The organism is Acidocella aromatica (assembly GCF_014201825.1).
In the GTDB taxonomy this organism is placed as follows: Bacteria; Pseudomonadota; Alphaproteobacteria; order Acetobacterales; family Acetobacteraceae; genus Acidocella; species Acidocella aromatica.
Map to the genome: position 1 here is coordinate 54,583 of NZ_JACHFJ010000011.1, position 57,671 is coordinate 112,253.

Annotated in this window: 51 protein-coding genes (1 of these 51 running past the window's edge); 44 read left to right on the top strand and 7 right to left on the bottom strand. The window is 59.8% G+C overall.

The features are described from left to right. The first annotated feature begins 86 nt into the window (after positions 1-86). The 26 genes from HNP71_RS11220 (at position 87) to HNP71_RS11340 (ending at position 21,104) form a co-directional block, all read left to right on the top strand. A complete protein-coding gene (locus tag HNP71_RS11220) occupies positions 87-359 on the top strand; it encodes a DNA -binding domain-containing protein (protein WP_183267013.1) in 273 nt (90 codons plus the stop codon). A gap of 114 nt (positions 360-473) precedes the next feature. Then, positions 474-779, top strand: a complete 306-nt coding sequence (locus HNP71_RS14100) for a transcriptional regulator domain-containing protein (protein WP_246344198.1) — start codon at positions 474-476, stop codon at positions 777-779. Continuing rightward, the gene (locus HNP71_RS11225; RefSeq protein WP_183267014.1) at positions 712-1,233 is read left to right on the top strand and encodes a DUF2285 domain-containing protein; all 522 of its coding nucleotides are present in this window, start codon (positions 712-714) and stop codon (positions 1,231-1,233) included. Before HNP71_RS14100 ends, HNP71_RS11225 begins: the two co-directional genes overlap by 68 nt. 141 nt (positions 1,234-1,374) lie before the next feature. Then, entirely contained in the window at positions 1,375-1,656 is a 282-nt protein-coding gene (locus HNP71_RS11230) for a helix-turn-helix transcriptional regulator (RefSeq protein ID WP_183267015.1), read from the top strand. Between the two features lie 18 nt (positions 1,657-1,674). Further along, on the top strand, positions 1,675-2,811 hold the full coding sequence (locus HNP71_RS11235) for a replication initiator protein A (RefSeq protein ID WP_183267016.1): 1,137 nt from the start codon (positions 1,675-1,677) through the stop codon (positions 2,809-2,811). After that, positions 2,808-3,461, top strand: coding sequence for a ParA family partition ATPase (parA, locus tag HNP71_RS11240; protein WP_183267017.1), 654 nt, complete (start codon positions 2,808-2,810; stop codon positions 3,459-3,461). Before HNP71_RS11235 ends, parA begins: the two co-directional genes overlap by 4 nt. Next, positions 3,458-3,709, top strand: coding sequence for a hypothetical protein (locus HNP71_RS11245; protein WP_183267018.1), 252 nt, complete (start codon positions 3,458-3,460; stop codon positions 3,707-3,709). Before parA ends, HNP71_RS11245 begins: the two co-directional genes overlap by 4 nt. Then, positions 3,706-4,227, top strand: a complete 522-nt coding sequence (locus HNP71_RS11250; protein ID WP_183267019.1) for a DUF2840 domain-containing protein — start codon at positions 3,706-3,708, stop codon at positions 4,225-4,227. Before HNP71_RS11245 ends, HNP71_RS11250 begins: the two co-directional genes overlap by 4 nt. Further along, on the top strand, positions 4,224-4,769 hold the full coding sequence (gene traF, locus HNP71_RS11255) for a conjugative transfer signal peptidase TraF (RefSeq protein ID WP_183267020.1): 546 nt from the start codon (positions 4,224-4,226) through the stop codon (positions 4,767-4,769). The genes HNP71_RS11250 and traF overlap by 4 nt, the downstream gene beginning before the upstream one ends. Positions 4,770-4,814: 45 nt before the next feature. Then, the gene (locus HNP71_RS11260) at positions 4,815-5,150 is read left to right on the top strand and encodes a DUF736 domain-containing protein (RefSeq protein ID WP_183267021.1); all 336 of its coding nucleotides are present in this window, start codon (positions 4,815-4,817) and stop codon (positions 5,148-5,150) included. 4 nt (positions 5,151-5,154) lie between these two features. Continuing rightward, on the top strand, positions 5,155-5,871 hold the full coding sequence (locus HNP71_RS11265; protein ID WP_183267022.1) for a lytic transglycosylase domain-containing protein: 717 nt from the start codon (positions 5,155-5,157) through the stop codon (positions 5,869-5,871). Between the two features lie 244 nt (positions 5,872-6,115). Beyond that, positions 6,116-7,855 (top strand): relaxase/mobilization nuclease domain-containing protein, encoded by a 1,740-nt coding sequence (locus HNP71_RS11270; RefSeq protein WP_183267023.1) that lies wholly within the window; start codon positions 6,116-6,118, stop codon positions 7,853-7,855. Positions 7,856-7,894: 39 nt separating this feature from the next. Further along, positions 7,895-9,883 (top strand): conjugal transfer protein TraG, encoded by a 1,989-nt coding sequence (locus HNP71_RS11275; RefSeq protein WP_183267024.1) that lies wholly within the window; start codon positions 7,895-7,897, stop codon positions 9,881-9,883. Positions 9,884-9,890: 7 nt separating this feature from the next. Further along, complete coding sequence (locus HNP71_RS11280; protein WP_183267025.1) at positions 9,891-10,319, top strand: ribbon-helix-helix protein, CopG family; 429 nt, start codon at positions 9,891-9,893, stop codon at positions 10,317-10,319. A 3-nt stretch (positions 10,320-10,322) separates the two neighbouring features. Continuing rightward, on the top strand, positions 10,323-11,111 hold the full coding sequence (locus tag HNP71_RS11285; protein ID WP_183267026.1) for a DUF2971 domain-containing protein: 789 nt from the start codon (positions 10,323-10,325) through the stop codon (positions 11,109-11,111). A gap of 291 nt (positions 11,112-11,402) precedes the next feature. Further along, a complete protein-coding gene (gene trbB, locus HNP71_RS11290; RefSeq protein ID WP_456304188.1) occupies positions 11,403-12,350 on the top strand; it encodes a P-type conjugative transfer ATPase TrbB in 948 nt (315 codons plus the stop codon). Continuing rightward, complete coding sequence (locus HNP71_RS11295) at positions 12,347-12,679, top strand: TrbC/VirB2 family protein (RefSeq protein ID WP_183267028.1); 333 nt, start codon at positions 12,347-12,349, stop codon at positions 12,677-12,679. The genes trbB and HNP71_RS11295 overlap by 4 nt, the downstream gene beginning before the upstream one ends. After that, on the top strand, positions 12,679-12,957 hold the full coding sequence (locus HNP71_RS11300; protein WP_183267029.1) for a VirB3 family type IV secretion system protein: 279 nt from the start codon (positions 12,679-12,681) through the stop codon (positions 12,955-12,957). Before HNP71_RS11295 ends, HNP71_RS11300 begins: the two co-directional genes overlap by 1 nt. A gap of 14 nt (positions 12,958-12,971) precedes the next feature. After that, positions 12,972-15,410, top strand: coding sequence for a conjugal transfer protein TrbE (trbE, locus tag HNP71_RS11305; RefSeq protein ID WP_183267030.1), 2,439 nt, complete (start codon positions 12,972-12,974; stop codon positions 15,408-15,410). Continuing rightward, positions 15,407-16,165 (top strand): P-type conjugative transfer protein TrbJ, encoded by a 759-nt coding sequence (gene trbJ / locus HNP71_RS11310; protein WP_183267031.1) that lies wholly within the window; start codon positions 15,407-15,409, stop codon positions 16,163-16,165. The genes trbE and trbJ overlap by 4 nt, the downstream gene beginning before the upstream one ends. 10 nt (positions 16,166-16,175) lie before the next feature. Further along, on the top strand, positions 16,176-16,505 hold the full coding sequence (gene trbK-alt, locus HNP71_RS11315) for a putative entry exclusion protein TrbK-alt (protein WP_183267032.1): 330 nt from the start codon (positions 16,176-16,178) through the stop codon (positions 16,503-16,505). Positions 16,506-16,507: 2 nt separating this feature from the next. Next, complete coding sequence (trbL, locus tag HNP71_RS11320; protein WP_183267033.1) at positions 16,508-17,878, top strand: P-type conjugative transfer protein TrbL; 1,371 nt, start codon at positions 16,508-16,510, stop codon at positions 17,876-17,878. Positions 17,879-17,880: 2 nt separating this feature from the next. Next, positions 17,881-18,564, top strand: a complete 684-nt coding sequence (gene trbF / locus HNP71_RS11325; protein ID WP_183267034.1) for a conjugal transfer protein TrbF — start codon at positions 17,881-17,883, stop codon at positions 18,562-18,564. Between the two features lie 38 nt (positions 18,565-18,602). Further along, complete coding sequence (gene trbG / locus HNP71_RS11330; RefSeq protein ID WP_246344199.1) at positions 18,603-19,613, top strand: P-type conjugative transfer protein TrbG; 1,011 nt, start codon at positions 18,603-18,605, stop codon at positions 19,611-19,613. Between the two features lie 110 nt (positions 19,614-19,723). Beyond that, positions 19,724-20,863 carry a TrbI/VirB10 family protein gene (locus HNP71_RS11335; RefSeq protein WP_221246835.1) on the top strand — a complete coding sequence of 380 codons (1,140 nt, stop codon included), beginning with the start codon at positions 19,724-19,726 and terminating at the stop codon, positions 20,861-20,863. A gap of 1 nt (position 20,864) precedes the next feature. After that, positions 20,865-21,104 carry a DUF2274 domain-containing protein gene (locus tag HNP71_RS11340; protein ID WP_183267037.1) on the top strand — a complete coding sequence of 80 codons (240 nt, stop codon included), beginning with the start codon at positions 20,865-20,867 and terminating at the stop codon, positions 21,102-21,104. Here HNP71_RS11340 and HNP71_RS11345 read toward each other — a convergent pair. Then, the gene (locus HNP71_RS11345; protein ID WP_221246827.1) at positions 21,088-22,002 is read right to left on the bottom strand and encodes a LysR family transcriptional regulator; all 915 of its coding nucleotides are present in this window, start codon (positions 22,000-22,002) and stop codon (positions 21,088-21,090) included. The two genes, HNP71_RS11340 and HNP71_RS11345, sit on opposite strands and share 17 nt — an antisense overlap. Before the next feature lie 488 nt (positions 22,003-22,490). Here HNP71_RS11345 and HNP71_RS11350 point away from each other — a divergent pair, with 488 nt between their 5' ends. Genes HNP71_RS11350 through HNP71_RS11390 form a run of 9 tightly spaced genes read left to right on the top strand, consistent with a single transcriptional unit; the run spans position 22,491 to position 39,099 of the window. Then, complete coding sequence (locus HNP71_RS11350) at positions 22,491-22,709, top strand: helix-turn-helix domain-containing protein (protein WP_183267038.1); 219 nt, start codon at positions 22,491-22,493, stop codon at positions 22,707-22,709. Then, the gene (brxF, locus tag HNP71_RS11355) at positions 22,706-23,227 is read left to right on the top strand and encodes a BREX-3 system P-loop-containing protein BrxF (RefSeq protein ID WP_183267039.1); all 522 of its coding nucleotides are present in this window, start codon (positions 22,706-22,708) and stop codon (positions 23,225-23,227) included. Before HNP71_RS11350 ends, brxF begins: the two co-directional genes overlap by 4 nt. Beyond that, positions 23,224-26,964 (top strand): DUF6079 family protein, encoded by a 3,741-nt coding sequence (locus HNP71_RS11360; RefSeq protein ID WP_183267040.1) that lies wholly within the window; start codon positions 23,224-23,226, stop codon positions 26,962-26,964. Before brxF ends, HNP71_RS11360 begins: the two co-directional genes overlap by 4 nt. A 5-nt stretch (positions 26,965-26,969) precedes the next feature. Further along, positions 26,970-28,847 carry an RNA-binding domain-containing protein gene (locus HNP71_RS11365; RefSeq protein ID WP_183267041.1) on the top strand — a complete coding sequence of 626 codons (1,878 nt, stop codon included), beginning with the start codon at positions 26,970-26,972 and terminating at the stop codon, positions 28,845-28,847. Continuing rightward, entirely contained in the window at positions 28,837-30,726 is a 1,890-nt protein-coding gene (locus HNP71_RS11370; RefSeq protein ID WP_183267042.1) for an ATP-binding protein, read from the top strand. Before HNP71_RS11365 ends, HNP71_RS11370 begins: the two co-directional genes overlap by 11 nt. A gap of 16 nt (positions 30,727-30,742) precedes the next feature. After that, positions 30,743-33,511: a DNA methyltransferase gene (locus HNP71_RS11375; protein WP_183267043.1), complete on the top strand. Its 2,769-nt coding sequence runs from the start codon at positions 30,743-30,745 to the stop codon at positions 33,509-33,511. 3 nt (positions 33,512-33,514) lie between these two features. After that, positions 33,515-36,340, top strand: a complete 2,826-nt coding sequence (locus tag HNP71_RS11380; RefSeq protein WP_183267044.1) for a helicase-related protein — start codon at positions 33,515-33,517, stop codon at positions 36,338-36,340. After that, positions 36,337-38,370 carry a BREX-3 system phosphatase PglZ gene (pglZ, locus tag HNP71_RS11385; protein WP_183267045.1) on the top strand — a complete coding sequence of 678 codons (2,034 nt, stop codon included), beginning with the start codon at positions 36,337-36,339 and terminating at the stop codon, positions 38,368-38,370. The genes HNP71_RS11380 and pglZ overlap by 4 nt, the downstream gene beginning before the upstream one ends. 6 nt (positions 38,371-38,376) lie before the next feature. Continuing rightward, positions 38,377-39,099: a hypothetical protein gene (locus tag HNP71_RS11390; RefSeq protein ID WP_183267046.1), complete on the top strand. Its 723-nt coding sequence runs from the start codon at positions 38,377-38,379 to the stop codon at positions 39,097-39,099. 78 nt (positions 39,100-39,177) lie between these two features. Here HNP71_RS11390 and HNP71_RS11395 read toward each other — a convergent pair whose 3' ends face one another. Beyond that, positions 39,178-40,524: a tyrosine-type recombinase/integrase gene (locus HNP71_RS11395; RefSeq protein ID WP_183267047.1), complete on the bottom strand. Its 1,347-nt coding sequence runs from the start codon at positions 40,522-40,524 to the stop codon at positions 39,178-39,180. 663 nt (positions 40,525-41,187) lie between these two features. Between HNP71_RS11395 and HNP71_RS11400 the strand changes: the two genes are divergently transcribed. Continuing rightward, the gene (locus tag HNP71_RS11400; protein ID WP_183267048.1) at positions 41,188-41,421 is read left to right on the top strand and encodes a hypothetical protein; all 234 of its coding nucleotides are present in this window, start codon (positions 41,188-41,190) and stop codon (positions 41,419-41,421) included. Here the strand turns inward: HNP71_RS11400 and HNP71_RS11405 are convergent. Then, positions 41,387-42,472 (bottom strand): acyltransferase family protein, encoded by a 1,086-nt coding sequence (locus HNP71_RS11405; RefSeq protein ID WP_183267049.1) that lies wholly within the window; start codon positions 42,470-42,472, stop codon positions 41,387-41,389. The two genes, HNP71_RS11400 and HNP71_RS11405, sit on opposite strands and share 35 nt — an antisense overlap. A 441-nt stretch (positions 42,473-42,913) precedes the next feature. Here HNP71_RS11405 and HNP71_RS11410 point away from each other — a divergent pair, with 441 nt between their 5' ends. Further along, complete coding sequence (locus HNP71_RS11410) at positions 42,914-44,422, top strand: undecaprenyl-phosphate glucose phosphotransferase (protein WP_183267050.1); 1,509 nt, start codon at positions 42,914-42,916, stop codon at positions 44,420-44,422. Further along, complete coding sequence (locus HNP71_RS11415; RefSeq protein WP_221246829.1) at positions 44,394-45,347, top strand: glycosyltransferase family 2 protein; 954 nt, start codon at positions 44,394-44,396, stop codon at positions 45,345-45,347. The genes HNP71_RS11410 and HNP71_RS11415 overlap by 29 nt, the downstream gene beginning before the upstream one ends. A 5-nt stretch (positions 45,348-45,352) precedes the next feature. On the opposite strand, the gene HNP71_RS11420 is transcribed toward HNP71_RS11415, so the two are convergent. Then, positions 45,353-46,399 carry a glycosyltransferase gene (locus HNP71_RS11420; RefSeq protein WP_183267051.1) on the bottom strand — a complete coding sequence of 349 codons (1,047 nt, stop codon included), beginning with the start codon at positions 46,397-46,399 and terminating at the stop codon, positions 45,353-45,355. A gap of 241 nt (positions 46,400-46,640) precedes the next feature. On the opposite strand from HNP71_RS11420, the gene HNP71_RS11425 reads away from it, so the two are divergent. Beyond that, complete coding sequence (locus HNP71_RS11425; RefSeq protein WP_183267052.1) at positions 46,641-47,447, top strand: hypothetical protein; 807 nt, start codon at positions 46,641-46,643, stop codon at positions 47,445-47,447. 388 nt (positions 47,448-47,835) lie between these two features. On the opposite strand, the gene HNP71_RS11430 is transcribed toward HNP71_RS11425, so the two are convergent. The 3 genes from HNP71_RS11430 to HNP71_RS11440 form a co-directional block, all read right to left on the bottom strand. After that, a complete protein-coding gene (locus HNP71_RS11430) occupies positions 47,836-48,993 on the bottom strand; it encodes a glycosyltransferase (protein ID WP_183267053.1) in 1,158 nt (385 codons plus the stop codon). Further along, positions 48,990-49,562: a glycosyltransferase gene (locus HNP71_RS14240; protein WP_246344196.1), complete on the bottom strand. Its 573-nt coding sequence runs from the start codon at positions 49,560-49,562 to the stop codon at positions 48,990-48,992. The genes HNP71_RS11430 and HNP71_RS14240 overlap by 4 nt, the downstream gene beginning before the upstream one ends. A gap of 493 nt (positions 49,563-50,055) precedes the next feature. Beyond that, the gene (locus tag HNP71_RS11440; RefSeq protein ID WP_183267054.1) at positions 50,056-51,612 is read right to left on the bottom strand and encodes a hypothetical protein; all 1,557 of its coding nucleotides are present in this window, start codon (positions 51,610-51,612) and stop codon (positions 50,056-50,058) included. 178 nt (positions 51,613-51,790) lie between these two features. Between HNP71_RS11440 and HNP71_RS11445 the strand changes: the two genes are divergently transcribed. From HNP71_RS11445 to HNP71_RS11465, 5 genes are all read left to right on the top strand, one after another. Then, positions 51,791-52,888: a polysaccharide biosynthesis/export family protein gene (locus HNP71_RS11445; RefSeq protein ID WP_221246831.1), complete on the top strand. Its 1,098-nt coding sequence runs from the start codon at positions 51,791-51,793 to the stop codon at positions 52,886-52,888. 11 nt (positions 52,889-52,899) lie between these two features. Beyond that, a complete protein-coding gene (locus tag HNP71_RS11450) occupies positions 52,900-55,305 on the top strand; it encodes a GumC family protein (protein WP_183267055.1) in 2,406 nt (801 codons plus the stop codon). Further along, entirely contained in the window at positions 55,302-55,883 is a 582-nt protein-coding gene (locus tag HNP71_RS11455; protein ID WP_183267056.1) for an acyltransferase, read from the top strand. The genes HNP71_RS11450 and HNP71_RS11455 overlap by 4 nt, the downstream gene beginning before the upstream one ends. Further along, the gene (locus HNP71_RS11460) at positions 55,877-57,379 is read left to right on the top strand and encodes a lipopolysaccharide biosynthesis protein (protein WP_183267057.1); all 1,503 of its coding nucleotides are present in this window, start codon (positions 55,877-55,879) and stop codon (positions 57,377-57,379) included. Before HNP71_RS11455 ends, HNP71_RS11460 begins: the two co-directional genes overlap by 7 nt. A gap of 116 nt (positions 57,380-57,495) precedes the next feature. Next, positions 57,496-57,671, top strand: partial view of a glycosyltransferase family 8 protein gene (locus HNP71_RS11465; protein WP_183267058.1) — the start only. Its footprint extends 811 nt past the window's final position; the window shows 176 of its 987 coding nt (coding positions 1-176); the start codon lies at positions 57,496-57,498; its stop codon lies beyond the right edge, outside the window.

The following is a 57,671-nucleotide window of genomic DNA, read 5'->3' on the forward strand; positions in this document are numbered from 1 at the left end:
CAAATTTCCGGGCCAGCCTGTCATGGATCAATGACGGTCGAGCATTTGGTTAACAAAATTCCCGAACGGGGATATGGTGATCGGTGATGGGGCATTCTACACCGCAATTCTTGGATGAGCCGCCGCAAGGCCAAAAGCTCACGTCTTATGACCGTGAGCATATGACGCTGTATTTGCGGCTCTTGGATGCGGATCGGGACGGAGCAGATTGGCGCGAAGCCGTGCAGATCTTGTTCGGGCTCAACCCTGATCTTGACCCTGAAAAGTGCCGTCAGATCCATCACACCCACCTGGCACGCGCCAAATGGATGACCGAGCACGGCTACCGAGAATTGCTGCGCAAGGACAAATCCCACTAATTAGCGATGCCAAAACAGCATCACCCATTGCCGACATTTGGTCTTCCAACGATCAACCGATCCGGGAATCCTGGTCCTCCCGCAATTGATTGATATTCGGGAGGATCACAAATGATGCCAGATGCATCTCAGTGGCGCTCCGCAGCTCGCTACGATCATGTCGAGAGGCTGACCGCGTCGGGTCTCGCATGGGAATGGCTTCGCCGCAACGAGGCGTACAATCAAGACTTCGAGGCATTGTCCGGGAAGGAAACGGACACAACCGTGCTGACGGAAAAGATCCGCCAGCGCTGGAGGTTGCGATTTCCCAGTAAACCCGTTTCACGATCACACGTCGTCGTCGGTTTTCTGGATGTCTCAAGACGACACCAGCGTTGTCGTCCTGACGTCCGCGCCTGCTGTCTTCGTCCATGCCAGTGACCACCCTTCGCTTTCCCCGGATGGGAGCGAGGAGAACGACGAACAAGGCGCCCACGCCATGGTTTCGCTTGGCAATGGCGAGCGGATTCAAGTGCTCACGACCGGCTCGGGTCCGGTCGCGGCGGTTGTCCCGCTTGATATCGAAGGGTTTGACCGGCTTGAAGCCGTTCATCGCCTTCTTGCAGCCATCCACCACCGCGTCGTTCCGCCGGACACGCGTCTGACGCTTCAGCAGCGGGCGCGAGCGCAACGCATGCTGCAAGCTTTCGACGGCTCCCGCGATGGCGCTACGCAACAGGACATCGCGCAGGTCATTTTCCGAATTGGTCACGTCAACCGCGACGAATGGCAAACTTCCTCGGCCCGCCATGCCGTCATGTCCCTGTTGCGGGATGCCCGCGCCCTGATTGCCGGCGGTTATCGCAAACTCCTTCGTCATCGTCGGCAATCCTAGCCCGACCCATCGACCTGGTTGGTGTGGGTTTTTAGGTCCCCCCAACTTCGCACTGCAACTCGCAGGTCTCCCTTCGCCATCGTGGCCTTCGTTCGCCGCCGATCTTCGACGGCCCCCACGAACGCCCCGGAGACCCGATACATGCGACCCGATCTCGCCGTTCTGCCGCCGCGCTTCCTGCGCACCAAGGAAGCCGCCGAATTCCTGAGCCTCTCAGCCCGCACGCTGGAAAAACATCGCACCTATGGGACCGGGCCTGCCTATCGCAAGCTTGGTGGCCGCGTCGTCTATTCCGTCGATGACCTCGAAGCCTGGGCCGCGCGAGGTTCCGTCACTTCGACCTCCGATCCGCGTGGGCAGGTGCTGCCGGCCAAGCGCCAGGCGCTTCCCGCCGGTCCGCAGCCCGGCCGCTACGCACGCTGATCGCGGACGGATTTTCGAATGGCGGCGCGGCAACACCTCCAGTCAGAGCGCGGACAGCTCGATCTCTTCCGGGCGCTCCCAGGTGATTTCGCGCCACGAGACGCGCAGGATCTCATGGCCTATCCTTTCTTCTCCCTCTCCAAATCCCATCGCGTCGCGCCGATCGATTTCATCGCCGGCGGAGTGACCATCCGCGTCGAGGCCGTGCCCGATCATGGCATGGCGACCATATGGGATGCCGACATTCTGATTTGGGCGGCGAGCCAGGTCGTCGAGGCCCGCGACGCCGGGCTGCGGACTTCGCGCCTGATGGTCGCGACGCCCTACGAAATCCTCAAATTCATAGGTCGCGGGACATCCTTGCGTGACTACCAGCGCCTGAAGGCCGCGCTCGACCGGCTCCAGTCCACCACCGTCTGCACGTCGATCCGCCAGCCCGCCGAGGGCCGCAGACACCGCTTCTCGTGGATCAACGAGTGGAAAGAGCGAACGGACCGCAACGGCAGGCCTGATGGCATCGAGATGATCCTGCCCGATTGGTTCTATCAGGCCGTCCTAGATGACGCGCTCGTGCTCACCATCGACCGGGCCTATTTCGATCTGGTCGGCGGCCTGGAACGCTGGCTTTATCGGATCGTCCGCAAGCACGGTGGCCGCCAGCACAATGGATGGCGTTTCGACTTCCGTCATCTGCACCAGAAATCCGGCGCGCTGTCGCCGTTCAAGCGCTTCGCCTTCGAACTGCGCGACATCATTCGCCGTCAACCGCTGCCCGGCTACCGGCTGTTTCTCGAAGTCGAGACTGGCGGCCGCACGCTGCTTGCTTTCGAACCTTTTCCGGCCTGTGGAAAACCTGTGGATTGCGTCGTGCCATCGGGAACCCGTAGGCACGTGCGATCGGGAACCGCCCTATCGTGCCAGCAGGAACCAAAACACGGCGTAACTCCATGCACCAAAACAGAAATTCGCGCTCTTAACTTAGAGTCTAACAGAGAATCTAACTCTGTAGAGCGCGCGCGCGAGGTGGAAAACCTCGTTCAAGGCGCAGCAAACGCCCTCAGCTCGACTGCGAAACAGAACCGAAATCTCGCCCGGCAAGCGGCGCCCGACGCCCCGCAACTTCCTCTCGATAGTTGCTCGGGAGGCAAGCCATGATCGTGGCGCTCCTCAACCAGAAGGGCGGCGTCGGCAAAACGACGCTGGCGCTGAACCTGGCCGGCGAATGGGCCGGCAAGGGAAAGCGGGTCACGCTGATCGACGCGGACCCGCAAGGCTCGGCACTAGACTGGTCGCAGCAACGCAGTCGGGAAGGCCTGGCTCGCACGCTCGGCGTCGTGGGCCTGGCCCGCGACACGCTGCACCGCGAAGCGCCGGAGCTTGCGCGTGAGGCCGATCATGTCGTCATCGACGGGCCGCCGCGCGTCGCCGGATTGATGCGCTCGGCGCTGCTCGCCGCCGATCTGGTGTTGATTCCTGTCCAGCCATCACCACTCGACGGCTGGGCTTCCGCCGAAATGCTGGCACTCGTCGCCGAGGCGCGCATCTACCGGCCCGAACTGGCGGCGCGCTTCGTGCTCAACCGCTGCGCCGCCCGCACCGTGCTGGCACGCGAGACCGCCGAGACGCTGGCCGATCACGACCCTCCGGCGCTCGCCGCCACAATCGGCCAACGCATCGCGTTTGCGGCTGCCGCGCAGTCGGGCCGCCTGGTCCGCGAACTCGAGGATGCCGCAGCGGCCGCGGGTGAGATCACGGCCCTGACGCATGAGATCGAACGGCTCGGCATTGGGAGGGCTGCGCGATGAGTGAGCGTTCGCCCCGTCGAGGTTTCGCCGCCCGGCCCGCCGATCCCGAACACTGGATCAAGACAGCCGATGTTCCGCCGCGTGACGGTGATGCCGCCGTTTCCACCGCCCGGCTCACCATCGACGTGACACCGGACTTGCGCGGGCGGATCAAGATCGCCGCGTTCAAGCGGGGCATCACCGTCGCCAACATGTTGCGCGACCTTCTCGCGCGCGAATTCCCCTCGAACTCTGGAGACCCATCATGACCAGCGACGCGGCCCCTCGCGTGCGCGGCGGCCCCGTGCCGATCGCCCATGCCACCGACACCTTTACTCACGTCGAACTGACCTGGGTGGAGAAGCGCATCGAGAACTGGATCAGGTTCGGCCGCGAGGCGCATGAACAGGTGCTCGATCGCCGACGTCGCATCTTCTCCTATCGCGCTGGCAGTGTCTTCGCCTTCGTCCGCTGGGCGGCCAACGACTTCGGCACGATCATCTCTCGAATCGACGTCGTGCGCGCCATCAAGCCCGGCGAGCCGTACCAGACGCTGCCCTTCGTGCGTCCTGGCGGCGACATCCTGTTGAAGATCGAAGGTTGGCCGAAGGTCCAACAGGTGCTCCGCCACATCGATGCGGTTGAAGCGGCGGACATCGACGCCAGCGAAGTCTGCCCCGATCACTGGCGTCATCTCCACCACCGTCTGAGCGCCGGCCAAGAGCCGCGCGCCTACACGATGGAACGCCATCAGGCTTGGCTCAAGCGGCGGAGTATCGAAGGATGACCCGCTTCGGCTACGTCATGGTGACGTATTTCTCCGTGATGGGCGTCGCCGTCGCGTCGTTCGTTTCCCTGCCGGTCAAGCTTCTCTGGAATGCCTCAGCCAGCACGCCCATCGGCTTCTATGATCTTGCTCCGCCTCATAATCTGACTGTCGGCGATCTGGTCGCGGTCATGCCGGAGAAGCCGCTCGCCGACTTCATCGTCGAGCGCGGCTATATCGGGCGCGGGGTGCCGCTGCTGAAGCACATCGCCGCGCTGCCGGGGCAGAAAGTCTGCCGCACTGGCAACGCCGTCACCGTCGATGCCGTGCCGTTCGGCGAGGCGCTCGATCACGACCGTGAAGGCCGCGAACTACCCGTCTGGCAGGGCTGCCGCAGAATCGCGGACGGCGATCTCTTCCTCATGAACCCATCCGTGCCCGACAGCCTCGACGGCCGTTACTTCGGCCCGATCCCGGCGCACGACGTCATCGGCAAGGCCACGCCCCTCTACACCGACGAAGCCGGCAATGGCCGCTTCGTCTGGAAAGCGGCGACTCGCTGACCGCCGATCTCCTTCCCAACCGAACGCACTCCCAAGGAGCTTCCCATGCCGCAAATCGGTCAGTTCACCCGCGAAAACTCCGGCTTTGTCGGACGCATCCACACTTTCACCGTCTACCGCGAAGTGACGGTCGTACCCGCCGACCCATCCGACGCTGAGAACGCGCCCGACTACCGCATTCATCACGGCGATGGCGATGGGCCGGAAATCGGTGCTGGCTGGAAACGCACCGGCGAGCGTGCCGGCGAATACATCGCGCTCGTGATCGACGATCCGGCATTGCCGCAGCCGATCCGCGCCAACTTGTTCCGTGACGATGACGCCGGCAACGCCTGGTCGCTGCACTGGAGCCGTTCGGTCAAGCGCGACGGCAAGGACTGAGTCCATGCGCCGCGCCGTCTTCCTCCTCCTTTCCGGCCTGTCCATCGCATGCACGGGTCCGGGGCCGGTCTTCGCACAAGCGCCGGGTGTCACCCGCCCGTCACCCCGCGATCCCTATGGCGAACACATCGCCGAGGCGGCGCAGCGCTTCGAACTTCCCGCCACCTGGATACGCGCTGTACTCGCCGCCGAAAGCAACGGCGACCCACGCGCCATCTCGCCCAAGGGTGCGATGGGCCTGATGCAGGTCATGCCGGAGACCTGGAGCGATCTGCGTCTCCGCCATCGCCTCGGCAGCGATCCTTTCGATCCGCATGACAACATCGTCGCCGGCGCGGCCTACATCCGGCTGCTCTACGATCGCTACGGATCTCCCGGCTGGATCGCCGCCTACAATGCCGGACCCGGCCGCTACGAGGCGTCGTTGAAGGGCCGCCCGCTCCCGCCCGAAACCCGCGCCTATGTCGCAACAGTCGCGCCCAATCTCGATGGTGCTCGCGATCCCGATGCTACCGTGGTCGCGGCGATCGATCCGCTGGCCTGGACTCGTTCGGCGCTGTTCGTCGCGCAACAGACGAGCAAGCCAGCCGCCGATTCCGTGCCGGCCAAGCGTCCGTCGAGCGATGCTACGACGACGCCGATCGTGCGCGATGTCTCCGCCATCGTGCCGCAATCGAACGGGCTGTTCGTCGCGCGGTCAAGCGCCGGAACGGCGCAATGATCGCGCGGGTTCCTGATCGCACGATAGCGCGTTCCAGCGTGTCATGGAGAGCGCAGAGGGAGAGCGCGGGCAACACGACCGGAGGATGGCGAGATAAAAAGCCGCGAGGTGCGGCAGTTGGCGGTCGTGTTGTTTCAAGGGGTTATGCAGCAATTTTGCGAGGTGTGGATTTTAGCCGCACCTCGTGGAATTGGGGATTCCTCCTTGGTTTCCGTGGCCTATCGCGATGTGCGGGGTCTCACCCATGACCGGCGAGAACGATTTCAACATACGGCCAGGACGTATCCGCTCGTCCGGGAAACAAAGCATGCGGCCCTTCATCGCGCAGGCGCTCGCCGCGGCGCAGAAGGCCGGCGCACGCATCTCACGCTCGGGGCGGATCACCTCTGGAAACCGCTCGACCTTCGGCCGCGGCCGCACGGCGAGCGTTCGCGCCAATCGCCTCCTGACCGGCCGGTCCCGCATCGTCGTGATCAAGACGCGCGTGGTGCGCCATCACGCGCGCGCCACACCGCTCAAGTCCCATCTCAACTATCTGCGCCGCGAGGGCGTGACCCGTGACGGAGAAAAGGCACGGCTGTTCGGACCGGGCAGCGACGACGTGGACGGCCGGGCCTTCGCGGAGCGCTGTGAAGAAGACCGGCATCACTTCCGGTTCATCGTCTCGCCGGAGGACGCCGTGGAGATGACGGATCTCCGGGGCTTTGCCCGCGAGCTGATGGGCCAGATGGAAAAAGACCTCGGCACAAAGCTCGATTGGGCCGGCGTCGATCACTGGAACACCGACAATCCCCACGTCCACATCATCCTGCGTGGTCGCGCCGATGACGGCCAGGATCTCGTCATCGCTCGCGACTACATCAAGGAAGGAATGCGCGCCCGCGCCGCCGATCTCGTGACGCAGGATCTGGGGCCGCGCACCGATCTCGACATCCGCCGCTATCTCGACCGCCAGGTCGAGGCCGAGCGCTGGACGCAGCTCGACCGTCAGCTCGTTCGTGACGGACGTGACACCGGCGTGATCGACATGGCGCCCGACCGCCAAGCGCAGCCCGACGAATATCACGCCCTGAAAGCCGGCCGCCTGCGCACGCTGGAATCCCTCGGTCTCGCGGATCAGGTCGGTCCCGGCCAATGGATGATCGCAGATGGAGCCGAGGCAACGCTGCGCGAATTGGGCGAGCGCGGCGACATCATCAAGCGGATGCACCGCGCCTTGACCGAACGCGGCATCAAGCGTGGATCGGCGAACTATGTGCTCGCCGCCGAGAACCTCGATACGCCGATCATTGGCCGGCTGGTCGATCGCGGTCTCGACGACGAGCTGAAGGGCACAGCCTATGCCGTGGTCGACGGCGTTGACGGCCGCACCCATCACATCAAGCTGCGCGACCTCGATGCCGCCGGCGACAGCGTACCGGGATCGATCGTCGAGTTGCGCAAGTTCGAGGATGCCACTGGCGAGCGCCGCGTCGCGCTCGCCGTGCGGTCCGATCTCGACATCGACCGTCAGATCACCGCGTCAGGCGCCACGTGGCTTGATCGTCAGAACATCGCCCGCGAGCCAGTCGCGCTCTCCGACGGCGGCTTCGGCGCCGAAGTACGGCAGGCGCTCGACCAGCGCGCTGATCATCTGGTCGAACAGGGTTTCGGCGAGCGGCACGGCCAGCGTGTCACCTTTAGCCGCAACCTGATCGAGACGCTGCGCGGCCGGGAGCTGGAGGCGCTGGGCGAGAAGCTCGCTGCCGAGACCGGCCAGCCCTTCAACCGCGCGGGCAGCGGTGAATATGTCGCCGGCTCCTATCGCCAGCGCTTCACGCTCGCCTCCGGCCGCTTCGCCATGATCGACGACGGTCTGGGCTTTCAGCTCGTGCCCTGGACGCCCTCGCTCGAAAAGCAGCTCGGCCGCCACGTCTCAGGCATCGCCCGCGACGATGGCGGCATCGACTGGAGCTTCGGTCGCAAACGCGGCCTCAGCCTTTGATCCTTCTCCAAAGAACCTTTGTCACAAAAGGAATTGCAGATGTCCGCTACGAAAATCCTGTGGGGCCAAATCCTCGCCGTCTTTTCCATCGTTCTCTTCTGTGTCTGGGGCGCGACCGAATGGGTCGCTTGGCGCCTAGCTTTTCAGCCCGAACTCGGACACCCGTGGTTCAAGCTGCTCGGCTTCCCCTTCTACTATCCGCCCGCCTTTTTCTGGTGGTGGTATGGCTATGATGCCTATGCGCCATCGATCTTCATCGAGGGCGCCTATATCGCGGCCTCCGGCGGTCTGATCGCCGCCGCCCTGGCGATCGGCATGTCCGTCTGGCGAGCGCGCGAGGCGAAGAAGGTCGAGACCTATGGCTCGGCGCGCTGGGCAGAGGTCGCGGAAGTGAAAGCCGCCGGACTGCTCGGCCCTGACGGCGTGGTGCTCGGCCGCTATGCCCATGAATATCTCCGCCACGATGGCCCGGAGCATGTGTTGTGCTTCGCTCCGACCCGATCGGGCAAGGGCGTTGGTCTCGTCATTCCCTCGCTGCTGACCTGGCCGGGCTCGGCGATCGTCCACGACATCAAGGGTGAGAACTGGCAGCTCACTGCGGGCTTTCGCGCTCGCCACGGTCGCGTGCTGTTGTTCGATCCGACCAATGCCAAATCCTCGGCCTACAACCCGCTGCTCGAAGTGCGACGCGGCGAATGGGAGGTGCGCGACGTGCAGAACATCGCCGACATCCTGGTCGATCCGGAGGGTAGTCTCGAAAAGCGCAGCCATTGGGAAAAGACCAGCCATGCCCTGCTGGTCGGCGCAATCCTGCATGTCCTCTATGCGGAAGAGGACAAGACGCTCGCCGGCGTGGCAGCCTTCCTCTCCGATCCCAAGCGCCCGATCGAGTCGACGCTCGCCGCCATGATGAAAACCGCGCATCTCGGTGATGCCGGACCGCATCCGGTGATCGCCAGCGCTGCCCGCGAGTTGCTGAACAAGTCCGACAATGAGCGGTCGGGCGTCCTTTCGACCGCCATGTCGTTCCTCGGCCTTTACCGCGATCCCGTGGTCGCCGAGGTGACGCGCCGTTGCGATTGGCGGATCACCGACATCGTGGATGGTAAGCAACCCACGACGCTCTATCTCGTCGTGCCGCCCTCCGACATCAACCGCACCAAGCCGCTGATCCGCCTGATCCTCAATCAGGTCGGCCGCCGCTTGACCGAGGATTTGCAAGCCAAGGCCGGGCGTCACCGCCTGCTGCTCATGCTCGACGAGTTTCCGGCTTTGGGCCGGCTCGACTTCTTCGAGTCGGCGCTCGCCTTCATGGCCGGCTATGGGCTCAAGAGCTTCCTGATCGCGCAATCGCTGAACCAGATCGAGAAAGCCTACGGCGCGAACAACTCGATCCTCGACAACTGCCACGTCCGCGTGAGCTTCGCCACCAATGACGAGCGAACCGCCAAGCGCGTGTCGGACGCGCTGGGCACCGCCACCGAAATGAAGGCGATGAAGAACTACGCTGGCAGCCGCCTTTCTCCCTGGCTGGGGCACTTGATGGTGTCGCGCTCGGAAACCGCCCGACCGCTGCTCACCCCCGGCGAGGTGATGCAACTTCCCGCCACCGACGAGATCGTCATGATCGCCGGGACGCCGCCGATCCGCGCCAAGAAGGCCCGCTACTTCGAGGATCGCCGGTTACAGGAGCGCATCCTGCCGCCACCGGCGCTGACCACTCCGAAGCAGGGCCGCCCCGACGATTGGACCGCCTTGCCCGTGCCGCCGCGCCCGCAAATCGCGGAGCCAAAGCTCGCGCCAGAAGGTCAAGACGACGACCCGACCGAATCCGAACGTCGTCGTCAGCCCGAACTCAGCCGCGCGAAGCCGGTCGAAAGGAAGGAGCCTGCCGAGAACGAGTTCGAGATCGGCATGACCGATGACGACGATGATGATGACGCCTCTCGCAACAGCCGAGTGAACCGCCTCATGCAGGGTGTCGCTCGCCAAGCTTCGCTCGATCCCGGCGACGGCATGGACCTGTGAGGCTCCGATGACCAAATCCACCCGCAAACAGCGGCTGTCCGTCTATCTCGATCCCGCCGTGATGAACCGCCTCGTTGATCATGCCGCGCGGCGGGATCAATCCCGATCGCTGATCGCGGAAGCCGCCATTGAATCCTTCCTGTCACCCGACGCCGCCGAGCGGCAGGAAGCCGCCATCACCAAGCGGCTCGACCAGTTCGACCGCCGCATGACACGGCTCGAACGTGATCTCGGGATCTCCGTCGAGATGTTCGCCGTGTTCGTGCGCTTCTGGCTCGCCACCACGCCGGCGTTGCCCGAACCCGTCGCCAAGGCAGCCCACGCGAAAGCCGCTGAACGCTACGGCGCCTTCGTCACCGCGCTCGGGCGGCGGCTCGCAAAGGGGCCGAAGCTGCGGCAGGAAATCGCGGAGGACGTTCTGGCGCAAGAAGAGTAGAGTTTGTTCGATACGATGGCCGCGAAAGTCGCGAGCAAAGGACATAAGATGACAGAGGGAAATTATCTTAATCTGGCCGATGACGAGCTGGACCAGCACATCTACCGGATCATGCGCCAGGATTATGTAATCGCGCTCTTCGCCGACCGGAAAAATGTTCTGAGCCAGGTGCATAACTGGAAGGATAAATTTGAGAATTTCCAACTCAAACTCGGAGGCATTCTCAACGGCGAGCGCTTCGATTTCGGCTTTTCGAATGATTTTGTGGGTCAATGCTGGACGCGCGAGTATTTGTCGGAGGCAATGTGGGGAATCTATGCCAACGATCCGCAGGTTCGTTTTCTCCGGATTCGTTCGACACCGCGCAAGCTTCTGACGGCCCTTGTCGAAGCGCATGAAAAGATGCCGCAGGACACCTGCTTCATCGGAAAGGTCCAGTATAAGCGCGAAGACCAACTTCAGGCCTTCGTGCAGAATGGAGAACAGTTGGACCTTAGGCCGCAGCGATTTGCGCAGAGCCTGCTGCTCAAACGACATGCCTTCCAGCATGAAAGCGAGGTGCGACTGCTATATTTTGGCAATGCGAAGGACTATGATGTTAAGGGCCTTTATCGCTACCCTGTCGATCCATACGCAATGATCACGCAGATCATGGCCGATCCCAATCGCGATCGTACCAATTGGCTTGCAGACAAAGCGGAAATACAAAAAGCGACGGGCTTCGAGGGTGATATTAAACGCTCGAAAATCTACGATGCACCTGAATGGGACATACCAGCTTTCAGCAGTTAGCCGATGTCATGCGGGCGCCTCCATAGAGCTTTTGATTTTCTGACCATGGGTGGAGGTGCGGCCTCGTAACCTGACAATCGATATGCCTCACCTACCTCGGATTTCGGCCACACCGCCGTTCTCCTGTATTTGCACGCTAGGCTACTACACCCGTAAATCCTTGTTGAATCGGCCCTAAATCAGGCTCTTTTAATCGACCCCGCAAGGGGAAGACCAGTCGATCCCCGCTGAACTCGGGGCGACATGAAGGCTTCACATCACAATTCGGAAGGTCTGGCGCGGGGCGCAAGGATGCTGCGCACCGCGCTCGGCCCGGCCATCGCCCGGTTTCTCGAAGATCCGTCCGTCGTCGAGGTGATGCTGAACCCGGACGGGCGCATCTGGATCGACCGGTTGTCCGAAGGGTTGTCCGACACGGGCGAACATCTCGCACCCGCCGATGGCGAGCGCATCGTGCGCCTGGTCGCGCATCATGTCGGCGCCGAGGTTCATGCTGGCGCGCCGCGCGTCTCGGCCGAGTTGCCCGAAACGGGCGAACGGTTCGAGGGGCTGTTGCCGCCCGTCGTCGCGGCGCCTGCTTTTGCGATCCGCAAGCCGGCCGTCGCCGTGTTCACGCTCGACGATTACGTCCGTACCGGAATCATGTCCGCCGCACAGGCCGAGGCGTTGAGGGCGGGCGTTGCCTCCCGCGCCAACATTCTCGTCGCCGGCGGCACCTCGACCGGCAAGACGACGCTCACCAATGCGTTGCTCGCCGAGGTGGCCAAGACCTCCGATCGCGTCGTCATCATCGAGGATACGCGCGAGTTGCAATGCGCCGCGCCCAACCTCGTCGCAATGCGCACCAAAGATGGCGTCGCCTCGCTCTCCGATCTCGTTCGCTCGTCACTGCGCCTGCGCCCCGATCGCATCCCGATCGGCGAGGTGCGCGGCGCCGAGGCGTTGGACCTTCTGAAGGCTTGGGGGACAGGCCATCCCGGCGGCATCGGCACCATCCACGCCGGTTCGGCCATTGGCGCGCTGCGCCGCATGGAGCAACTCATCCAGGAAGCCGTCATCACCGTCCCGCGCGCGCTGATCGCCGAGACGATCGATCTCGTGGCGGTTCTCGCCGGCCGTGGCTCCAAGCGTCGCCTTGCGGAACTCGCTCGTGTCGAGGGCCTCGGCCCCGACGGCGACTATCGCGTCATCCCCCTCGATTCCGTTTCTCCCCAGCCCGAAGAAGGAATTTCCTCATGATGCCTGTCGTGTTTCGTCTGCGCCGCCGTCTCGCGGCGTCAGTCTCCATTGCCGCCATAAGCCTGACGATGGCCGCGCCAGCCCATGCCTCCGGCTCATCGATGCCGTGGGAACAGCCGCTGCAACAGATCCTGCAATCGATCGAAGGCCCAGTCGCCAAGATCGTCGCGGTGATCATCATCATCTCCACCGGCCTGACGCTCGCCTTCGGCGACACCTCGGGCGGTTTCCGCCGCCTGATTCAGATCGTGTTCGGTCTCTCCATCGCCTTTGCGGCCAGTTCCTTCTTCCTGTCGTTCTTCTCGTTCAGCGGCGGGGCGCTGGTCTGATGGTGGGCGTCGTCGATCAGGGAGACGTGCCCGGCTACACGGTCCCGCTTCACCGGGCGCTGTCCGAGCCGATCCTGCTTGGCGGCGCTCCGCGCGCGATCGCCATCATGAACGGCACGCTGGCGGGTGCGATCGGCCTGGGGCTTCGCCTCTGGCTGGTTGGCCTTGCCATCTGGGCCATCGGCCATGTCGCCGCCGTCTGGGCGGCCAAGCGCGACCCCCACTTCGTCGATGTGGTGCGCCGTCATCTGCGCATCCCTGCCCATCTGTCGGTTTGAGCGAGGGCGCAACGATGATGAACCTCGGCGAATATCGCAACCGCAACAGCCGGCTGGCCGATTTTCTGCCCTGGGTCGCGCTGATCGGTGAAGGCATCGTCCTCAACAAGGACGGCAGCTTCCAGCGCACTGCGCGCTTCCGTGGGCCTGATCTGGATTCGGCGGTGCCCGCCGAACTGGTCGCGGTGGCGGGACGATTGAACAACGCCTTCCGTCGTCTCGGCTCAGGATGGGCGATCTTCGTCGAAGCACAGCGCCACGTCTCCAATCGCTATCCCGAGAGCCGGTTTCCGGATTCGGCCTCTGCGCTGGTCGATGCCGAACGCAAGGCCGACTTTGAAGAAGCCGGAGCACATTTCGAGTCGAGCTACTTCCTGACCTTCACCTATCTGCCGCCGGCCGAAGATGCCGCGCGCGCCGAAAGCTGGCTCTATGAAGGCCGCGACCAGAAGGGACTCGATCCCCGCGAGGCTCTGACCGGCTTCGCCGATCGCACCGATCGCATCCTGCGCCTCGTCGAAACCTTCATGCCAGAATGCGCCTGGCTCAATGATTCCGAGACGCTGACCTATCTGCATGGCTGCGTCTCGACCAAGAGGCACCGCGTGCGCGTGCCTGAAACGCCGATATATCTGGACGCACTGCTCGCCGATCAGCCGCTGACCGGCGGCCTCGAACCCCGGCTCGGCAACCAGCATCTGCGCGTACTGACCATCACCGGCTTTCCGACCGCGACCACGCCGGGACTGCTCGACGAGCTGAACCGATTGGCGTTTCCGTATCGGTGGAGCACGCGCGCGATCCTGCTCGACAAAACCGACGCCACCAAGCTCCTCACCAAAATCCGCCGCCAATGGTTCGCCAAGCGCAAGTCCGTCGCAGCGATCCTGAAAGAGGTGATGACCAACGAGGCGTCGGCTCTGGTCGATACCGATGCCTCGAACAAGGCGGCGGACGCCGACCTGGCGCTACAGGAACTCGGCGCGGACTATGCCGGCATCGCCTATGTCACCGCCACCGTGACGGTGTGGGATGCCGATCCACGCACCGCCGACGAAAAGCTGCGCCTGGTCGAGAAAGTCATCCAAGGCCGTGACTTCACCGCCATGCCCGAGACCATCAACGCGGTAGACGCCTGGCTCGGCAGCTTGCCGGGGCATGTCTATGCCAATGTCCGCCAGCCGCCGATCTCGACGCTCAATCTTGCCCACATGATACCCTTGTCAGCGGTGTGGGCGGGGCCGGAACGGGACGAGCATTTTGCAGCGCCCCCACTGCTCTTCGGCAAGACCGAAGGTTCGACCCCGTTCCGGTTTTCCCTCCACGTCGGCGATGTCGGCCATACGCTGATCGTCGGCCCGACCGGCGCCGGCAAATCCGTGCTGCTGGCCCTCATGGCCTTGCAGTTCCGCCGTTATCTTGGCGCGCAGGTGTTCGCCTTCGACTTCGGCGGCTCGATCCGCGCCGCAGCACTCGCCATGCGCGGCGACTGGCACGATCTCGGGGGCGGTCTGACCGGAGGCAGCGCTGCGAGCGTATCGCTGCAACCGTTGGCCCGCGTCGATGACACGGCCGAACGGGCCTGGGCAGCCGACTGGACCGTCGCCATCCTGATGCGCGAGGGCGTGCCGATCAGCCCAGAGGTGAAGGAACATATCTGGACGGCGTTGACCTCGCTCGCCTCCGCGCCGATCGAAGAACGCACCATCACCGGGCTTTGCGTCCTGCTCCAGTCCAACGATCTGAAGCAGGCGTTGCGCTCGTACTGCGTCGGCGGCCCTTACGGTCGGCTGCTCGACGCCGAGCGCGAACATCTCGGCACCGCGACGGTGCAAGCGTTCGAGACCGAAGGGCTGATCAGCACGGAAGCGGCGCCGGCGGTGCTCGCCTATCTGTTCCACCGCATCGAAGACCGGCTCGATGGCTCGCCGACGCTCATCATCGTCGATGAAGGCTGGCTCGCCCTTGATGACGACGGCTTCGCCGGCCAGCTCCGCGAATGGCTGAAGACGCTGCGCAAGAAGAACGCCTCCGTCATTTTCGCCACGCAGTCGCTCAGCGACATCGACGGCTCCGCCATAGCGCCGGCCATCATCGAGAGCTGCCAGACCCGGCTGCTGCTCCCGAACGAGCGCGCGATCGAGCCGCAGATCACCGCCATCTATCGCCGCTTCGGCCTCAACGACCGGCAGATCGAGATCATCGCGCGGGCGATGCCGAAGCGCGACTATTACTGCCAATCGCGCCGCGGCAACCGGCTGTTCGACCTGGGGCTCTCCCAGGTGGCGCTGGCGCTCTGCGCCGCATCGTCCAAGACCGATCAGGCCGCCATTGCCGCCGTCATCGCCGAGCATGGCGTAGATGGCTTCCTGCCGGCCTGGCTGCGCCAGCGCAACGTCGGCTGGGCCGCCGATCTCATTCCCAACCTCACCAACCTGGAGACACTGCCATGACCTTGCGTCGCTTTCGTGCGGCGCGGCTCGCCGCCGCGCTGCTCATCGCTCCCGTCGCGCTTACCCCCATGCTGGCAACGCCCGCCTACGCCATCATCGTGTTCGATCCGGCGAACTACGCCCAAAACGTTATGACCGCAGCGCGGGAACTTCAGCAGATCAACAATGAGATTTCTTCGCTTCAGAACGAAGCGCAGATGCTCATCAATCAAGCCCGCAACCTGGCGAGCCTGCCTTACTCCTCGCTGCAACAACTCCAGCAGTCGGTGCAGCGGACGCAGCAACTGCTCGCCCAAGCGCAGAACATCGCCTACAACGTCCAGCAGATCGACCAGGCGTTTCAAACCAAGTACGCCAACGTCTCCATGTCGGCGTCGGATGCGCAGCTCGTCGCCGACGCCAAGACCAGATGGCAAAACACGGTCGGCGGCTTGCAAGACGCGATGCGCGTGCAGGCGACCGTCGTCGGCAACATCGACACCAACCGCACACAAATGTCGGCACTGGTCGGATCGAGTCAGTCGGCGACTGGCGCTTTGCAAGCGACACAAGCCGGCAACCAACTCCTCGCCCTTCAGGCCCAGCAACTCGCCGATCTCACAGCCGTTGTCGCCGCCAATGGCCGCGCGCAAGCGCTGCAATCGGCCGAACAGGCCGCCGCCGCCGCGCAGGGGCAGGAACAACGCCGTCGCTTCCTGACGCCGGGCGCGGGCTACCAGCCCGGCAACGCACAGATGTTCTACAGCGGCAATTGAGGGCAGCGCGATGGACGGCAAGACCCTCGCTCGCATCGGCGCCATCGTTTTCGTCGTGCTCGCCATCGTCGCGGCGGTGATCGACGTGAACCGCCCGGACAATCCGCAGGTCGGCCTTGCCATGCCGAGGCGCCCCGTCATCGAGAGAGATCCACTCGATGCGGAACTCGCCAGGTGCAGCGGACTGGGCGAAGCCGGGCCGCGCGATCCGTCATGCCTGAAGGTTTGGGCCGAAAACCGTCGCCGTTTCCTCGGCCAACCGGCTGCCAGTACGCAATCGCCAACACCGGGTGACACGCCCGCGAGCGCTCTCGCTCCCACCGTGAACGGAGATCGCTGACTATGGGCGGCACCGGCGTCATCGACCAATTCCTGGCCGTCTTCACTCGCTACATCGACGGCGGCTTTGGCCTGCTGCGCGGCGAGGTCGGCTTCATCGCCTCGACCCTGATCGTCATCGACGTGACGCTGGCCGCGCTGTTCTGGTCGTGGGGCGGCGACGACGACATCATGGCCCGTCTCGTCAAGAAGACGCTGTTCGTCGGCGTCTTCGCCTATCTGATTTCCAACTGGAACAACCTCGCCCGGATCATCTTCGAGAGTTTCGCTGGCCTCGGCGTGAAAGCGTCGGGAACCGGTTTCACCACGGCGCAATTGCTGCAACCCGGCCAAGTCGCGCAAACCGGCCTCGATGCCGGGCGGCCACTGCTCGATTCCATCTCCAACCTGATGGGCTACTGGTCGTTCTTCGAGAACTTCATCCAGATCGCCTGCATGTTGTTCGCCTGGGCGCTGGTCTTGCTCGCCTTCTTCGTTCTCGCGATCCAGCTCTTCGTCACCCTGATCGAGTTCAAGCTGACGACGCTCGCCGGTTTCGTGCTGATCCCATTCGGATTGTTCGGAAAATCCGCCTTCATGGCGGAGCGCGTGCTCGGCAACGTCATCTCGTCCGGCATCAAGGTGCTGGTCCTCGCCGTCATCATCGGCATCGGCTCGACGCTGTTCTCGCAATTCACCGCTGGTTTCGGCGGCGCGACGCCGACCATCGATCAGGCCATGGCGATCGTGCTCGCCGCACTGTCGCTTCTCGGGCTCGGCATCTTCGGTCCTGGCATAGCCAATGGCCTCGTCTCCGGCGGGCCGCAGCTTGGCGCGGGCGCGGCGATCGGCACCGGACTTGCCGCCGGCGGCATGGTCGCGGCCGGGGCCGCCACTGTCGGCGCGGTTGCCTCCGGCGGCGCTGCCCTCGCGGGTGGCGCTGCTGCCGCTGCTCGCGGCGGGGCGGCGCTGGCAGGCGGAGCCTCGACCGCCTACAGCCTTGGCGCGACCGGCCAGTCCGGAGCATCGGGCGTCGCCTCGGGTCTCGGCGGTGTCGCCAATGCCGGTGCGCAAGCTGCCGTCTCGCCGCTGAAGCGCGCGGCCTCCAGGGCCGCCGACAGCCTCAAATCCAGCTATCAGACCGGCAGCCGCGCCGCCTTCGAGGCGACGGGTGGATCATCGACCGCCGGCACGGTTGGCGGCGATTCCGCTGAGACCGAAGCCGCAGCAACCGGCGCGTCCTCGTCGTCCGCCGCGGACGGCCCGCCAGCCTGGGCGCAGCGCATGAAGCGCTCGCAACAGATGACCCATGGCGTTCAGGCCGCCGCCCATGCCGTGCGTAGCGGCGACAGTCATGGCGGTGGTTCTTCCGTCAACCTTTCTGAAAGCGACTGACCATGTTCAAGCGACCATCCACCCACTATGGCAAATCCCCCGAACCCGAGACGCCCTATCAGCGCGCAGCGCAGGTCTGGGACGAACGCATCGGCTCGGCCCGCGTGCAGGCGAAGAACTGGCGGCTGATGGCCTTCGGCTCCCTGGCCCTCTCCGCCGGCATCTCGGCCGCACTGGTGTGGCAGTCGGCCAATGGCTCGATCGTGCCCTGGGTGGTGCAGGTCGACAAACTCGGGGCGGCGCAGGCCGTCGCGCCCGCGACCGCCGACTATCAGCCGAACGATCCGCAGATCGCCTTCTACCTCGCGCGCTTCATCGAGGAGGTGCGTGGCATCCCCGCCGACCCGATCATCGTGCGTCAGAACTGGCTGCGGGCCTATGACTTCACCACGCAGGGCGGCGCGCTGGCGCTCAACGACTATGCACGATCCAACGATCCCTTCGCCAATGTCGGCAAGATCCAGGTCGCCATCGAAATCTCCAGCGTGATCCGCGCCTCACCCTCAAGCTTCCGCGTCGCCTGGATCGAGCGCCGCTATCAGGACGGCTCGCTCAGCTCTACCGAACGCTGGTCCGCGATCCTCACCGTCGCCGTGCAGCCGCCCCGCGACGCAGACAAGCTCCGGGCAAACCCGCTCGGAATCTACATCAACGCCATCAACTGGTCGAAGGAACTTGGACAATGACACCGACCTTCCGTCATGCCGGGAGGCCGGCTTTTTTCATGCACGCCGTTCCGGCTTTCCGTAGAACCGGACTGCCGCTTCTCCTGCTTTCCGCTTCGGCGCTCGCCGGATGCGCAGGGCACACACCACCCCCGGAGATCTCCTATGACGATGCCGCCCCGGCCGTCATGAAGGTCGATCCGCCGGCGCCCGTCACCGTGGTCAGCTTGCCCAAGCTGCTGCCGCTACCAGGCCAGTTGAAGCCTGTCGGCAAAGACGGAAATCCTGTGCCGGAGCCTGCCGATCCCGCGGCGCGCGTGAACCTGGCCAATGCCGCAGCTCGGATGCAGCCGGTGCGCGACGGCTTCATCAACTCCATGCAAGTCTATCCCTTCGTCGATGGCGCGCTCTATCAGGTCTATTCCTCGCCCGGCGAGATCACCGACATCGCTTTGCAGCCCGGAGAGGCGCTCGTCGGCTCTGGTCCCGTTGCGGCTGGGGACACCGTGCGCTGGATCATCGGCGACACCGAAAGCGGCACGAACGCCGGCAAGCAGGTCCACATCCTCGTCAAGCCGACCCGGCCGGAATTGATGACGAACCTCGTCATCAACACTGACCGGCGCACCTACCACATGGAATTGCGCTCCACCGAGAAGACCTACATGGCCTCGGTATCCTGGCAATATCCGCAGGACCAGCTCATCGCGCTGCGTCGCCAGAACGCCGAAGCGCTGGCCGCCCAACCCGTCTCATCTGGCATTGATCTGGCGAACGTCAATTTCCGATACGAAGTGACGGGCGACCGCGCGGCGTGGCGCCCCCTACGCGCCTTCGACGATGGCCGCCAAGTGTTCATCGAGTTTCCGCGCGGCATCGCTCAGGGCGAGTTGCCGCCGCTGTTCGTCGTCGGTCCCGAGGGCGACACCTCCGAGCTGGTGAACTACCGCGTGCGCGGCAATTACATGATTGTCGATCGCCTGTTCGCTGCCGCCGAGCTGCGTTTCGGCGCGGCGAAAGACCAGAAGCGCGTCCGTATCTCCCGGACTGACGGGAGGCCGGCGTCGTGACCAACCAACTCGATCCCGAAAAGGAAGAAGGTGCGAATCCGGACACGCCGCGGACGGCCGAGGCGGTGGAGGATCGTGCCCGGCCGCTGACCGGCGAGCCGCCTCCGACGATGCGGCTACGTCCCGAGCCGCCGCGCGTGACCCGGCTGTCGCGCAAGGCGCTCGCGGGGATCGCGCTGGTGACGAGCGTGGGACTCGGCGGTGCGCTGATCTACGCGCTTCAAACCCGGCATGGCGGCAATCAAGGCCAGGAACTCTATTCGACCGACAACCGAACCACGCCGGACGGGCTTGCCAATCTGCCGAAGGACTATTCCGGCGTCCCCAAGCTCGGTCCGCCACTGCCCGGCGATCTCGGCCGGCCGATCCTCAGCGCACAGAATGCGGGCCAGGTCGTGCCCACGCCGGGGATGGCCACGCCCAATCCCGGCATCAATCCGGAGGAACAGCGCCGCCTTCAGGAAACCGAATCCGCCCGAACAGCGCGGCTGTTCTTTTCTACCGAGACGCGACCGGCAACAGGCCCGGTGACGGCGACCGCCACGACGGTTCCGCAGACCGATCTCGCCAGCCTCGGGCTGGCGCCGCAGCCGGCGACGCCAACGGCGCAGGATCGTCAGCTCGCCTTCCTCAACCAGACGCCCGACAAACGCACCGTCTCCCCGGATCGTGTCACGGCGCCTGCATCAGCCAACGTGCTTCAGGCCGGCGCCGTAATCGCGGCGGCGCTCATCACCGGCATCCGCTCCGATCTTCCCGGCCAGATCACCGCGCAAGTCACGGAAAACGTCTACGACAGCCCCACGGGGAAAATCCTGCTCATTCCGCAGGGTACGCGCGTCGTCGGGCAGTATGACGCCGGCGTCGGCTTCGGCCAGCGTCGCGTGCTGCTCGTCTGGAACCGGCTGATCTTCCCCAATGGCCGCTCGATCGTGCTGGAGCGTCAGCCTGGCGCCGATGCCGAAGGCTATGCCGGCCTCGAAGATGGCGTCGACTATCATTGGGGCGAGTTGTTCAAGGCCGCCGCGCTTTCGACGCTACTCAGCGTCGGCGCAGAAGCAGGAACCAGCCAGGACGAGAACAATCTGGTGCAGGCGATCCGTTCGGGCGCCTCGAACAGCATCAGCCAGACTGGTCAGCAGATCGTCAGCCGTCAGCTCAACATTGCGCCGACGCTCACCATCAGACCCGGTTTTCCAGTCAGGGTCATCGTCACGCGCGATCTCGTGCTCGAACCCTACGGAGGCTGAAATGGCGAAGCTGAAACTTGGGCCACTTGCCGACGACAAGCCGGTCAAGGTCACGGTCGAACTTCCCGCCGAACTCCATCGCGATCTGATCGCTTATGCGGAAATTCTCGGCCGCGAGACCAACCGCCCTCCCACTGATCCCGTCCGCCTGATCGTGCCCATGCTCGAGCGGTTCATTGCAACGGACAGGGGCTTTGCCAGGGCCAAGAAAGGCGGCGGTTCATCTACGCTGGCGCCTTGACGCCGTTCAAAGCCGCGGTTTTGGCCATGGACCTTGCAAGCTCGATCAGGCGCAAGAAGGCTGGGTTATCGTTCTGCGATGACCATACCATGCTGTAGGGCAGTGCTTCGTTTGCCATCGGCCGGTATGCAACGCCCGGGACCTGTGTTGTCGTAATCCCCTCGCTTGCCAATGTCAGGCCTTGTCCAAGCGCGACCAAGGACAGGAGGTTATGCCGCCCAACGCTTTGCGGCAGGATTTTCGGGCTTTGCCCAAGGCCGGCCAACCGCTGAACGAGATAGTTGTATATCTCTTGGCCCGGAGCCACTTCACTCACGATGAATTGCTCGCCGGCCAGGTCCTTCCATTCAAGCTCTTCCAGCGAGGTCAAGGAATGCTGCTCCGGCAGCGCGGCAAAGACACGCTCCGACCACAAGTATTCAGTTTCGCAGCCCGGCCAATCGAGCGTCCCCGTCACAAATGCAATATCGAGCTGGCGTTGCCTTATCGCGGCGACATGTTCGGACTGATCGCCATCGACAAAAGACATCTGCACAGCGGCATAGGATTCAGCAAAGTTCTGAATGAGGCCGGACAAGAATCCAGATCCGAGAGACGACAAAATTCCGATCTTCAATTCGCCATCGCCGACGCGGCCAATCGCCGACACTTCCGATTTGGCCAATCCAATTTCCGAGAGCGCCTTGCGACCGCGATCGACGAACTGCTTTCCGGCAAAAGTGAGTTGAACGCCGCTGTGGGATCTGACGAACAGGGCTGCGCCAAGCCGCTCCTCAAGATCGCGAATACGGCGGCTGATAGCCGACTCTTGCACCCCCAAGACCGCCGCAGCTCGCCGAAAGCTGCCATGGTCTGCTGCGGCGATCACATAGCTGATGTGGCGAACTTGGATGGGCAATGCAGAAACTCCTCCACCATCGCCCCTCTTCTGTTATTTCAGGTGGCATTTAAAAATATCAAAATATCTTCAGTCGCACAGTCCGTTTTGTTGAAACCAAACTTACGCTCCGCATGCCATTAATTGCTCAGATGTCTTAAAGGATCTTAACCGAACGCTGGTGAAGATCGTAAAGTCGCTTGTCGCGCCAAGGAATCAGGCTCGATCATGATCAAGTGCCTCACGGCACCGTTGCTTTGATGGTTACCGCTTCGGCAGCGAATCCGAAGAGTCACTCAGAAGAGTGAACTTTCATAGACCCTGAGCCGAGCGCACGTATGCGTGCTGGGCTCGGGGATGTCGCTCCCCGGTGAGTTGCGGGGTTAATGGAAGCCCATCGCTTTCATTCGATCGATTTGCCTGTGCCTATTCTTTGGCATAAGGCTTGCCGAATCTTGCCAACTTATGCCAAGATAGCACAAGCTCACCACCAGCATGTCGGCCACCTTATGATCGAACAGTCCGATGAAATCCTGACAATCGAGGAGGTCGCCGCCTACCTGAAGGCCGGGCGGCGCACGGTCTATCGCCTAGCGGCCAATGGGCAGATCCCGGCCTTCAAGCTGGGCGGCACATGGCGCTTTCAGCGCGCCGAACTGGATCGATGGATCGCCGCCCGCATGGGCACGCAGGAGGGAAAGCCCAAGCCGGACGAAGAGAAGCCATGACCCATGCGTTCGCGTTGCCCGCAGACGTCGCCAGCCTCCCTGCGCTCGAACGGCTTATCGGAGAAGTCAGCGATCTCCAGAGCAAACTGATCCTGCTGGTTGGCAGCAGCGGCAAGACCCGACTCTTGCGCGCCTTGGCGCGACGACTGAATACCTCGCCACGCAATGTCGGCGTGGAGCTGGGGCGCCGCCTAGCGGCAACGCCCATCTCCGATCGTGGCTTCTCGACGAACGAGTCGCTACGCGAAGTCACGGATGACGTGCGCAACGGCGTGCCGTTGCTGCTCGACAATCTCGAAGTTCTCTTTGAGCCGAGCCTGAAGATCAATCCACTCAACGTCATCAAGTTGCTGGCGCACTCGCGTCTGGTCATCGCCGCGTGGCCCGGCGAAATGCGCAATGACCGCTTGATTTACGCCGGCATAGGACATCCCGAACACCGCGACTACACCCGCGATGGCGTCGTCGTCTTTGAAACGGCGCAAAGCCACCAAGGGGCCGGAAGGTCAAAAGCATGAAGTACAGAGACCTTATTCAATTCGAGCAGATCGAGTCGGTTGTTCAACTGCTCGACGCCGACCGCCCGGACGAAGCCAAGAAGCTCGTTTCGACCTTCGTCATCTCCGACGACATGGCCGAGCGCATTGCCAAGCTCATGGTGCCGCAGCTCGGCTTCGATGATGCCGTCGACCACAAGGGTGTGCTCATCGTCGGCAACTACGGCACTGGTAAGTCGCACTTGATGTCGGTGTTGTCGCTGGTGGCCGAGGATGCGGCCTACGCACCGATGATCCGGCACCCCAAGGTGGTGGATGCGGTTACGTCTATCGCCGGCCGCTTCAAAGTGCTGCGCATCGAGGTTGGCGGCTTGGAAATGCCGCTGCGCCAGATCATCACCCAGCAGATCGAACGCTTCCTCAAGAAGCTCGGCGTCAATTTCACGTTCCCAAGCGCCGATCAAGAACTGAACAACAAAGACTCCTTCGAGGAGATGATGGCCGCATTCGGGGAGAAGTTCCCGAACCAGGGGCTTCTGCTCGTGGTGGACGAGTTCCTCGAATACCTGCAATCGCGCCGCGATCACGAGCTGGTGCTCGACTTGGCGATCCTGCGTCAGATCGGCGAGGTCGCCAAGCACCTGAAATTCCGCTTCGTCGCGGGCGTGCAGGAAGCCATTTTCGATAGCGGCCGCTTCCAGCATGTTGCCGACAGCATCCGCCGCGTCAACGAACGCTTCACGCAGATACTGATCGACCGCCAGGACGTGAGCTTCGTCGTTTCCGCGCGTCTGCTCAAGAAGTCCGCCGACCAGCAGAACAAAATCCGCGAATATCTCAAGCCCTTCGCCAAATTCTACGGGTCGATGAACGAACGCATGGACGAATATGTCCGGCTGTTCCCAGTGCACCCGGACTATCTCAAGACCTTCGAGCAGATTCATTTCACGGAAAAGCGTGGTGCGCTCAAGACCATCGAAGCCGCGATGCAGGCCATTCTCGATCAGGACGTGCCGACCGACCGACCTCAACTGATCGCCTATGAGAGCTTCTGGAACACGGTCAAGAGCAACCAGGTGCTGCGTGCCGATCCCAATATCAAGGAGGTGCTGCGCGTCTCCGAGGTGCTGGAATCCCGCATCCAGCAGGCATTCACGCGGCCGGCTTACAAGCCGATGGCGCTGCGCGTCATTAATGGTCTGGCTGTGCATCGCCTGACCACCGGCGGCGATATCCACGTCCCGATCGGTCCAACCGCCGCAGAGCTGCGCGACTCCCTGTGCCTGTTCCAGCCCGGCGTCGGGGACATGCCGGGCGAACCGGCCGAGAACCTGCTATCGATGGTTCAGACCGTGATGCGCGAGGTGCTGAAGACCGTCAACGGCCAGTTCATCTCCAAGGCCACCGACACGGAGCAGTATTACCTCGATCTGAAAAAGGACATCGACTACGACGCCCAGATCGAAAAGCGCGCCGAAGCCTTGTCCGACGACGCGCTCGATCGCGCCTATTACAGCGCCGTCAAGGCGTTGATGGAGTGCAGCGACGATCTCCGCTATCCAGGTTTCCAAATCTGGCAATACCAGATCGAGTGGCAGGAGCGCCGTGTCGAGCGCTTGGGCTATCTGTTCTTTGGAGCGCCGAACGATCGCCCCACCGCGCAGCCCGAGCGCGATTTCTACATCTACTTCATCCAGCCTTTCGACAAGCCGCGCTTCACCGATACGCAGCAGGCGGACGAAGTGTTCTTCCGGCTGAAATCGCCGGACGAGGACTACAGACGCCACCTGTCCCAATACGCCGCCTCGCTGGATCTGGCGTCCACCGCCAGCGGCGGCGCGAAGGCTGTCTATCAGTCCAAGGCGCAAGATGCCCTGCGCGCCATGAGCAAGTGGCTGCAAGAAAAGCAACTAACCGCGTTTGAAGTCACCTATCAGGGCAAGGCCAAGACGCTGCAAGACTGGGCCAAGGGCGTGTCGCTGCGCGATCGCGCGCGCTTGGGGCCGGAGGAAAGGATCAATTTCCGCGACATCGTGAACATCGTCTCGGGCCTGGTCTTGTCCCAGCATTTCGCCGACATCGCGCCCGAGTATCCCAAGTTTCCGGTACTCGTCACCGAGGCCAACCGTAAGTCCCTCATCGGCGCCACGCTGCGCGCGCTGGCGGGCGGCACCCGCACGAAGGACGCCACCGCCGTACTCGATGCGCTGGAAGTGCTCGACGGCGAACGCATCGACCCCGCCGGTTCTCGCTACGCCCAGGAGGTGTTGAATCGCCTCAAGGCTAAGGGTCATGGGCAGGTGCTCAACCGCAACGAACTCATCACCGGCGCAACCGATGTAGAGTATTTCTCCCCGGCCAAGCACCGGCTCGAACCCGATCTGCTCGTCGTTGTGCTGAGCGTCCTGGTCTATTCCGGCGACATCGTGCTCGCGATCACCGGCGACAAGATCGACTCGGGCAAGCTCGCATTGCTGGCCGAACGCTCGCTCGATGAACTCAAGCAGTTCAAGCACATCGAGGCGCCCAAGGAAATCAACCTCGCGGTGCTGCGTGCGCTGTTCGAGTTACTCGACCTGCCATCCGGCCTGGCGCAGAAGGCCAGCCAAGGCGACACCGAACCGGTCATCGCATTGCAAGAAAAGATCAGCGCCCTAGTGCCGCGTGTGCTCAGGGCGGGCTCCGATCTCCAGCAGGGCAAGCTCGCCTTCTGGGGCCAGAACCTGCTGCGCGAGGAAGAAGCCAAGGATTGGTATGCGCGGCTTGATGCGCTCAAGAAATTCACGGAATCCCTGTCGCCTTACAACACCGTCGGTAAGCTCAAGAACCTGCGCGCCACGCAGGAAGACATCGACATCCAGAAGAAGAACCTGGACGTGCTCGCCGGCGTCGAGCGCTTGTTGGAACTGGTCGGAGAATTGGGGGGCGCCGCATCTTACCTGTCGCAGGCGGAGATGATCTTGCAGCCCGGCCACGACTGGGTGAAGCAGGCCGAAGCAGCGCGCAAAGCCCTGTTCGACAAGCTGGCCGAGGACCGCACGGCGGAACGTGCCGTCGCCATCCTTGGGGAAGGCCGCCAGACTCTCGCCGGACTCAAGAAGGATTACGTCACCGCCTATATCGCCAGCCACAGCAAGGCCCGGCTCGGTGTCGCCGAAGAAAAGACACGCAATGCGCTGCGCCGCGACGACCGCTTGTTGTCGTTGCGCGTGCTGGCAGGCGTCTCACTAATGCCCACCAGCCAGCTCACCGGCTTCGAAGACGCGCTCAACGGCCTGAAAAGCTGCTCCGCGCTGGACGAGCCGACTCTGCTCAGAACCCCGGTATGCCCCCACTGCCAGTTCCGGCCGTCCGCCGAGCAACTGGAACTTCTGCCTGCCGCCAGTCGCCTGAACAAGCTGGACGACGATTTGGATCAGTTGCAGGCCAACTGGCAGCAGACCTTGCTGGAGAATCTGGAAGACCCGTTTACGCAGGACAGTCTGGGTCTGCTGCCGCCCGCGTCGAAGGCGCTGATCGACGCCTTCCTCGCCGCGCGCAAGCTGCCGGAGCCTGTCACCACCGAGTTCGCCAACGCCGTGCAGGAGGCACTGTCCGGGCTGGAGAAGATCACGGTCAAAGCCGACGAACTGCGCCAAGCCCTGCTGCAAGGCGGCTCGCCCGCCACACCGGATGAACTGCGCAAACGCTTCGATGCGCTCATTAGCGAGCGCGGCAAGGGCAAGGACGCCACCAAGCTCCGGTTTGTGATCGAGTGACGGCCATGACCAGAGACGACTTGCTCGCCGCGCTCCAATCCATTGAATGGAATGACATCGAATTTAAGGAAGCGACCTGGGCTGTGCCCAAGGACGCGCTTTCGACTGTCAGCGCCTTCGCCAACACGGATGGTGGGCACCTGGTATTCGGCGTCAAGCAGACCAACGGCACATTTACCGTCACCGGCGTGACCGACGCCGATCAGATGCAGAACACCTTCCTCGGCCAGGTGCGCGATACCAACAAGGTCAGCGTTCTCCTGCCTGTCGAGCCGAAAAAGCACGACTTGCCGGAAGGCATTGTGCTGGCGTTCTACATCCCCGAAGCCTCACGGCAGCAGAAGCCCGTCTATATCGACGGGAATCCGAAAAAAGCCTACATCCGCCGTGGCGGTCGTGACGATACATGCACGGGCGACGAGCTGCTGCGCTACATCCGCGACGCATCGAACACCCGATACGATGCCGAAACGCTGGACGTGGATATTGGCCGTTGTTTCGATGAAGCCTCCGTGCGCTGGTATCGCGCGCGCTTTGCCGCCAGCAACCCTGGCAAAGACACCGCCGCCGATGACACCAGTTTCCTGCGGACGTGGGGCTTCCTCGTCGAGCAAGGCGGAGTGCTACGCCCCACCCGCGCCGCCATTCTGGTGCTGGGCAGCGGCGAATATGTCCGGCAGGTGCTGCCGCGCATGGTCACGGACGTGCAGCTCTATCGCAACGCCAGCACCGAGTACGACTCCATGGTGCGCTGGGCCGATCGCCTCACCGTCGAGGACAACCTCATCAAGGCGTGGCAGGCCATCGTGGAGTTCTACTTCCGCCACAGCGAGCGCCCCTTCGCCGTGGACGCCGCCACCCTGCGGCGCGACGACGATCCGCCCGACTACATCTCCTTCCGCGAAGCCGCCATCAATCTGCTGATCCATCAGGACTTCGGCGACACCACCCGCGTGCCGGTCATCCGCTTCTTCCGCGACCAGACCGAGTTCTTCAATCCCGGCGACGCCTTCGCCTCGCGCGAGCAACTGCTCGATCCCGGTGACAAGGAGGTTCGCAACCCCAGCATCGTCAATGCCTTCCGCCGCATCGGTCTGTCCGACCAGGGCGGCACCGGCGTGCGCGCCATCTTCGACGGCTGGCGCAAACTGGGCTACCTGCCGCCGGAGATCGAGAATCACAGGGCCGAAAAGAGCTTCCGGCTGCGGCTGCGCAAGGAAAAGCTCATCACCGAAGCCCAGCTTCTGGCGCAGGCTAGCCTGGGCGTGCATCTGTCCGAGCACGAGGCGGCGGTGTTCGCCTTCCTGTTGCGCGACGGCCAGGTTGACCTTGCCGACATCAAGGCGCTGACCGGCCTTACCGGCGCGCAGGCGCTGGATCTGGCACAGCGCCTGACCGTGCAAGTGCTGGCGGAACCGTTGGGCGAAGCGGCCCACACATGGCGGCTGGTACCCCACCTGCGCGCCCGTTTTGCCGCCGAGACGGCCGAAAATACCGCTGAGAATCAATCGACTGGTGCAGGAACGGTAGGGACGGGCGCCACCGATCAAGTCACCGATCAAGTCGTGCCAAATCAGGCCGGACTTGATCGGTCACTTGATCGGTCACTTGATCGGCTGACGGAGGTGCAGTGGCGTATCGTCGGCTACGCCGACGTCCCGCGCTCGCTGGCCGAGCTGATGGCCCATGCCGGCTACCGCCAGCGTCCGCACTTCGTGACCACGCACCTGGAGCCACTCCTGACTGGCGGTGTACTGCGCCCGACCATCCCCGACAAGCCGCGCTCGTCGCGGCAACGCTATGTGCTCACGGAAGCGGGCATCCAACTCAAGCTGCTGCACGAACAGGCCGTGGCCAAGCCGGACGAAGAAAATGGATATTGAAACCTCCGGCGCGATCAGGCTGTTTTTCCCTAACCCGTCGTTGACACTGGTCTATTTTGAAGCGCTGGCCAATGCGCTGGACGCGGGCGCGACCGACGTGTCGATCGGTATCGACGTTCAAGCTTTCGACAAGCCAGACACGTTGACTATTACCGTTTCGGACAACGGCGATGGCTTCACAGACGAAAATTTTGATCGCTTCAAAACCCTGTTGAAGCCCAGGGACAAATTCCACAAGGGAATTGGTCGCTTGGTGTTTCTCAATTATTTTAATCGCGTTGAAGTTATCAGCACGCGGGACAGATGGCAGAGGACATTTACCTTCAAAGAAGGCTTTGATGGCAACGCGCCGCTCCAAAATATTGGACAAGCCCAAGACGCCAAAACAGCGCTCACCTTCACTGGTTTTACCGGAGCGCGCGTCAAGTCCTATGACGATCTGAAGCCGGATACCATCAAGCCGCTCTTGATCGAACAGTTTCTACCGACTCTGGATGCGCGCAAACGCGATGGAAAAGCGTTCAAGATTTCTATCGCCTTGAAAACCAATGAAAGCAACACGCAGAAGGAGTTCTTCCCGAACGAAGTTACGATAACGGCTGATGACTTGCCGGCAATGACCAAGATCACCATCCAGGATGATACATTGGATGCCATCTCGGCCATTGACATGCACTATCACATTGCTCCCGTATCGGGGAAAGGCAATTCACTCGTCGCCTTCAGCATCGACGGCCGGACGATACCGGCAAACCTGATCCCCCCTTCGTCGTTTCCGCCGGGCTATCTTTGCGTCTTTCTCTTCGAGTCCGAACTCTTTCACTCGAATGCGGACAGCTCCCGGCAAAGACTTGTTCTGCCCGAGGGAACGCCCGAGGCTCATCTTTTTCGCGTTCTGCGCCGTGAACTGGGCAGGGTTTTGGCGGAGAAGATCCCGCAAATCACCGAGCGGAATGAAAAAACCAAAGAAAAATTTGAAGAGCAATTTCCTCATTTGCTCGGATTCTTTGAGGACGACACCGTTGGCCTGATCGACCGGGATGATGCGTTGTCGATCGCACAACAGCGGTTTTTCAAAGAGCAGAAAGCAATACTTCAATCTGAAAAATTGAGTGACGCCTCATACGAAAAATCCTTGGAAATGTCCTCCCGAACGCTGACAGAATATATTCTGTATCGGGATAAAATCATTACGCGAATGAAGGAGATGACGGGCGGCAATGCCGAATCCGAGATTCACAACCTGATCGTTCCGCGATTCAAGGAGTATTCGCAAAGCTCCATGCCATCCGAGATTTACCAGAACAATGCCTGGTTACTCGATGACAAGTTCATGGTCTTCAGGACGATCCTGAGCGAGAAGAGCATGGATGCCGTCATCAATGCCATACGCTTGGATGACGAAAGCGTGGGGGATACGGGCAGGCCGGATATTGCGATGATCTTCTCGGCAGACCCCAACGACACGACACCAGTCGATGTCGTTGTGGTTGAGATCAAAAAGAAAACAGAGGACGAAAAAGACAATTTTTACGCGGTAAATCAACTTTTGGATCGCGCCGGGAAGCTTGTTGCGCATTGCCAGAACATTCAGCGCGTTTGGTACTATGCGATTATGAGCGTCAACGACGCGACGGCGTTCCGTTTAAGGCAATTCAAATGGACGCCCTTTTTCTCAAAAGGAAGGGTTTACTATCAGGAATTCGACACGCCACATCCTGATGGTCGCGTTATCCCAACGCCGACCTTCGTGGTCTCTTTCGATGCGATCATTGCTGATGCCGAAGGCAGGAACCACACCTTCCTCGAAATCCTGCGAGAAGGCATGAAAAAATACGCTGGCGAACATGATGACAGCAAATCGTCTGGCGACGAATAAAGAAAAGATAGCTGATATGACCGATCTATTACAAAATCATCGCAGCGGAACAAGCGGCCCGGTCGAATGCCTCGGCCAGACCTTTGCCAGCGAGGACGCGCGGCGTGAGCACTTTTTGAAGCTGCTGACCGAGAAGCTGCAAGACCGGGCGTTCCGAAAGCAGGATGGCTTTCCGAAGGGGTCGGACGCGGCCATCCTCGCCATGTCCGATCCGCCCTATTACACCGCCTGCCCGAACCCGTGGCTGGCGGAGTTAGTGGCGCATTACGGCAAGCCCTACGATCCGGCGGTGAAATACAGCCGTGAGCCGTTGGCGATCGACGTGAGCGTCGGCAAGACCGACGCCATCTACAAGGCGCACAGTTACCACACCAAGGTGCCTCACCTGGCCATCGTGCCGTCGATCCTGCACTATACCCAACCGGGTGACGTGGTGCTGGACGGCTTTGCCGGTTCGGGCATGACCGGCGTGGCCGCGCAATGGTGCGGCACGGCGCCGTCCAGCTACCGGCACGAACTTGAACTGACCTGGAAGAAGGAAGGTCGCGCCGCACCCAAATGGGGCGCGCGCCGTGCCGTACTGAACGACCTGTCGCCCGCCGCCACCTTCATTGGCGCGAACTACAACACCCCTTTCGATGTCGATGCCTTCGCCAAGGCGGGCAAGCAACTGCTTAAGGCCATGGAGCAGGACATCGGCTGGATGTACGAAACGCTGCACAGCGACGGCAAGACCAAGGGCCGCATCGAATATACGGTGTGGAGCGAGGTGTTCAGTTGCCCGGAATGCGCGGGCACCGTGAACTTCCTCGACGAGGCGCTGGAAGACGAAAGCAAGCGGGTGCGCGGCACGTTCCCGTGCCCGCATTGCGGCGCGGAACTGAACAAGGACAGGCTGGAGCGTGTGCTGGAGACGCGCGTCGATCCGGCGACCGGCCAGTCATGGCAGCGGGTGAAGTTTCAGCCGTCGATCATCGCCTATTCGGTCGGCAAGACGCGCTACGAAAAAGAACCCGACGCGGCGGACCTGGCCACGCTAGCGAAGATCGAAACCCTGCCGCTGCCCGCGTCCGTGCCGACGAGCCGCTTCCCCCTTGAGGAGATGTATCATGGCTCGCGAATTGCGCCCAAAGGCTTCACTCACGTTCATCACTTGTACCTGCCGCGTGCCGCACAGGCGATGGGCGCGTTGTGGGCCAAGGCACAAGCGCATCCAGATCCACGCATTCGCGCGTTTCTGACGTTCATGGTGGAACAAGCGATTTGGGGATTGTCGGTTCTCAACCGCTACGGCCCAACCCATTTCTCTCAAGTAAACCGTATGCTGAACGGCGTCTATTACGTTGCTTCGCAGCACTCCGAATGCAGTCCTTGGTACAATCTTGGTGGAAAGCTAGATCGACTGGTCAAAGCCTTCGGAAATTTCAAAGTTAACACCGGATGGGCGACGATCAACACCGGCACAGCAGCACGCTTGCCGCTGCCAGACGGCTCTATTGACTACATTTTCACCGATCCGCCCTTCGGCGAGAACATCTACTACGCCGACCTGAACTTTCTGGTTGAAGCGTGGCACGGCGTCATCACCGACGCCAAGCCGGAAGCCATCATCGACAAGTTTAAGAATAAGGCGCTGCCCGAATATCAGCACCTCATGCAGCGCTGCTTCGCTGAATACCAGCGCGTGTTGAAGCCAGGCCGCTGGATGACTGTGGTGTTCTCCAACAGCAAGGCGGCGGTGTGGAACGCCATTCAGGTCGCCTTGCAGCAGGCGGGCTTCGTCGTGGCCGAGGTGACAGCGCTGGACAAGGTGCAGGGCAGCTATCGGCAGGTCACGTCCACCACTGCTGTAAAGCAGGATCTGGTGATTTCCGCCTACAAGCCCAATGGCGGGCTGGAAGACCGCTTCAAGAAGAGCGGTGCGACCGTGGAGTCGGCCTGGGACTTCGTGCAGACCCATCTGCGCAACCTCTCCGTCACCAAGGTGAAGGACGCCGAGTTGGAGTTCATCGTCGAGCGCGACCCGCGCCGCATCTACGACCGGCTGGTGGCGTGGTTCGTGCGCCATGACGCACCCGTGCCGCTGTCCAGCGACGAGTTTCTCTCCGGCCTGCGCAGCCGTTTCCCCGAGCGCGACGGCATGGTCTTCCTGCCCGAGCAGGTGACGGAATATGACAAGAAGCGCGCGCAGACAGCGCAGGCGCCGCAGATGGAACTGTTCGTCTCCGACGAGCGCAGCGCCATCGACTGGGTGGCTGACTTCCTGAAGGCGCGGCCGTCCACCTATCAGGACATCCACCCGGAGTTCATCAAGCAACTCGGCGCGGGCTGGAAGAAGCACGAGGCGCGACCGGAACTGTCGGCGCTGCTGGAAGCCAATTTCCTGCGCTACGACGGCGCGGGCGAGGTGCCGAGCCAGATTCATCGCTATCTCTCGACCAACTACCACGATTTGCGTGGTCTGGAGAAAGCCGACCCGCGCCTCAACGCCCGCGCCCAAGACCGCTGGTATGTGCCCGATCCGAACAAGGCGCAGGATCTGGAGAAGAAGCGCGAAAAGGCGCTGCTCAAGGAGTTCGAAACCTACAAGACGTTCACCGGCCGCAAGATCAAGGAATCGCGGCTGGAGGTGCTGCGGGCAGGCTTTAACGCGGCGTGGGCGGCCAAGGACTACGCGACCATCCTCGCCATCGCCAACAAGCTGCCGGAAGAAACCCTGCAAGAGGATGAGCGGCTGCTCACCCTCTACGACATGGCGCTGACGCGCAGCGAAAATGGGGCATAAGCGGTGACGGAAGGCGGCTTCGACATCGGCGATTGGTGCTGGCACACGCGGCAGGCTACGCCCTGCCGTGTGGTCGAGCGGCTGGCGCTGTGGGGCGAAGCGGCCTACCGCGTGTGGTTGCCGGCGAAGGACGCCGTGCTGCGCGCACGGGCGGCGGAACTGGCGGTGCTTTCCAGCGTGCGGCCCACGGTGGAGCAGATTCTGCACGCCACGGCGGCGGCGAAGTTGCAGGACGCGCTCGAAGACAATCTGCTGCTGGCGCCCATCCAATCCAGCGTCATCCCGCTGCCGCACCAGCTTTACGCGCTGAACCGTGCCGTCGGACAGGACCGCATCCGCTATTTGCTCGCCGACGAAGTGGGGCTAGGCAAAACCATCGAAGCGGGCCTGGTGCTGCGCGAGTTGAAGCTGCGCGGCCGCGCCAAACGTATTCTGGTGGTCGCGCCCAAAGGACTGGTCCGGCAATGGCAGGCGGAAATGCGTCAGCATTTCGGCGAGCCGCTCCACTTCGTCGATCCCTCATCGCTGGCGGCCCTGCGTCAATGGCGCGGAGACAGCGCGGAAGACAATGCGTGGCGGATGCACGACCAGGTTATCTGCGCGCTGGATTCGGTGAAGCCGCTGGAATCGCGGCGCGGCTGGAGCCTGGATCAGATCCAGACATACAACCGCGAGCGCTTCGAGGATTTGGTGTCGGCGGCCTGGGATCTGGTCATCATCGACGAAGCGCACCGCATGGGCGGCAGCACCGATCAGGTGGCACGCTACAAGCTGGGGGCGGCGCTGGCCGAAGCCTCTCCCTATTTGCTGCTGCTCTCGGCCACGCCGCACCAGGGCAAGACCGACCAGTTCATGCGCCTGATGCAGTTGCTGGACCGGGACACCTTCCCCGAGGAGGGCAGCGTCAGCCGCGAGCGCGTGCAGCCCTTCGTGATCCGCACCGAAAAGCGCGCGGCGATCAATGCCGAGGGACAACCGCTGTTCCGCCCTCGACTCACGCGCTTGCACGCCGTCGCGTGGCAGGCCCGGCACGTGGCGCAGCAGCAATTGTACGAAGCCGTCACCAACTATGTGCGCCACGGCTACAATCAGGCTCTGGCGGCCAAGCAGCGCCATATTGGCTTTCTGATGATCCTGATGCAGCGGTTGGTGACGTCCAGCACCGCCGCGATCCGCGCCACGCTGGAAAAGCGCCAGGCGGTGCTGGACACGCCGCAGACCCAAGCGCGTCTGTTCGACACGTTCAGCCCGGAAGAATGGGCCGATCTCGACGGCGAAGCACAGGTGGACCTGGCGCTGCAAGCGGGCGGTCTGGAGCTGGAGAAGTCGGAGGTCGAAACGCTGCTGGCGCTGGCGCGCTCCACCGAGGCCGCCGGCACGGATGCCAAAGCCGAAAGCCTGCTGGAGCTGATCTACAAGCTGCAACAGGAAGAAGGCGACCCGGCGCTGAAGGTGCTGGTGTTCACTGAGTTCGTGCCCACGCAGGCGATGCTGGCGGACTATCTGGAAAGCCGGGGCTTCACGGTGGCCACGCTCAACGGCGGCATGGACATGGAAGCCCGTACACGAACTTTGCAGACCTTCGCGCAGGACGCGCGGGTGCTGATTTCCACCGATGCGGGCGGCGAAGGTTTGAACCTCCAATTCTGCCATGTCATCGTCAATTTTGACATGCCGTGGAACCCGATGCGCATCGAACAGCGCATCGGCCGCGTGGATCGCATAGGCCAGAAGCACGTCGTGCGCGCTCTCAACTTCGTGCTGGAAGACACGGTGGAGCACCGTGTCCGGCAGGTGCTGGAGGAGAAGCTCGCCGTCATCGCCGAGGAGTTCGGCGTGGACAAGGCGGCGGACGTCATGGATTCGGCGGAAGTGGAGCCGGTGTTCGATGAGCTGTTCGTGCAGAGCCTCCAACACCCCGAAGCCATCGAGCGCGAATGCGACAGCGTGGTCTCGCAGTTGCGGACCACGCTGGCAGAATCGAACCGGAACAGCGACCTACTGGCTGTGCCGCACGATCTCGACGCGGAGCAAGCGCGCAAGTGGCGCGACCACCCGGCTCAGTTCTGGCTGGAACGCGCTGTCGCCAACGGACTGGCGACGCGTGGCGGATCGGCGACCCAAGAAGGCAATCTCTGGCGCGTGCGTTGGGCCGATGGCGCCGAGACGCCGCAGGCGTGCTTCGATGCGCGCACCGCCGGTGAGAACCCGGCAGCGGAATGGCTGACGATGGAAGATCCGCGAGCGCGGGCGATCATCAGCGACGTGCCGCGCTTCGTGGCGGGCCAACCCCTACCGGTGATCCAGTTGACCGGTCTGCCCGACTCGGTCAACGGCATCTGGTCGTTGTGGGAGATCGGGCTGGCGGGGCCGGGTGCGAACCGCAAGCGTTTCCTGCCGGTCTTCGTCAATGACGAAGGCCGCCCCTTCGTGCCCACCGCCAAGCGGATTTGGGATTTGCTGCTGACCGAAACTGTATCCGTGCAGTCGGTGACGGACGCGAAGGATTCGGCGCGCTGGTTCGAAACGTCGTTCACGGTGGCCGGCGCGCAAGGCGAAGCCCTGTTCGCGGCGCTGGCGGAGGAACATAGCGCCCATATCAAGGAGGAGCGGGATCGCGCCGCCTACGCCTTCGACGCACGCAATCAGGCCATCGGACGCATCGGCCTGCCCGCCGTGCGCCAGTTCCGCCGTCGCCGTCTGCAAAATGAGCACGAAGCACGCCTGGCCGCGCTCGACGATATGGAATCCAGCGTACCGGAGCTGAATGCCGTGACGATGGTGCGGATCGACGCCAAAGGCGGCAACATCAGCGAGCGTGCGTCATGAACCAATGGCATCAGCGCATTCTTGGTACTTTCACCGCCGATCTTTCCCGTTTGTGGGTGGCCTGCGATCCCGACGGTGTGCTGCTGGACGAGAAGCTGCTGTCCGAATTGCGAGCCCGCGGTTTCGAGGTGATGGGATACGACGATCCGTTCGGGTTTCGCGCGGAATATGAGGAACGGTATCGTGCGGCGTGGGACGCCGACGAGCCAGCGCCATCACCAGCGTTAATCGTACATCTGCGCCACGACAACGCGAACGATCTGCCATGGGACATCGTGCATAACGCCCGCCCTGCGGTGCGCCTGAATCTTGCCGAGTTGTTCCCCAAGTTGGCCTACGGCGCTGTGCGGCAGGTGGAACCGGAACGGCTGGGAATTCTGTTCGACGCGCATCAGACCGAGTTGCAGTCGGCGCGCGGTGAAAGCGAGACGAAGGACTTCATTCTCGAACACGTCTATCAGTTGACGCCGCGATCCATCCGCGCGCCCGTGGACTTCTGGCGCGAAGTGCTGCGGCTGCACTTCGCCAGCCGTGCCTTGCCGGAGCCGTTCGCCGAGCATGTAGCGGCCATCCTGCGCGGCAGAGGCTTGCTCGTCGGCCATCCGGTTGCAGAGTGGCTGTCATCCAGGAGTGCGCTGCTACGCGTGGTGCAGGACGCCTGGTATCGCTATTTGGAAAAGCTGAAGCTGGAAGTCAGGCGCATGTCCGAGCCTGATCCGCCGTCCTTTGGCGCAGGCGAGATCGGCATGGAGATCGAGATTCCCTTCGATCATACCGACGTGCGCGCCATCATCGACTCGATGTTCCTCGACGGCAGCTTGCATCCGCTGGCGGTATCGGACGTTCCCACCGCCATGCCGGGCTGGATCAAGGCAGGCATCGTCGAGGATGTGTGGTCGCAATTCGCGCTGGCGGAAAAGGGCATCGAGGCGCTTGCCGCAGCGGTGCCGGAAGCCGCCGCCCCGCACAAGCTGTGGGGCGACTTCGCCAAACGCTATGGAGAGATGCTGAGCCGGGTGCACGAATTGCCGAGCAAGGATGCCGGTGAACGGATGGTCGCGATCCGGGAGCGCATTAAGGAGATCCAGGCGCTGACGGACGAACGGTTGCAGGCGTGGATTGTCGCCGGCCACTACGCCGACCTGATCCTGCAACCGGCGATCAAAGGCCCGGTGATGGTGCATCACGTTCCGCGCTTCCTGCGGCAGCGCCGTAGCGCGGGCGAAGCCAAGGTAGCGCTGCTGGTGTTCGACGGGCTGGCCTTCGATCAATGGGTACGGATCAGGGAGCATCTGATCGCCGGCCAGCAGCCTTTGGCATTCGACGAGAGCACAGCCTTCGCGTGGTTGCCCACGGTGACGTCGGTATCTCGTCAGGCGCTATTCTCGGGCTTACGTCCGCGCGAGTTCGACGATTCGTTAGACCACACCAACAAGGAAGAAGCCTTGTGGAAGGCGTACTGGCTGAACGAAGGCGTTATGCCCGGCGACGTAATGTACCGCCGCGCACTACACCAGGTCGAGCAACTGGACGCCCTGGAAACCGAGATCGCCAGCCGTAAACCCAAGGTTCTGGGGCTGGTCATTGATGAGGTGGATGAACGGCTACACAAGGAGCGATCCAAAGAGGATGTAGCGCTCTGGATCGGACGCTGGCTCGACACTGGCTTTGTTGAACGCCTCTTCGCCTTCCTGCTGGGTGAAGGTTTCAGCATCTACGTCACGGCGGACCACGGCAATGTCGATGCTGCCGGCATCGGCAGGCCCAATCAGGGGGTGATAGCGGAAACACGCGGCGAGCGTGTGCGGGTTTACCGAAGCGAGCCATTGCGCGCCGAATCGGCGGCCGCTTATCCGGGCACGCTCGCTCTGGACGTTGCGGGGCTGCCTGCGAACTTCAAACCTCTATTCGCTGGAGGACGCAGTGCGTTCGTTCCCTCTGGCGATCAGGTGGTTGTCCACGGCGGCGTGTCTGTCGAGGAACTGATCGTCCCCTTCGTGAGGGTCTCAAGTATAGCTGGCATCGGGTGAGTTTGAATGATGACGCAGGCTCCCCGAATAGGCTTCGATCGGTTCATTGCTCCTGAATGGGCGACGACCGCGCTGATGGTTCGCGCTGGACTAGCCCGGCCCGGAGACTTGGAGGCATTGTTGGATGCCGCCGGGTTGGGGGCCGCCGCGCGAACGAAAACGCGCACGGTGTTGAAGCGTCTGTGGCTGGAACCGCGCGTCGAGTTGGTGGACTACGCGGATCGTGGCGCGGCAATCTTCAAGGCGCACCCGGACGTGCCGGTCGCGGCGGTGCATTGGGGCATGGCGGTTGCCACCTATCCGTTCTTCGGCAAGGTGGCCGAACTGATCGGGCGCCTGTCCGCTCTGCAAGGCGATTGCGCCTCCGCCGAAATCCATCGGCGCATGAGCGAGACCTACGGCGAGCGCGAAGGCACCTACCGGATGACCAATATGGTCATCCAGAGTCAGGCTGGTTGGGGTGCCGTGGCGCGAGTCGAAAAGGGCAAGCGCGTGTCCCGTCTGGCCCCCATCGTGGTGGAGAATGATGAACTGACGGCATGGCTGATCGAAGCCGCCTTGCGCTACGCGGGCAAACCGCTGGCGATTTCAAGCCTGCAATCGCAACCGGTGCTATTCCCGTTCAATCTGACGCGGCCACTGGCCTATCTGGCATCGAACAGCGAACACTTGGCCATGAGAAGCGAGGGAGCGAGCAATCAGTTCATCGCCTTGCGTGACGCAATTTGAGAACGCGATCTCATATCATATCAGTCCCCATAGATGAAGCGCCCCGAGCGCATAGCTGAAGGGCCGGGCCGGTGCCGGCTACGCGGCAAGGGGCAACTCCTCGTTTACGCCGGCCGCCGACTGGAGGAAGCGCGCCAACGCTGCCTTCCGGGAATCCCGGTCGAGGGCATAGGCTGTCTGCTTGAATGCTTGCCCGTCGAGCAGGCCCTGGATGTAGCCCGAGATCGTATCGGCCGCCATGATGAGCGCCGTGTCGAGCGTGTGGATGTATTTGCTCGTCACCGATCCCTTCGCATGGCCGACCAACGCCGCGATCGTGACTTCGGTGAAGCCCAGGTCGTTGGCGATGCTCGCGAAGCTGTGGCGCAGGACGTGCGGTGTGAAGTCGGCGAGCGGCGAGTCCTTGAAGATCTGCTTCCAGTGGTTCGGGAAGCCGCCGAACGCAGCATCCTCCGCGCGCGGGCCGGGAAATACATAGGTTCCCGTCTGCGTCTTGCGCCGCTCTTCGAGATATTCGACGACGGGGAGCCCAATGGGACGGACGGATGCTCCTTCCTTGCTGTCGGCAAGACGAAGGCAACTGGCGCCCGTGTCCGCCTCGGTCCACATGAGGCCAATCATCTCGCTTCTCCGGCAGCCCGTCAGCGCGATCTGGCGGATGATGTCGACGGTCATCGCGTATTTCTCGGTCTCGGCGGCCTTGCGCAGCATTTCCCCCAAAGTGCGGTATTCGTCTTCCGTCAGACGGCGAGCACGCACGTTGTCCTTGGGCTTACGAACGCCGTGGACCGGATTCGCCGTGACGATGCCGGCCTCCATGGCGTAGGTGAGTATCCCGCCGAGCAGCCCAACAGTTCGCGTTGCGGTGCCGGCGCCGCCGCGAACGATGGCTCTTCCGCGCAATTTCTTCGTCTTCACCGACACGCTCGTCTTGCCGGCCATGATGTCCTTCAACACCTTGTTGATGTCGGCCTTGACGAGATCTTTCACTCGCCGCGCGCCGATCAGCGGGATGATGTGCCGCTCGATGCGGCCAGTATCGGTGACGATCGTCGTCGGCTTCTTCGGGCGGCCGCCTTTCCCGAGGATGAGCCCCGCGTCCAGATCCTTGAGATAGAGTTGGCAAAGTTCCTTGACGGTGATCGCCTGGTGGTCCAGCTGCCGCTCCTCCGCCGGATTGTCGCCCTTGGCGATGCGGCCGAGCTGCACCTTCGCTTCCTGCCGGGCCGTCTCCGGCGTCCACACGCCATGCAGACCGATGGTGTAGCGGCGTGTCCGTCCGGCGGCACGATATTGGACGAGGTAGCTGCGCTTGCCGGAGGCGAAGATGCGCAGCCCAAAGCCGGGCAACTCATCGTCCCAGAGGAAGTAGTCCTTTTCTCGGACGCCGGCCGCGTCCACGGTGCGCTTGGTCAGCCTCGGCATGTGACGTCTCCCTCGCCGCGGAAGGGCTGCTTCCGCGGAAGCACCACGGAAGCAGCCGAATGAATATCGGAGCGAACTTTCGGATAAACATTTCGGGGCGAAGAACAGAATAGTCTAGCTGTTTCAAGCAGTTGTAGTATCATGGCGTGCCCTAGCGTGCATTTAGGATGGCTAGGTCAAATTGCTCCGAAGGCAAAGGTCGCGCGTTCGAATCGCGCCGGGTCCGCCAGTAAAATCCATGACTTCTGATTCGTCTGCACTGCTTCGTCGTTGCGATAAGCGGGAAATCCTTCGTTATTAATTATCCCAAACCGTCGAATGAGCCCTGACAGGGGCTAAGTAGGCGGCGATGATTATCGTGAAGTGCGGGGAGATGCTGATCGGCCAGCGGCCTCAGGCCGAAGACAGTCCGTGCGGACACTTGCTCAATTCACGAGGGAAATTCTTCATCGCCTTATGAAACGTTCGGCGCTAGAATATGTTACTTATTCATAATTTTTGTGGGGTTCCGAAAAGCGGGTCGCGGATATGTATCAATATAAAATTCTATAAGCTGAATCAGTGTAGTTTTAGATGCAACTTAAGGTATATAAACATGTTGCCTCCAGGGTTCAGAATTGATAGAACTTCTTACTTGATATAATGGAAATGGCGGTACGGCGCATGGCACAACAGCTCGGCGACTCCCGGAAGACCAACAACAACGGCGCCAACCATGAGTTTTCTGCCGGGGCAGAGCGGATGGACGTTTCGCCTGGCCTTATGAAGCGGTGCTGGCTGCGCTTTCTTGCTGGCCCGAAGGTGCCGCCAGGGCCAGCCTTGGTCATGATCTTGACGTTGTCGCTGCTGCTGTGGGCAGGTCTCATCTGGTTGGTCTATCGTTTGTTCTGGCTTTAGATATCTGGCCAGCCGGCATTGACGCCAAGCGGCGTGAGGCCCAGGCGCGCAACGGCGCATCGTAGAACCGCTCCGCAAGGTACGCAAATCCAAGCACCGCTATGATGGTTCCCAACGCACCAAGCCATGTGGTGGTCATGCTAGTATGGGATGATTTGTTTAGGTTCGAGAAGACGACAACAAAGGGATAATGCACCACATAGAGCGGGTAAGAGAGCAACCCAAGTTGGCGCCAGAGTGGATCGAACCATCTGCTGGCCGGAGCCATGGATGCAGCCAGAACGATAGCAGGAAAGACGACAAGGTCGGCGGCAAGGTCGAACCAGCCGCCGTGGCTGGCCGGGGCGCACAGCAGGAGCAGGAGTAGCAGGAAACCACTATGGCCCCAGGTAAGGTGTGCTGGGCCGCCAGCGTAGCGTGCCAGCATGACGCCCATGACAAAGGGAAACAGTACACGCGCACTGCCGAGATAAAAGCTCTGCCAAGCAAAACCCACATTGAGCCCGCCAAAGGTTAGAGCGACGGATGCGACGAGTCCGGCCCCGGCGAGGAGTGCTACGCTGAGTGTTGGCTTATTCAGAAACCGGAACAGAAGCGCATAGAGGATGTTGATCCAGATTTCGAAACTCAAGGACCATAACGGCGTGTCGATGGGGAACGCCCAAGGGCGCAGCGTGAGCAGCGCCGGGGTGGGTAGCAGTAGCGCGTTGGCGCAGGCTGCCTGCAATACGCTGATTGGATCTATCCCGCCGAAAAGGGCACGCAACAGATAGGCCCCCGAACCCAGAGCCACCCCGAGAACAACTAGCGGCTGCAGGCGAATGAGCCTGATTCGGAGAAACTCCAGAACTCCCATTCCGTGGTGCAGCCGTGAATCATAAGCATGGGCGATGACGAAGCCACTCAGCATGAAGAAAAAATCGACCGCAAGATAGGCGTGACCAGGCTGCACCGGCAGACGGAAATATTCCGTTGTATGCAACGCAACCACCCCAAGTGCCGCGACGCCGCGCAACCCGTCAAGCGCGAGGTAATGGTGTGTCTTGCTCATAGCCACCTGCGACCCGCCGCTTTGACGTTGTCTAGCCAGGAATCGCAAGTCGAAATAATATTGATATAAATATGAATTAGTTTCATGAAACGACTCATTCTGGCTGCTAGGATGATTCATATACAGTTTTGGTTTCGTATCATGTCTAGGTATCTTGAATTTTTCTACTAATTTTTTACAAAATTGATGTGTATCAATAAGTTTATGATCGAATAATCAGATGTTTGTTGTGGTTTGTTTCAGAAATAATCAATTTTTCCATTTTAGTCTGATTAAAAAGCGCTTGACTCCCGCCACCTCAATCCGCTTTGTTGCGATTGCGAAGTGTTTTATAGTGTGGACGACTGGGAAATTTATCTCAATCTAAAGTACCGTATCGCTTCTTGCTACAGCACAACGCATAGCCAGATTGGCGCGCCTTTTGCCTTAAATGGAGTAGTCATGAGTGAGAATTCCGTGGTACGGATGCTGTTCACGGAAACGCGGCGCGAAATCAACGCGATCAGTGCAAGCGGCCTTGGGCGTTACCTTCCCGCGGTCTCACCCCATTTCTTCGTATTCCTGGCGGTAGCGGTGGATATTTCCATCCTGATTACGCTAGACCGCAATTTAGGTTCGCATGTTTTCATTTCATCTTTATCTTTTGGAAATGATTTCAGCAGGCATAGCAGCCTCATTTTTCTTGCCCTGATGTTCTTTTACGCCGCTGGTCTATACCGCGTCGAAACCATCGGAAACTATCGACGGTTTTTGAGATATTTCGGTCGCGCCTGGGGATGGCTTTTGGCGACTGTACTCGTCGTTTATACATTGTTGCTCTGGCCGTTGGTTCATATAAATATTTATTTGATAAAAATGAATCTGGAAGTGTTTGCGCTTTGGTTCGGTGCTGGTGGGCTAGCGTTAATCGTAGCACGCCGTACGCTGGCCATGCTTTTCCGGTACGGGGTTGAGCAGGAGCTGCTGGTGCATGACGCCGTGCTGGTAGGTGCAACAGAGTTGGCGGCGCAATTCATCGCACGTGTAAAAGCCGACCATTTAGGCGTACGAGTAAAGGCGGTATTCGACGATCAGGATAGGCAATGCAGCGTGGCCGGCGTGCCGGTTGGCGGTAATATTGATGATCTTCTTGCCTACCATAAGCACAATGAAATTGATACGGTTGTGATTGCATTGCCACTGGAGAACAACGAATCCATGTGCCGACTGGTGCACCGACTCCGGATGCAGCCGCTGAAGGTGGCGCTACTACCGGGGGCTATGGATCTTAGTTCGTTACGAAACTGGAATGCGCCATTTGGAGCGCTACCCGGTGTTCATCTGCTCCCGATTTGCGACTTCCCGATCGACCGCTCAGGCTGGTTCATAAAGATGTTATTTGACAAGATGGCGGCTGTGGTGGCGCTACTGCTGTTCGCGCCGGTGATGGTCTGTTGCGTGATTGGTATAAAGTTGACCAGTCCTGGACCGGTGCTGTTCCGGCAGCGCCGCATTGGCTACCGTAATCGGGAGTTCCATGTCTTCAAGTTCCGCTCAATGCATGTAGCAGCCTGCGATACAGGCGAGCTGACGGTACGCAACGATCCACGTATTTTTGCCTTCGGACAATTGATGCGTAAGCTGAGCCTCGATGAACTACCCCAGCTCTTCAATGTACTGCTAGGAGATATGTCCATGGTAGGCCCGCGTCCTCATATGCCGGAGGCAACCGCAGCCGGACATTTTTATTACGATTCAGTTCCTTCGTATGCCGCCAGGCATCGGATGAAGCCAGGAATTACTGGCTGGGCGCAGGTGAATGGCTGGCGCGGGCCGACCGAGACGTTGCACCAGATCGAGCAACGTGTGGCGCATGATCTATATTATATCGAAAACTGGTCTTTCGTTCTGGATATCTCTATTCTTATAAAGACCGCTTTCGTTGGCTTCTGCGGCAAAAATGCATTTTAGCCCCGAAGGAATTGGTGTCCCCTTGACTCCGGCCGTGATCACGCCAACGCCGCGCATAGCCATCGTCGTCGCCTCCATCCGCCGTGCCGAGGAAATTGGCCAGCTTTTGTCGCATCTCGCCGTCCAGACGCTTCCGCCGTTTTCGATCATTTTGTCCGTTGAACAGCCTTCTGACTTACCACCTGGGTTACCGCCAGATATCAATGTAGTAATGGGGCCAAAGGGCTTGACTCAGCAACGTAACCGCGGACTGGAACTTGCCTTATCTATGTCAGATCTTATTGTATTTTTTGACGATGATTTCATTCCAGTGAGTGATGCCCTTGAAGGGATGGCACGGCTCTTTGCTCTAGCGCCGGATATTGTGGCGGCAACGGGCCTAGTTTTGCGCGACGGGGTGAAGCGGGGTGGAATAAGCTATAACGAAGCCTTGGAGACAGTTCGCGCGTACGAAGAACAACGAGTGAAGGCGCAGCCGGCCAAGGTAGAGCACACCGGAGAACTGTATGGTTGCAATATGGTGTTTCGCAGTGCGGCTATAGGGGCATGCAGGTTCGACGAGACGCTGCCGCTTTACGGTTGGCAAGAGGATGTGGATTTCACCGGTCAGATAATGAAGAAGGGCAGTACAGTGAGGACAAATGCCTTCGCTGGTGTTCATCGCGGTGTAAACAAAGGGCGCACGCAGGGCACCGCGTTGGGTTATTCGCAGATAATCAATCCTATTTATCTGGTTCGCAAGGGAACGATGCGTCCGGTTAAGGCGTTAATATTGGTAACAAAGAATTTTCTAGCCAATCATATTAGGTTGCTTCGGCCGGAGCCGTTTATAGATCGTATAGGCCGGTGTAGAGGAAATTGGCGGGGGATTTTTGATTTACTATGCAGGCGTTGTAATCCCGAGAATGTACTCACGCTGCACTAAGCTACTTAGACGAGTTCACGGTAGACTTCGTCCATCTCGCGGCAGACGCGGGCGATAGTAAAACGTTCTACGCCCCTCCGGGCCATAGCTGAATACCTTTTAAGTTCGGCGGGATCTGCAAGCAGGTATTTGATGGCAGTAGCGAGGGCAGCCGGATCCTTTGGTGGCACAAGCAGGCCGGCATCGCCATGGTCAAGCATTTCTGGAATGCCATCTACATTCGTTGCGACAATGGCGCACCCTGCGTTGCGCGCCTCTGCGACTACTAGCGGGCCTGGATCCGAATGTGAGGCCAGGACGAATATATCGGACGCAAAAAGGTATTCGCGGGGATCGTCTCGGAAGCCGAGAAAATGCGTGCTGGCGTCGATGCCAAGAGTGGTGGCAAGCGCCTCGTATTCCACTTGGCAAGGACCTTCCCCGAGCAGATAAAGATTGGCGTCTGGAAAAGAATCTCTGATGCTTTTAAAGGCATGTAAGAGATCGGCAATGCCTTTGCGGGGATGCAGGCCGCTAACTGTGACGATGGCGGGGTGCTGAACCTGCGCCCGGATAAAATCCTGCTTAAGCCGCGAAGAGCCGATAGAACCATTGAGCACGATACGGATTTTCTTGCGACTGAAGCCGCGGCGGGCCATGCTTTCATAGCCTGCCTTGCTGACCGTAACGATGCGGGAGGCTAGTCCCATAAGCCAGACGGAGCGATCGAACTCGTTATGGACCGTAGTAACGACCTTGTAGCCGAATAGCCGGTAGGGTTGAATGAGTACGCTCTGTGCTGCCATATGAACATGTACGATATCCGGCTGGAAATTTTTAATCGCGCGCCATAAATCGGTCTGTGCCTTGAAAAACTGCTTAATGCTGCGGTGTGGTTCCTCAACCCTAAAGGTCTGCACACCGGCATTCGTGAGAAGTGGAATGAAATCTCCCTTAGCACAGCAATAGCCTACAACATGACCGCTCATCGACTGGGCACAAGCCATGTCAACTGAAACATTCACATGGCCGTTAGCTTTTCCGCAATGGTTAAGAAGATGCAGAATGCGCATCGGAGTCCTTGATACCAATAGATGCCGAAGCGGCCAGAAGCTTTCTCGCGCAAGCATAACAGCATTACCTCTCCCTGAAAAGAAGAAAGCACAAAATCATTCCGTTAATAAATTGATTTTGACGTGAACCTAAGGTATGCTTAAGTCGATAACATGCGGTGCCATAACGTGTTTATGTAACAGTCTTCTGTTTGTGCCATATACCACTTTGAGGCAGAACATTGAACTTGGGCAGTGCGCCATGAATCAATCTCCTACGGCCATTGCTAATGAACAAGATGCTGGCCTTCTTCTGGCTGATCTAGTTCTTCCGGAAATATCCGATGCTGATGTGAAGCGATTCGCCGTCGAAATAGACCGACAGGGATTTTCGGTCATTCCATCTTATGTTGGTAACGAAATCGTGGAACGGTTGTCCGCGCTAGTAACTAAAATCATTGAGCGGAATAGTGGCGAATATGCCGTTTTGACAGGATCGACAGAGATTTCTGGTACTCTCTTGGATACAATAGGCAAAACCCCCCAACTCAACACTCTACTGCGGCGTGTCTACGCGGCTGGAACCGGCAAGACACCGCCAGCACAATCCCTATACCAAGTGCTACGCTGCATTAGTGGACAAACCGGACTCCATCAGGCTTATTTTTTTCATTATGATTCATATGTCGTAACCGCGCTTCTACCGATTCTCATTCCAAAAGAAGGACGAGCTGGAGATTTGGTAATGAAGCCAAATACGCGCCGAATAAGGTCGTCATATCTTTACAATCTTTTTGATAAAATTATCGTCGACAATAAGATTTTACAGAATTTTTTCAAACGCCAAGCCATAGAGAGGCGCTGCGGCTTTAAGAATGTTCGTGTTGTTCCGGGGAATTTATATCTGTTTTGGGGCTACCGTTCACTGCACGCAAATGAGCCGTGCGATCCCAAGAAAATCCGCGCAACAGCCCTATTCCATTTTGGCGATCCGCATGCAAATAACGGATTGCGCAAATTCACGGGAAGGGCAAAAATTCGGGCTACCGATGAATCGGCACCCTTCTAATTCTCTTCTATTTTCACTTTAAGTAACAGATTAGGTTTGTCTGAGGGAAGAATCGACAAGAGAAGACGCGCTGAGGCTGCGCCAGCGCCTTAGCGCATCTTCGCGTGCAGGAATTCCATCACGCAGTGATGCGGCAATTAGCCGATCAATAACACCTGCACGGAGTTCTGCTTCTCTCTTCAATGAATCGGTGGACATGCCATACTCAATCATTTCAATGTTGTGATATAAAGCTCATCTAGGTCCGCCAAATAACAATGGCTATTGGCATACCATTCTGTATTAGTAATATATATTTATAGGTATAAATAGAAAATTACACGTTCTGGAATGATTCTTTTGCAATTTTTATTTACTGGGCGCTATCCTACACGATATTCATAGAACATTACCAATGTGGTGCGTCGTTTACGGGGCCATACCCCGCCGTAGCGAGGGTCATATTGACGGCATCCATGAAATGCTTACGAAACGAAGCTTCCGAAAAGCGCAGAGCATTGATGCGGCAAAGGGCGGGTGTCAGATGCCGCTCCCACGTCTCAAAATTATCGAGTGCCGCAACAATCGACTCCACACTTTGCGTCTCGAACAGGATGCCGGTGCATGGCGCCGATGAAGTGGATGAAAAAATATCGTGCGCACCACCCTCACCATAGGCGATTACTGGCGTGCCGCAGGCCTGCGCCTCCACCATGGTGATACCAAAATCCTCCTCGGCTGCAAAAATCATGGCGCGGGCGGAGCGCATAAATTCGATCAGTGTTGCATATGGTACAGGGGGGAGGATCGTGATGTTGGGTGCCCCATCAGCGGCTTTGACAACCAACGACGCATTTGTGCCGGCACCGATAACGGTAAGCTTGTGCTGCGGCATCTCCCGAAAAGCCTGGACGATGAGTTCCACCCGCTTGTAGGGTACGAAGCGCGAGACGACCAAGAATCCGTCTCGTGCGCCCTGACCTGGGGTAAAATCATCAATCGCAACTGGTGGCGGTACGACCAACGCCTCGCGTCGGTAGGTTTTTGCAATACGGCGAGCGATATAGCTGGAGTTAGCCAGGAACTGGTCCACTCCATTAGCCGAATTTGCGTCCCACAGCCGCATCTTGTGCAGTAGCCAGCGCACATAGAGGCTCTTCATTCCATACTCAAGCCCGCTTTCGCGCAGATATTGCGCCTGCAGATCCCAGGCATAACGCATGGGTGAATGGACGTAGGAGACATGCACCTGCTTGGGCCCGGTGAGCACGCCTTTGGCCACCGCATGATTACTAGAAATTACCAGGTCATAGGAGGTAAGATCAAACTGCTCCACAGCAAGCGGCATGAGCTGCAGGTAATTTCTGAAATGTTTACGCACAAATGGGAGCTTCTGGATAAAGCTGGTCGTGATTTTGTGACCTTTGAGGAAACTACGCTCATCCTCCGGCAGAAAGTCGACGATGGCGAAGACATCTGCTTGTGGAAAACAACGCAAAATCTGAGCCAATACCCTTTCGGAGCCGGCGTAATGTTCGAGCCATTCATGTACGACAGCGACTTTCATGCCTTGCCTCCGTAGTGGGCGATGATAATGTCTTGCAGTGCTAGCGCGGCTCTGGCCCAGGTGAGGGATGCGACATGGTGTTGCCCGGCCGCACGCAGCTGCGCCTGAAGATTTTGGTTGTCACAAAGTTGCAACACGGTTTGCGCGATATGCTCCGGCGAAGACGGATCGCAATAGAGCGCGGCACCACCACAGGTTTCCCGCAACGCGGGAATGTCGGCGGCAACCACCGGGCAAGAGTTGGCCATAGCCTCCATCGCAGGCAGGCCGTAGCCCTCGTAGCGTGACGGGAAGACAAAGCAGCTTGCGGCCCGGAAAAGAGCTTTGAGCTGCGCATCCGTCACGCGACCGATATAATGAGCCGCGTCTGGCAGTAACTGATGACCACTGGCATTAAAGGCACGACCAAGAACATTACCGGCAACCACCAAGCACATCTGGCGCGCACGCAACTGTATTGCCAACGAGCCCAATGCTGGGAGGTTTTTATGCGCGGCCAGATTACCGACCGCGAGCACGAAACGATCCCGTTCCAACGCAAATCGCGGTAGCGCAGTTTCATCTTCCATGATGCGCCTAACATGGTCGGCCCCTTCTGGGATTACACTCACCTGCTCAGGCCTTGCCGGCAAGTAGCGTAGAATCTCCGTGCGCGAGAATTCGGAGACGGTCGCCACGGGCACATTGCGTCGGATGAGGATATTTTGGAGAAGTTTATACCATATCCGAAATTTCCAGGAGTAAGCCTCTGGTGTACTGTATACTCCGGCATCATGGATAACGACGATTTGCCGTCGTGTCAGCGCTGGTGCCGTGTTGCCTGGATTGATCAGGATACCGCGCCGGGCCGCACCCGGTAAGTTGAATTGCTCCCAGGCTTGGCCGCGGCATGTGCCAACCTCGTCCGCATCAGGCCAAAGTGCCGCTCCTTGCGGAGGCACCAATAGGGTAACATCGGCCTGTAGTGCCAGCAGTGCGCGGCTTATTTCCGTAGCGAAACGCTGAACGCCGGAGAGGCCTTGCGTGACAAAACGGCCATTGAGGTAGAGGGGGGGCAGAGGATCAGCCTTTCAATGGTGCGGCTATACCGAAGCGTGCGCGCGACACCGCTGAGGCAGGTCTTGAAGTGCCGCGAGCCTGGTGCCGCACCCGCGCCGCCGTGGCGACCAGCACGGCTAGCAACAGATAAAAATCTGGTGAGGCAATGGTGGGGCCGGAGAGAAGTGTGGCGGTGAGTGTGCCCAGCAGGCCGGCGCTGCAACCGCGCATCACGTCGCGGGCATCGGAATCGGCGAAGCGATGGGCGAGTGCCACATGCCTATAAAGACCCGCCGTAAAGCCGAGCAGGCCAATAATGCCCCACACACCAACGGCCGCGCAAAGGCCAGGGCCCAGGCTTGATGAGCGGTTACTGCCCCAGCCCACTCCGAGAAAATCTGTACCTACCATGGCGCGTAGTGCATCGCGGTCGGCTTCGGTGCGGGCATCGTAAGATGAGGATTGTTGCTTGTTTGCCGTGGCGTTGAACACCGTAACGGCTTGCTTGGCCACATTTGGAGCGACGGCTGGGGTGATAGCGATCGCCAGGCTGGAGAGTATCGTGATAGTTATGGTGCCTGCGAGAACACGCCGCCGGGTCGCTGGACTGGAGGCGATGTAGGTACGCAACAGCAGGAGGCCGGTCATGATGCCGAGCGTGATGTAGCCCGTGGCGGAGGTGCACAGGAATATAATGATGAGACCGCCAACCAAAGCCACGCGGGGCAACCTAGTCTTGTCCCCATTGAAAACCATCCAACTAGCCGCGCTCACTGTGCCACAGAGATAGCCCCCGAGGGCCGAAGGCTCACTGAACGACCCATTGAGGCGGGTAAGAGAGCCCATGCTTTGATCAGAGAGCTGCGACCAACCAGGGTTGGAAAGAAAAAATTTGGTTGGATACCAAACATGCAAAGTACTGCCGGCGAACTGCCAAATGGCAACAAATATGACTAGTAGGCCTGCAATGAAATAGGCATTCAGTAGGCGGCGAGGATCGAATCCGTCGCGCGTCATATAGATGGCAGCCGCGACGGCGAGCGAGGCATTCGCGAGCAGGTATAGGTCCTGCGTATAATTACCAGAATTGGGGGCTAGCGGAGTCAATGCTGGTAAGCCGGACATTTTCTGTGGCCAGACCATTACCGCGCCTTCAAACAGGCGCGGCATGATGAAGGAGCTGGCGATGGCGCCGCAGACCACGGCTATGAAGGGGAGCATAACCGCAAGTACGGTACTTTCGGCGGGGAAACGCTCGCCCAGGCAGAGTTTGAGCAGAAAGACATTGAGAAACAAGGCGGTTGGCACCAGCGCCGGCATGACTCCCAATCCACCGACCACAATGGCCGCAGCGGCGGAGAAGGCGGCGCCGATCATCACCAGTTCCAGCAGGCGCGGGGCTGAGCGCCAAAAATACAGGCAGAGTGGAAGAAACAAAATCCCGAATGACGTCATAACGAACTTTCCAAAGCCTCGCCATAAGGTTGACTGATGATCATGAGTTGTCTCTGCGGCTGAAAAACCAAACATAATATCAGCGCGTGTTACCCTCGGCTTAACAAGCTTGCGCAACCGCTTCAACAGATATTATATCGATGTCATTGCAAATTATATCCTGCATCGAAACGATTACAATAAATGGCACCGAAGAACATCATTTCGATGTAGATTGTTCTTTATCGGCGTAAGACATTATGTAATGCTTGGCCTAAATTGACTAAGTCGTATTGGTATCATCATGAATTGTACGAAGATCCGGATGCATAAGATTCCGCGCTGCTGGAAGGTGCGCACGATACAATTTTTGATTGTACCAGCGTTCAATTTGCTGCTCTCCGCGTGTGCCTCGCCGCCATCGCCGATGCAGAGCATCACCGCCTCGGCAGCCAACACAGGCTCTGCGGTCTTGTCTTCGGATCTGCAAACATTGCCGCCGAGCAAGCTTCCTCCATCTCAAAGCCTAGATACAGGCGCCCCTTACAGGCTTGGCCCTGATGATATCATTGGCGTCACTGTCTACATGCATCCAGAATTATCAGAACCTCAGCAGGGTGCCACAAGTGGTCTTGGCGGGGTCATGATCACCAGTGATGGTACTGTAAACCTGCCCCTGATCGGCACCATAAATCTCAATGGCATAACAATCGACAATGCGCAGCAGAAGCTCAACGCGGCCTATGCTACTTATGTGAACAACCCCAATGTCACCGTTCAGCTCGTAGCGGCACAAAGCCTGCGCTATTACCTGCTCGGTGCTTTCCGTTCGCCGGGCGTAAAATATCCAGGCCGTGTGATGACGCTGCTTGACACCTTGTCTTTGGGTGACAGCGTCGACTTGACCAATGCTGATCTATACCAGGCTTATGTGGTACAGAATAAGCAGAAACTTCCTATAGACTTCCACGCACTCCTGGCGGAGGGCGACCTCTCGCAAAATATTACGCTGGCGCCGGGTGACACCATTGTGATTCCGACAGCAAGCGCCGAGGACGCATACGTGTTTGGCGCGGTCGGCAAGCCGGGAGCGGTGCCATTCCAGTCCGGCGCCCTCTCCCTGCCACAGGCGCTGAGTGTCGCGGGCATGGATCTTCAAAATTACACTACCGCAGAATTATCGCAGGTACGAGTAATCCGCACTCATGGTGCCACGGCGGATTTTATGGTTGTCGATGCAGCAAGGATTTTGCGCGGACAGGCAGTGCCCTTTGCTCTGCAGCCGGGTGATATTGTGTTTGTGCCGGCGGATGGGATAGGCAGCTGGAATCAGGTTTTGTCCCAGCTGCTGCCTTCGCTGCAGGCAATTTCCGGCGCGCTCAACCCGTTCGTTGCCATCGCCTATCTATCGCGACATAATTAGGGGGGCGTATCATGTCCAATAACGTCCCAGCCACTTGCTCGTCAGCCGCAGCCCATGACTCAATCGACCTTGGGCAGCTTGTGCAGAGCCTTAGGCGCCGTGCCGGCCTTATCGCCGCAATCATGATGACAACCACCGTGATAGCACTATTGCACGCAGTGCTGGCAGAGCCGCAATTTACGGTCAAAGGAGCACTCTATCTCGGCGATGCGCAGGGCCCCGCCGCAGCCGCCGAGAACAATGGCCATGGGCTGAATTTTCTTGGGGACTACAGCAATGGAAGCGATGTCGAGACGCAGATTGAGCTGATTACGGCTGGCGCGTTAGTAAAGAATGCGGTACTGGAGACCGGGCTGAACGCGCAAATCAGCCCGGCTGGGACGCCACGCTTAACCTATTGGCGCTGGCGTCTCTTCAATCATGGCGATACTAGCAGCTTTACGCCTGGGCCGGATACGCTGGAAGCGCTCTACGCCACCACTCCCGGCCGCTACAAGTTGGTAATAGGCCAGAACGACACCTATAAGCTTTATGTTCGGCGAGGCTTATTCGAGCATGACCGCTTCATTCTGGATGGGCGGCTTGGTCAACCCGCCGCGGGCAATGGCGTACAATTGGTCGTGAAACCGGCCGGGGAAGCCTTCCAGGCCGTTCCGGAAAAGGAATATGACCTCAACATTTCCTCACCTGACGTGCTTGCCAGCGCACTGCAAAGCGGAGCCCTGACTGTGAGTGCTGGCGGCTCTGCCCAGCAGCCGACGCAAATTGCATTTCTGCAATTCGGCTGGGCTAACCCGTATCAGGCACAACGTTTTCTTAACCAAGTAATGCAGGATTATATCGCCACCCAGCTTTCCTGGAAAACGCAGTCGGCTTCAACCACCGAGGATTTTGTCTCCAACCAGCTCAAGAATATAAGTACGGAGCTGGCACAAGCAGATCAGAATCTTGCATCTTACCAGTCACAGACTGGTATTTTAGACGTGCCGCAGAATGAACAGACTATCATTAACCAGCTTGCGCAATACCAGACACAGCGTACCACCCTGCAATTGCAGCGCGACGCACTGGGGCAATTAGCGGGGGAACTCAAGAACTCCGGAGGCCAGCTCAACCCTTATCTCGTAAGCCAGACCAATGACACGGTACTCTCGGCGTTGACCACAAACCTCTCCAATGAAGAACTGAAACTTAGTAATCTGCAGGCGCAGTTCACAGGCGCCTCTCAAAATGTGCAGATTGAGGAAGCGCAGGTGACTGAACTGGAAGAGGCCATCCGCGATACCGTGAACAACGATCTTGCCGCAGCAAACAAGAATCTCGCGAATCTTGACCAGATCATCGGCAATTTCCAAAGTCAAAAAAAGCAGATGCCGGCAGAGTCGCTGAAGGTCATTGCCCTGCAGCGTTCCACTGACGTGCTTGGCCAACTCTATGTTTTGCTGATGGAGAAGCAGGAGGAAGCGCAAGTCTCGAAGGCCGCTACTATTATCAATACCCGGATTGTCACCCCTGCCGACATGCCGCTCAAGCCGACATCGCCGAAAGTTATAGTGACGGTGCTGTTCGGCGCACTGGTCGGGTTGGTCATCGGTGTCGGCCTTACGCTTGGGCGCCGCGCGTTCTCGGGCTGTTTCGAGAGCGAGGAGCAGATTCGCTCCGCCATTTCACGTCCAATCTATGCTGCTATACCACGCCAACTCAAAGGCAATATCACAGCGAGCATATTCGGTGCTACAGGACGTACTCCGTTCTCTGAGGCCTTCCGCATTCTGTGCCGCTCCATCTATCTTACTGGGACACCAGACGAACCCATGGTCATCCTCATCATTTCGCCCAGCAAAGAAGATGGCAAGACCACTGTTGCGGTTAATCTGGCCAAAACGCTATCCGCCAATGGCAAGCGCGTGGTACTGGTAGATGGTGACGTCCACCTTAGCCGACTGCGTAGCCTGCTGCGATTTGGCAACGATCATGGGCTTGTGGATTGGCTGGCTTCTGGTATCCGTCCTGAACTACACAATTGGCCACACCAAAACTTCAAGTTCCTTCCGGCGGGAGCTAAATCCCTTCTTGGTCACGAGTTGTTAAATGAAGAGCGTCTGCATACAATTTTCTGGAGTTTGAGGGCTGATTTTGACTATGTAATTATCGACAGCCCGCCTCTACCTACGGTTTCCGATGGCTTAATTCTTGGTAGCTTCGCTGATCTCATCCTCTCGGTGGTCAGCGTTTCACATACTTCGCGCCGGGCACTCAACGTTCATAACGAATTGATTGATACGCTGAAGCGCCCTCACGGCATCATCATCAACGAGGTTGAGCCGGAGATATATGGTGGTAATGATACATCTTTCTTCTCAGAGACAATGCGACGCGAAAAATGCGCAGGATGGTTTACGTTTGAGCAGTCTTGACACTTTTGCTGGGTGCCATCGCCGTGGGTGATTTCATCCATCGTATTACGGATGCGCTGTTGCGAAGTGAGCTTTTGCCGGTCGGCATAAGAATGAAGGCAATGCGTCTAACTGGCTATGACGTTCCTTCCGATAGCTGCCTCTGGGCGGGAGCCGTGCTACGCTCAAAGAATCTTAGTATTGGCTCGCATGTTTTCATCAATGTTGGGTTCTTCTACGATGGCTACGAGAAGCTTCGGATCGACGATAATGTTCGTATAGGGCAATATGTACGCGTTATTACCGCCACTCATGAAATTGGGCCACCTCATCAGCGTGCGCTGGTTGAGGTAACAGGCAAGCCCGTGGCAATCGGATTCGGAAGTTGGGTTGGCTGCGGTGTCATTATTCTTCCTGGGGTTAATATCGCGTCGGGCTGCATTATTGCTGCTGGCGCAGTGGTCACCAAATCCACAGAGCCGGACGGGATCTATGCCGGAATTCCAGCTCAGCTGGTGCGCAAACTAACCGATGCAGTAGTAGACATCACCCCGCCACGAACGACAGGTGGACTGCGTCAGGATAAGCTGACATGTTAGGTCAAAACACGGCATTGAGCGGTGCACTGATGGTGCTGGCTCGACTGATTAGCCGTGTTATAGATCTTGTGACGATGCTGATTTTGGCGCGGATGCTTAACCCGGCTGATTTCGGCCTCGTTACCATCGCCATGACCTTGGTTCTCATTCTTGAGGCCGCACTGGAAATGCCTTTGAGTGAGGCATTGGTTCGGTTGCCGGAAATAAAAGAATCTTACTATGACACCGCATTCACATTGGGGCTTTTGCGTGGACTGTTGTTGTGTATTGTCGTCTACGCCATTGCTGTGCCATTTGCGCGCTTCTACCAGCATAAGGAGCTTGTACCTCTCATTTTTTTTCTCTCCTTAGCGCCGGTTGCCAGAGGGCTACTCAACCCAAGACTCGCGTATTTTGCCAAGAATCTTAATTTTAAATATGAATTTGTCTTCGAACTAGTAGGTAAGCTTGTGGCCTTTGTTGCGGCCATATTGATAGCTTTTTCTACGCACTCTTACTGGTCCATCGCTGTCTGCACGGTTGGAGGACCGCTCGTCATTGCCGTGCAATCCTACATTCTATTCCCATTCCGCCCGCGCCTGACCCTGGTGGACTGGCGTATCTTCATGAGTTTTCTTGGCTGGATCAGCCTGTCGCAGATCGTGCTCGCCATAACTTGGCAATCCGATCAGTTGCTTCTGGGAAAGCTGATGCGCTCTGCTGAGCTCGGCCTATTTAGTGTCGCCAACAACATCACAAATATTCCGCTTTCCGCGTTGTTCTCACCATTGCTTCGTCCGCTCCTTTCGGCTTTCACCTTGCTGCGTGAGGACAGGGCGAGACTCCAGAGCAGTTTCCTGAATGCATCGAGCGCAGTGGTTACTATCGGTTTGCCGTTACTGGTCGGACAGAGCCTTATTGCTGGGCCCATGGTTCAGCTTATGCTCGGAACAAAATGGATGGGTGCGATTTCCGCTGTCTCGTTGCTCGATTACAGCTTGATTCCAGCGCTGTTCGGAATGTTACTGACTCCGTTGAGCATGGCATTGGGAGAAACGAGGGCCATGGTATGGCGTAACATACTGCAAATGGTTGTAAAGCTCCCGCTGGTAGTGGCCGGAGTGCTCATGTATGGGTTCATTGGCGTCATCGCTGCTAGGCTGATTTCCGAAACGATTGCCGCGCTTTATTGCATGATCATCGTTAAGCGGCTGTGTGGTCTTACCCTTGCGCGGCAGTTTTCTAGCTGTTGGCGCAGTGTCATCGCGGTGCTGTTTATGGCGGGGGTTCTGGAGATCATGTCTCCAGAGCTCATATGGAAAGATCAAGGCTTTTGGTTCGCGATGCAGTTTCTGGTTCAGGTTGGGCTAGCCGCCGCCGCCTATACAGGCTGCCTGTTGCTTCTTTGGCACATGGAGGGAAGGCCGCACGGGTTGGAAACATTGGCGCTGCGGGCAATATTTAAATTCCGTCAACGCCTTTTTGCCCCGGTTGCTGCGGCAACAAAATCTAGTTGAATGCAGGAAAATAGCATATTAACGTTCCGCAATTTTCTGTCTTTGGTTCGTGCCAAATGTTATAGATAGTACACGGCGTCTAATCGCCGCTCCTGAGAAAAGACACGAGGATTTCATTGCGCGCATCCTGTTGTATTTGCTACACAACCGATTCTGGCTATCTGTTACCGACGCTGGTTAGCGCGATACAGGCGCGCCGCTATAGCTCTAGGGAAAAGGCGGATGTGGCGATTTATTGTCTGAATGCGCCAGTGGGAGTAGAGACTGTTTTTGCCAAGGTAAGCGCTGCTGA

Excerpts from the sequence above, each read along its gene's own strand:
- HNP71_RS11260 (WP_183267021.1), top strand. The coding sequence starts at position 4,815 with ATGCCGCAAATCGGTCAGTTCACCCGCGAAAACTCCGGCTTTGTCGGA.
- HNP71_RS11450 (WP_183267055.1), top strand. The coding sequence starts at position 52,900 with ATGTCCAATAACGTCCCAGCCACTTGCTCGTCAGCCGCAGCCCATGAC.
- HNP71_RS11405 (WP_183267049.1), bottom strand. The coding sequence starts at position 42,472 with ATGAGCAAGACACACCATTACCTCGCGCTTGACGGGTTGCGCGGCGTC.
- HNP71_RS11350 (WP_183267038.1), top strand. The coding sequence starts at position 22,491 with ATGATCGAACAGTCCGATGAAATCCTGACAATCGAGGAGGTCGCCGCC.
- HNP71_RS11390 (WP_183267046.1), top strand. The coding sequence starts at position 38,377 with ATGATGACGCAGGCTCCCCGAATAGGCTTCGATCGGTTCATTGCTCCT.
- HNP71_RS11335 (WP_221246835.1), top strand. The coding sequence starts at position 19,724 with ATGCGGCTACGTCCCGAGCCGCCGCGCGTGACCCGGCTGTCGCGCAAG.
- HNP71_RS11300 (WP_183267029.1), top strand. The coding sequence starts at position 12,679 with ATGGTGGGCGTCGTCGATCAGGGAGACGTGCCCGGCTACACGGTCCCG.
- HNP71_RS11445 (WP_221246831.1), top strand. The coding sequence starts at position 51,791 with ATGCATAAGATTCCGCGCTGCTGGAAGGTGCGCACGATACAATTTTTG.
- HNP71_RS11425 (WP_183267052.1), top strand. The coding sequence starts at position 46,641 with ATGAATCAATCTCCTACGGCCATTGCTAATGAACAAGATGCTGGCCTT.
- HNP71_RS11375 (WP_183267043.1), top strand. The coding sequence starts at position 30,743 with ATGACCGATCTATTACAAAATCATCGCAGCGGAACAAGCGGCCCGGTC.
- HNP71_RS11370 (WP_183267042.1), top strand. The coding sequence starts at position 28,837 with ATGGATATTGAAACCTCCGGCGCGATCAGGCTGTTTTTCCCTAACCCG.
- HNP71_RS11275 (WP_183267024.1), top strand. The coding sequence starts at position 7,895 with ATGTCCGCTACGAAAATCCTGTGGGGCCAAATCCTCGCCGTCTTTTCC.
- HNP71_RS11250 (WP_183267019.1), top strand. The coding sequence starts at position 3,706 with ATGACCAGCGACGCGGCCCCTCGCGTGCGCGGCGGCCCCGTGCCGATC.
- HNP71_RS11430 (WP_183267053.1), bottom strand. The coding sequence starts at position 48,993 with ATGAAAGTCGCTGTCGTACATGAATGGCTCGAACATTACGCCGGCTCC.
- HNP71_RS11220 (WP_183267013.1), top strand. The coding sequence starts at position 87 with ATGGGGCATTCTACACCGCAATTCTTGGATGAGCCGCCGCAAGGCCAA.
- HNP71_RS11410 (WP_183267050.1), top strand. The coding sequence starts at position 42,914 with ATGAGTGAGAATTCCGTGGTACGGATGCTGTTCACGGAAACGCGGCGC.
- HNP71_RS11225 (WP_183267014.1), top strand. The coding sequence starts at position 712 with ATGTCTCAAGACGACACCAGCGTTGTCGTCCTGACGTCCGCGCCTGCT.
- trbL (WP_183267033.1), top strand. The coding sequence starts at position 16,508 with ATGGGCGGCACCGGCGTCATCGACCAATTCCTGGCCGTCTTCACTCGC.
- HNP71_RS11460 (WP_183267057.1), top strand. The coding sequence starts at position 55,877 with ATGTTAGGTCAAAACACGGCATTGAGCGGTGCACTGATGGTGCTGGCT.
- HNP71_RS14240 (WP_246344196.1), bottom strand. The coding sequence starts at position 49,562 with ATGGAAGATGAAACTGCGCTACCGCGATTTGCGTTGGAACGGGATCGT.
- traF (WP_183267020.1), top strand. The coding sequence starts at position 4,224 with ATGACCCGCTTCGGCTACGTCATGGTGACGTATTTCTCCGTGATGGGC.
- trbG (WP_246344199.1), top strand. The coding sequence starts at position 18,603 with ATGCACGCCGTTCCGGCTTTCCGTAGAACCGGACTGCCGCTTCTCCTG.
- HNP71_RS11420 (WP_183267051.1), bottom strand. The coding sequence starts at position 46,399 with ATGCGCATTCTGCATCTTCTTAACCATTGCGGAAAAGCTAACGGCCAT.
- HNP71_RS11280 (WP_183267025.1), top strand. The coding sequence starts at position 9,891 with ATGACCAAATCCACCCGCAAACAGCGGCTGTCCGTCTATCTCGATCCC.
- trbK-alt (WP_183267032.1), top strand. The coding sequence starts at position 16,176 with ATGGACGGCAAGACCCTCGCTCGCATCGGCGCCATCGTTTTCGTCGTG.
- parA (WP_183267017.1), top strand. The coding sequence starts at position 2,808 with ATGATCGTGGCGCTCCTCAACCAGAAGGGCGGCGTCGGCAAAACGACG.
- brxF (WP_183267039.1), top strand. The coding sequence starts at position 22,706 with ATGACCCATGCGTTCGCGTTGCCCGCAGACGTCGCCAGCCTCCCTGCG.
- HNP71_RS11360 (WP_183267040.1), top strand. The coding sequence starts at position 23,224 with ATGAAGTACAGAGACCTTATTCAATTCGAGCAGATCGAGTCGGTTGTT.
- HNP71_RS11230 (WP_183267015.1), top strand. The coding sequence starts at position 1,375 with ATGCGACCCGATCTCGCCGTTCTGCCGCCGCGCTTCCTGCGCACCAAG.
- HNP71_RS11395 (WP_183267047.1), bottom strand. The coding sequence starts at position 40,524 with ATGCCGAGGCTGACCAAGCGCACCGTGGACGCGGCCGGCGTCCGAGAA.
- trbJ (WP_183267031.1), top strand. The coding sequence starts at position 15,407 with ATGACCTTGCGTCGCTTTCGTGCGGCGCGGCTCGCCGCCGCGCTGCTC.
- HNP71_RS11270 (WP_183267023.1), top strand. The coding sequence starts at position 6,116 with ATGACCGGCGAGAACGATTTCAACATACGGCCAGGACGTATCCGCTCG.
- HNP71_RS11400 (WP_183267048.1), top strand. The coding sequence starts at position 41,188 with ATGGCACAACAGCTCGGCGACTCCCGGAAGACCAACAACAACGGCGCC.
- HNP71_RS14100 (WP_246344198.1), top strand. The coding sequence starts at position 474 with ATGCCAGATGCATCTCAGTGGCGCTCCGCAGCTCGCTACGATCATGTC.
- pglZ (WP_183267045.1), top strand. The coding sequence starts at position 36,337 with ATGAACCAATGGCATCAGCGCATTCTTGGTACTTTCACCGCCGATCTT.
- HNP71_RS11295 (WP_183267028.1), top strand. The coding sequence starts at position 12,347 with ATGATGCCTGTCGTGTTTCGTCTGCGCCGCCGTCTCGCGGCGTCAGTC.
- trbE (WP_183267030.1), top strand. The coding sequence starts at position 12,972 with ATGATGAACCTCGGCGAATATCGCAACCGCAACAGCCGGCTGGCCGAT.
- trbB (WP_456304188.1), top strand. The coding sequence starts at position 11,403 with ATGCTGCGCACCGCGCTCGGCCCGGCCATCGCCCGGTTTCTCGAAGAT.
- HNP71_RS11235 (WP_183267016.1), top strand. The coding sequence starts at position 1,675 with ATGGCGGCGCGGCAACACCTCCAGTCAGAGCGCGGACAGCTCGATCTC.
- HNP71_RS11245 (WP_183267018.1), top strand. The coding sequence starts at position 3,458 with ATGAGTGAGCGTTCGCCCCGTCGAGGTTTCGCCGCCCGGCCCGCCGAT.
- HNP71_RS11340 (WP_183267037.1), top strand. The coding sequence starts at position 20,865 with ATGGCGAAGCTGAAACTTGGGCCACTTGCCGACGACAAGCCGGTCAAG.
- trbF (WP_183267034.1), top strand. The coding sequence starts at position 17,881 with ATGTTCAAGCGACCATCCACCCACTATGGCAAATCCCCCGAACCCGAG.
- HNP71_RS11365 (WP_183267041.1), top strand. The coding sequence starts at position 26,970 with ATGACCAGAGACGACTTGCTCGCCGCGCTCCAATCCATTGAATGGAAT.
- HNP71_RS11265 (WP_183267022.1), top strand. The coding sequence starts at position 5,155 with ATGCGCCGCGCCGTCTTCCTCCTCCTTTCCGGCCTGTCCATCGCATGC.